Origin of the sequence: Bifidobacterium aquikefiri (assembly GCF_002259795.1) — a bacterium.
GTDB lineage: Bacteria > Actinomycetota > Actinomycetes > Actinomycetales > Bifidobacteriaceae > Bombiscardovia > Bombiscardovia aquikefiri.
Map to the genome: position 1 here is coordinate 1 of NZ_MWXA01000006.1, position 57671 is coordinate 57671.

The following is a 57671-nucleotide window of genomic DNA, read 5'->3' on the forward strand; positions in this document are numbered from 1 at the left end:
TCGCGTGGGCTTACCGGCGTGCGCCTGGTGACCGGCGACCGGTGCGCCGGACTGGTGAACACCGTCAGTGAACTCCTGCCACAGGCCCGCTACCAGCGGTGCATGGTGCACTTCATGCGCAACGTGCTCTCGAAAGTCTCCCCTCGTCACACCCGATGGGCCGGGGACGCGCTCAAGGCCGTGTTCGCGATGGAATCACGCGAATCGGCGTTGGCCAAGGCCGAGCAGGTCGCCACCGAGATGGAGGAGCGGAAACTCAGGGAGGCCGCCAAGTGCCTGCGCGAGGGCATCGACGAGACCACCACGTACCTGCTCAAGGATTACCCGGTCGAGCATCGCCGGCGCATCCGAACGAACAACATGATCGAACGGTTGAACCGGGAGATCCGCAGGAGAACCCGCGTGGTGGGCGCTTTCCCGGATGGTAGATCGGCATTGATGCTCATCACTGCGAGAATCCGCTACGTCACCGGCAACCAGTGGTCGACCCGCCGCTACCTGGACATGTCCCGACTCCACGACACCATACAGGAAGCGAACTGACAACGCACACAGGAAACAAAAACCAAAGTGCGCAAGAACCCGGGCACTACCAATATATGTAGGAAGCTGCTTGATACTTTTTTGCTCTATAAAATACCCATTAAGGATTCTCCATATAAGAGGCTGTCTATGCTTGAATATCCAGAATCCAAAAAAACCGAGTTATATAAATTTGTCAATGATTCTTCACATGTCACTGGGGATGGCTTTGATCCGTCTCTGGTCCCAGAAGCTAAAAGATGTGCAGGAATTCTATTAGATCTCATCAAAACTACAGACGAGCAGCATTACAGATACATGGAAAACAATCTAGCCTAAATGAAGTGAATTGTCCGACCATTCGATTTGAGCGATGCTGCCACTGATTCGATTATCTTTCTTGTCATTCTTCCGCTCGCAACTTAGCTGCTCAATTTGTTTCTTTATCGTCCACCGGTTGCTTGCCAACTGCCTTGCAATCTCCGTTATCGTCACGCCCGCCGCATACTGCCGCCGAATGAACTCATCCTCTTCAGCTTTCCAATACCGCTTCCGCCTGGTCGGGACAGAAACAGTTGGAACCACCTGAGGAGCCGGCGGCAAGCCATCAAACAGCTTCGCCACCTCTTGGCAATCGCGCAGTATCATTTCTTTGTCCGAGTAGTCCAGACACAGCGGCACACAACCGAAACCAATGCCATGCAATGGCCTGCTCCTAGGTGGGAGCCGCGCGTCCCTGCTTCCACAGATTCCCACCGATTCTGAAAGCAGGGGCGTTAGCTGTAATGTGGTTCAGATTCGTGCAGCCCACTGTGGGAATGCGTTCAGTCCCGCGTATTCGGCGGATTCACCAAGGTGTTCCTCAATTCTCAGAAGCTGGTTGTATTTCGCAACGCGTTCACCACGCGCAGGAGCACCGGACTTGAGCTGCATGGCATTGGCGCCTACGGCAAGATCGGCTATTGTCGCATCGGTGGTCTCACCGGAACGGTGGGACACCATGGTGGTCAATCCGTTGCGATTGGCGAGTTTGATCGCTTCAAGGGTCTCGGTCACCGTTCCTATCTGGTTGAGTTTGATGAGCGTGGAATTGGCCGTATGTTCGCGAATTGCTCGGGCTAGGAATTTCGGATTGGTCACGAAGATATCGTCTCCCATCACCTGCACCCTATCTCCGATCTTGGCTGTAAGGGATTGGAAATCATCCCACGCATTCTCATCAAATGGATCCTCGATGGATGCGATGGGATATTCGTCGATCAGGCTCTCGTAGAACCGAGCCATGTCCTGCGCGCTGGCCTTCGAACCATCAAAGTCATAGACATCGTTCTCCTTGTCATAGAACTCTGATGCAGCTGAATCGAAGCAGATGGCGATCTGGCGTCCCGGTTCATAACCGGCTCTTTCGATGGCCTCGATCAGAAGATCGAAGGCCTCTCTATTGGACTTGAGGTTCGGTGCGAAACCACCCTCATCGCCCAATCCGGTTTCAAGTCCCTTGTCGATCAGAACCTTCTTTAACGCATGATAAGACTCGACATTGGCCCGCAACGCCTCATGGTAGGAATCAAACCCCAGGGGCGTAAACATGAATTCCTGAATGTCCACATTGGAAGAGACGGCATGGACTCCTCCGTTGAGCACGTTCATCGCAGTGACGGGAATGACATGTCCGTTGGCACCACCAATATACCGATACAGCGGCAGATGTGCCGAAGCAGCAGAAGCATGCAGCGCAGCCAGTGATACTCCCAATATGGCATTGGCGCCAAGCCGAGATTTGTTGTCAGTCCCATCCAGACCGATCAACGTCTCATCCACCTGCCGTTGATCGCAAGCATCGAACCCGACCAACGCCTTGGCTATCTCACCGTTTATTCCAGAAACAACAGTTCGCACACCCTTGCCGTCGTAACGCTTGGGATCACCATCACGTTTTTCGTTGGCCTCGTTCTCTCCGGTCGATGCACCGGAAGGAACAGATCCAAGGCCGTATGAACCATCCTCCAGAACCATTTCAACTTCCAGTGTCGGGTTGCCGCGGGAATCAAGAATCTCGCGTGCGTGAATATTCGAAATGTTACTCATAATAGTGTTCCTTCATTCTTGTACAGTATTGTCATTCATAGGATTGGGCTGCTTCTCTGCAGCAGTGTGCCAGATCACTCATCAATTGAAATTGTTGTGACTCGCCCTTTCGAATGCATCAGCGATTTCTTGCTGCGCAGCCTTCATATCAGACCAGAGCATATGAGAGTCGACATGCTTGCCTGGTTCCATCGATTTGTAATTGGAAAAGAAATGTTGGATTTCTGACCTCTTCCAGGAACTGATATCGTTCAGATCCTGCACGCCGTCATACCTGATATCGTCAGGCACACAGATGATCTTCGGATCAGGTCCGTGCTCATCGGTCGTGACGAACATTGCGATGGGACGGACGTCAATCAGGCAGCCTGGGAACACCGGTATCTCATCAAGCACCAAAGCGTCAAGAGGATCACCGTCTTCCCCCAAGGTATCCTCGATATACCCGTAATCTGCGGGATAACACATGGACGTGAACAGTGCACGATCCAATCTGATTCGACCCGTTGCATGGTCCATCTCATACTTGTTGCGCTGTCCACGTGGTATCTCCACAAGGACGGACAAGGTTTTCATTGCGCTCATATTCCTCCTCTCGTTGTGCAAAGATGAGGAGGTAAAAAAACAGACTCCTGCATCTCTGCAGAAGTCATCAGCCTAACGGCGGTTCAGACTCTCAACGTTATTATGCTGAAAAGTCCAAGGGTAACTTCATACCCACGACCACAAGTGTATCAGACATTGTCAGTTCTCATATTGGCCAGCAAGCGGAACGGTAAGAATCGCAATGTGCTGAGTGTGTGCCAAACGCAATGAGACCGAACCATTGGCCCACTCCTGCAATGCTGCTAAGGCACCCCTTTCACGAGTTCCAACCACAATCATCGATGCATCATGACTGTGCGCAAACTTCGCAAGCTCCTTCACGGGATCTCCAGCCATAAGATGATATTCCGCATCAATGCCGGCATCGCGGGCAATCCTGAGCACATGCTCAGAAAGTCGTGACGAGTCTTCACGCCATGTTTCACTCATGCTGTCGGAATCCAAAGGCTCCATATGACCGTTCTCTTCGGTCAGCGTGGAATTCACATACACCAGATGCAGCGTTGAAGCCGCCATCGAGGCAGCCATCCTGCATGCCTCTTCCACGACACGATCGGGTTGCCCCGGGATGACTCCAACAATTATCGAAGATGAACCTAGCTTGGCATCATGCATAATAATCCTCCTTGTGCTTGTCTCATGGCAGGGGCTATCAGCATACGGGCGGTTCGAATCGGCAGATTCAGGCGGGCTCCATCACCTCACAACACGATATCACCCATAGCTGTGAATGCAGATGGTATACTTTCTCACTGTTGTATTGTCTTCTGGCGATGGAACCCGCCGAGATACCAGGATCTCCATAAGATTTCGGTTGTCTGAACCGCACATGCTGATAGTTCCTACGTACGGGTAGTGCCTTACACCCAACGGCCATTCACCGGCCATCCAAGGTCAGTTGCACTGCCCCAGATGCGAGGGAGAAACAGTTTGCGAGAAACACACAAAGATCTAGAAGAAAGCTTCAGCAAGAGGCACCCGCGGCTCCATACCGCTCCTGCAGTTTTCGTCGGAGGCGTGATGGGCACCGCGATACGTGCTGCATTAAGCGGAATGCAGTCTTCGAACTGGACATGGCCGTGGGTGACGTTCTGCATCAACATGGTGGGTTCCACGCTATTGGGATTCCTCCTTGAATATCTTGCTGGCACCGGCAACGATGTCGGTGCACGCCAATCGTTCCGTCTCTTCGTCGGAACCGGCATCATAGGTGGATTTACAACATATGGGACCTTCATTTTGGAGGCAGACACCAGGTTGTTGGGTGCACATCTATTACTTGGACTCTCATATGCCGCAGTAAGCATCGTGCTTGGCCTGGTATTCGCAGGATGCGGCGTCAGACTTGCGTCGCTCTGTATCCACCAGGGCAGTCGAAAGGTTGGCAATAGCCGATGAGCACACAATCCGCACTTATGTTCACGCTCATGGCACTATGCGGCGGCGTGGGAGCCGTATGCAGATTCCTTGTGGACTCCACAGTGAACAAGCGCAACAGATTGAACTTCCCATTGGGAACCATCGTGGTGAACATGTCTGCCTGTCTGCTCCTTGGGCTGCTCACGGGATGGGTCTCATCATGGAATGCAACGGATGCGCAGCTCATCAAATTCATACTGGGCACAGGTCTACTGGGTGGGTACTCCACTTTTTCCACAGCCAGCGTCGAAGGATACCGCCTCATCCAGCACCAGCACTATCTACGAGCGCTCACCCATACTGGAGGCATGCTCGTGATCAGCCTGGGCGCAGGAATTCTTGGCGTATGGCTTGGCTCCCTATAGCATGCATCCATGAAATCCGAGAGATATCAGACTTGTGGCTCAATTGCACGCATGCTTCATGGCATATTGCTACGCTGACTCACTGCTTACTCGTCGGATGATGGAGTCTGTACTGACGGAGTGTGTGCCGGTGGAGTGTGTGCCGACGGTGCTTGTGCCGACGGTGCCTGTGCCGACGGATCCGCTGCCGATGGAGGGGTGGGCAGGTCAAGCATGGCGAAGAGAGCTTTTTGAGCCAGACATTCCATATCAAGATCATTTTCCAGAAGCCACTGAATCTGAAGTCCATCCAAAAGGGCCTGCAACAGTCGCGCGACATCCTCTGGAGGAACTATTGGTGGAATATGCCGGGATTTGTAAAGCGTGATGGCGGCCTGACCCACCAAAGCCCGCTCGATCATCCCCCGCTCCTTGAAATACTTATACGCGCAGCTCTCAGAATCCGCAGCCTTCACCGACATATGTGCATACAGTTCGACAAGCCCCGGAGTTTTCTGGTTCCGCGCTATGATGCCAAGCGCATGGGTCACAGGGTTATTGGCATTCTCCGGCCGAACAGTCTCAGGATCTTTCAGATTTTCTTCAGTGAACTTGCTTGCAACCAAATCCGCTGCGTCACGTTCGCGCAACACCTGAACCAGCAAATCATCAATCGAATCGAAGTAATGAAGAACTCCCGCCTCGGTGATCCCAACAGCCTTCGAAATCTTCGACAATGTTGTTTGATCGAACCCCTCGACGGCAACAATGTTCAGGGCTTCGTCAAGAATCTGCTTCCGCCTGGCTTCACCCTTATGGTATGTTCCGCGCGCGTTGCTCGCCATAAAACGATCATTCCTCCACTGTTTTGGTCAAACCCCACATCTCATAGATTACGCCATGCGTTATCGAAATCAGGCTTTCTAGCTGAGAGAGCAAGGCACGTCCACCGGCATAGCGACCGCCACGAAACGAATGTGCACCATACTTTCGCACTTTTGGAATCCCTATTGTCGCACGGCACCTGAATCGTTGCCTTGCACCAGCCTGCTTCGCCTGTACCGTACGCATATCTGCAGGATCAGTGCCCCAATCGAGGCCGAAAGCAGCGAGCCAACAAGTACCCCGATCTTGGATTCGTCATCTAGGGCGCTGCGCGCACCAAAGGCAAGCTCTCCAATCAGCATGGAAACCGTAAAACCGATCCCCGCAACAAACCCCATGCCTATCATCTCTGACCATCGCAGGCCCTTGGGCAGCGAAAGAACCGGAAGTCGTGTCAGCACAAAGGTGGTTCCGGTTATGCCAAGCATCTTGCCTAAGGTCAAAGCAGCAACGATTGCTAGCGTCACAGGTTCTTGAAGCCGCAATGCCAGCCCAGACCAGCCACCGACATTCACACCCGCTGCGAAGAAGGCAAAAATCGGAACAATCAGCAACTTCGAATAGGGTGCAAGCTTTCTTGCCAGCATTCGAGCCATCGAATTCTGGCCCTTCCAAGGCGCGCTTGCAGGAACACACAGTCCAAGTGCCACGCCACAAATAGTTGGATGAATCCCTGATGCATGCACGAGTACCCAGGCAATCCCTGCCAGAGGAACAACAATGAGCGGCGACGTGATGCCCTTCCTGAGCAGAAATGCGAATAATGCGAGCGCGCCCAACGCCAGCAATAACGGCAATGCATGAATGCCCGCCGTGTAATAGAACGCAATGATAGCGATGCCGATCAAATCATCAACGACGGCCAAGGTCAGCAGGAACGCGCGCAATTGATGCGGCAGGCCCTTGCCAACCACTGCAAGGATCGAAACTGCAAAGGCAATATCCGTTGCCGTGGGCACGGCCCAACCATCAATTGCCCCGCCGCCGATTGGCATAACTGCAAGCACATAAATAACCGCGGGACAAACCACACCGCCACATGCAGCAGCAACCGGCAGAACCGCGATCTTCGGATCACGCAAAATCCCCGACACGAACTCTTCCTTCAGATCGAGTCCAACGGTAAAGAAAAACACTGCAAGCAACCCATCCGTGATCCACTCTCGCAGCTGCAAATGCAAACCCAGGGCACCAAATCCACATTCAAACGAGCCAAGATCTTCGTACAGCGGCCACAGCGGAGAATTCGCAACCGCCAACGCCGCCACTGCCGCAATGAGCAAAACGATGCCCGCACCTGCATCACTCGCGACCAAGCGCCTCACCCCAGTGGAGATTGCTTGCAGCAGTCTTGAGATCATTGAAATTCCTTAATTCTTGATGACAGGTGCGCAAGGTTATCCTGCATATTGATGGCGATTGATGGTTCAACGACCTCACAGAAACTCAATTGCGCCCGCCTTGCAATCGTATCTGATTGCTGCTTCATCGACGTCATCATCATCTTTGCATGATATATGCCGCTGCCCTACTCAATGCCGTGGAAAGCTGCCGAGAACGCTGAGCTCATCCAGAGCGTCCAGATCCAAGACATGTTCCCATGGAGCAATCGCACCTTGAACAACGCGGAACAGCGGATTGCAACCGACCGGCATGGCTGTCATACTGCGATACGCCTTCGTATCTCGTTGTGACTCCTTGATCAGGAGCAACTGCCATTCATATGCAAGCTGCGCATCGGAAACATCAATCGAAATGCTTGGATCCGGCATCTGGACGATGCGTTCTCGGTTGAAATGATATCCACGTCTATCTGCCTCATCGGCAACATACGAGAGAAACGTGGCAATGGATACAACGGGATCCGGCGTCTCTCGAAAGCGCGTGAGCTGCGGATGATGCACATAACCCTTTGTCTTTCCCAACAACACCGCCTGAGCCAATAGGGATTCTCGCCAACACGCCACCAGTGCCTTCGCATCAAGAGCAGCAGGGGTTACGCTCCACATTCTCATATATCCTCCAGATGCGACCATAATACGCGTTTCGCTGTTTCCTGCAAGAGCTTAGGCACGCGGCAAATCGTTGATTTTGGTATCTTTGAGTGTGATATAAGGAACAGTTTTCGAACCGAAATCTCAACGACAGGGGAATGATGACCAATCCATCGGCACCACATTTCGAAGATGACAACAATCATTCGGAAAACAACACACAGCAGAATTATCAGCACAATCATGCTCAGGACCAATCTCAGAGCGAGCCGATCTCAGACCGATACAACTACACTGGCAGTGCGGCTGAGCAGGCAGAAAAAAATGGACAGAATGCCCATGCCGGACAAGGCAGTTATGCAGGCCAGAGCGCATACACCGGGCAGCAGGGTTCCTATGCCCCACAGAACCAGTATTCACAGCAGCAGACACCCAATCAAGGCGGAGCGTATGCGCCCGGTTATGGCCAGAATAATCAGTATGCGCCCAATGCTCAATATGCTCCCAACGCTCAGTATGCTCAGCAGAATCCGTATGCGCAGCCCGGCCAAAACCCTGGATATAACGCATACGGCCAACCAAGCTGGCAGACAAATCCGTACGGCGCACCTACTTCGGCAAAGTCGAAAATCGTTGCAGGACTTCTCGCTATCTTCTTTGGAGTATTTGGTGTCCATAACTTCTACCTGGGAAGAACCGGTCGTGCGGTTGCGCAGCTGCTCATCAGCGTTCTGACCTTTGGTATCGGTGCGATTCCAGTGGAGATCTGGACAATCGTGGAAGGCATCCTCATTCTTGCCTCTCACCCCGGCAGTGCATGGCATCAGGATGCCATGGGATATGAGCTGCAAGACTGATCGCTGGATTCGCTGCAGGGCTCGTCGTCGGATTCATTGACTCCCGCGAGCTGTGGCATTGAGCCTCACTGAAGCCATGAATGCATACCAGTGCATCGGGGAATGTGATGTACGCCATATTGTTCTCAGGGTGAATGGGTGGTCAGCTGGCTTATCAGAGCTTAGAATCATCTTTTGAAAACTGACAAGCTAGTTGAGGAGTATTCATGGCCAAACTTACGGATGAAATGAAGCACATGATCGATGATGGTGTTGCTTTCATCGCCACGGTTGATCACGACGGAAATCCAGACATTGGACCAAAGATGTCCATTCACGTCGTTGACGACAATCACATCGGTTATTATGAGCGCACTGCAGGTCAGCATTACCGCAATATCACCGATAATGGTCGTCTGATTGTCATGGTCGTCGATACCGCCAAGAAGGTCGGCTTCCGCTTCCACGGTCCCGTGACTCTGCATAACGATGATGATGTTTTCAACAAGGCAGTGGCCTTTGCCGACGAACATGGAACAAAGCACCCAGTGACCGTTCCCATTATGGAAATCACCCGCATCGACAGCCTCGCACCTGGAGCAAACGCCGGCAAGCCCATCGAGTAATCCAACAATGGCCTCTCATCCTTGAAACGTATGTGCGATCATTTCCGCTGTTCGATCACGTGCATGATGTTCATGGAGCCGGGGCTTTTCCTCACCTGACTGGTGATGGATGTAAACCGCTCTCGACCAGTTATTGCTGATTCAAGCAACTGGCTCGGAGCGGTTTGTTGCATTGCGGGATGAACGAAGCATGGAAAGTCTCTCAATGGTTGAAGAATGGTCATAAGACCAACCAATGAGGAGAGATCGTGTCGGGAGTCATACAGGCGCTTGCCCTGCTAGCAGTGCTGCTCGGGGGTTATGGGCTGAAACGTGCGCGCGTATTCGGTTCCAAGGATTACAAGGTTATGGAAGGCGTGGTTTTTGACTTCACGCTTCCATGCGCAATCATCTACTCATTCTCAACCAACGAGCATCATCTCGATATGCTCTGGCTTTCACTTTTTGGCATCATCTCAAGCTTGATACCACTGCTTGTCATCTATGCCTCTTCTCGTCATATGCAGATACGCAACCGCGTCTTCATGATGCTCAATGGGTGCGGCATGAATGTTGGCAATTTTTGTCTTCCAGTCATCACGGCACTGCTAGGACAGGGAGCAAGCATGTCGGTAATCATGTTTGATATCGGCAACTCCCTGATGATGTGTGCGGGCATGTATGTGATGACCACCTCACTGCTGCATATTCCTCAACAGGGTCCTGTGAATTTGAGCAATGTCGGCAATATTGCCAAACTCCCCTATCGACGACTCACTGACCGTCATGCCCGATGGCTTCGGCGCAGAGCCAATATTCGCAATGTGCTGCGCAGCTTCTATACTTCAGTCCCCTTCGACACCTATGTCGTGATGGTGTCTCTCATGGTCATCGGGGTTCGGTTGCCACAATGGTTTGCGAGTTTCTTCGGGCCCATCTCCAATGCCAATGGTTTCTGCTCCATGCTGATGGTTGGCATGCTGATGGATCTTCCGGCATCCGTCGAAGACATCAAATCCGTATGCTCTGTCATCGGATGGAAGTTGCTATTCGGCATTCTGCTCGGTCTGGCGGCTTGGTATCTTCTGCCTTTCGAACCGATGGTTCGAAAGGCAGTTGTGCTGGTATGTCTCGCCCCAACCGCAGTTTTCAGCACACTGTTTACAGATCGAGTTCTTGGCAACGCGAAGCTCGCCGGCTTTACGCTCGCCAGCACCGGTATTCTTTCACTGATGCTGATAACGATACTCAATGAACTCATTTCGATCTAAAATCATTGTCTTATCTATCGAGATTTCGATATTAGAGGCTGAATGAACTGGGTCGGTGATCTTATTTGAGCAGTTGAGCATCGATGAATGGCACAATATTTCGTATCGCTTGTCCACGATGTGAAATGGCGTTCTTCTGTTGAGATGACATCTGCGCAGACGTGAGCTTTTCGTCTTGCTCGGCCGCATCCATCTGCTCTGGTTGATCATTGGGCACAAAAATAGGATCGTAGCCAAAACCATGCGCCCCTATCGGGCTGTGGTTGATGCGTCCCTTCATGATTCCATATTCAACATGCTCATATTGCCCACTGCCGGCTCCCAAGTCAGGAATTACCAGCGCCATGGCGCACATAAATCGGGCCGCTCGCTTGTCATCGGGAATATCTTTGAGTTGCGCAAGCAGGAGCTGTATATTTGCCGCATCGTCACCGTGGACACCCGACCACCGTGCTGAAAGAATTCCTGGTGCAGCACCCAGAAAGTCAACGATAAGACCAGAGTCGTCAGCAAGAGCCGGGCAACCAGTTCGAGCTGCCACATCGCGCGCCTTGAGCAATGCGTTTTCTTCAAAGCTTGTTCCCGTCTCGACCGGATCGGGCAACCCGAGCGATCCAGCGGTCACCAATGCAATCTTCTCACTGCAAGAGCCAAGATCAGACTTGAGAATCGACTGAATCTCAACAAGTTTACCTTCGTTATGCGTTGCAACTATGAGTCTCATCGTTATACCCCCCTCACATCCAGTATGTTTATCACTCTTGATGAGCGTTTCGACCGTTTGCCCCACTCTGCCCAAGCTCTACACAGCGCAGAACGGATCAGAGCGCTTGTTGCAAAGCCTCTCGCTGAGCCTTCTGCAAATCCTTGTTGCCCTTCGTTGCCAAGTCGAGCAGAATCCCAAGCTCTTCACGGTTGAATGGTCGGTGCTCAGCAGTGCCTTGAATCTCGATGAATGCACCAGACCCCGTCATGGCCACATTCATGTCAGTCATCGCCTTGCTGTCTTCGACGTAGGGCAGATCAAGCATCGGCGTTCCATCAATGACACCGACAGAAACCGCGGAGACCTGCTCCTTCAGCACCTTCTTGGCGTTGCGTATACGATGATTCTTCTCTGCCCAGTTCAAGGCATCTTCGAGCGCAACATAGGCGCCCGTAATGGAAGCGGTTCGTGTCCCGCCATCCGCCTGCAACACATCGCAGTCAATCTGAATCTGATGTTCACCGAGCGCCTTCATATCGACGACTCCACGCAGGCATCGCCCTATCAGACGGCTGATTTCGTGGGTCCGTCCGCCAATCTTGCCTCTGACTGATTCCCTGTCGGTACGATCGCTTGTGGCTCTCGGAAGCATCGAATATTCTGCGGTGACCCATCCCAGTCCAGACTCCTTGCGCCAGCGAGGCACCGTCGAGGTGAAGGTTGCCGTGCACATGACCCGTGTATTACCGCATTCGATCAGCACCGATCCCTCTGGAACATCGGTCCATCCGCGTGTAATCTTCACCGGTCGCAATTCGTCAACGGCTCTGCCATCTGGACGAATAATCTGAGATTGATTCAACATGTCTTTTATTGCTGCCATTGCCAAGCCTTCTGCTCGATACTTGCTGTTGTTACTTTCACTCATCCTGTTCAGACGCTATCTTTCAAAGCCGACAAAGATGCGTTACCCGCTCTTCTCAAACCCATGGCGGGTGAAGCCCAGTCCATAGACCGGGTGTCCCTATGCTCATGACACAGTCAGTGGTGTCTTTTTGGGCAGGATACGGTCAATCACGAATAGCATCAATCCCATGACAAAGAATGCAAACGCATAGGTTACGATATTGATGCCGAACTGCTGCCATCCCAAGGCCTTCAGATCGATGAAACCGTACGGATATGGATCCTTGCCAGGGCCGGCATTCGGCCAGATTTGCGCCCGAATCACGACAAACGCCACATAGAATGGAAAATAGACCAGCCAACTCAACGAATAATGCCACTTGTAACGGCGGTGCGGATCGAAGAGCATGAAGTCGATGCTGGCCAAGATAGGCGCAATGATATGAACCATCGTTGATGTCATCATGCCATAGAGATGCGTGGTGGTCGTTGGATCAGCCGGCGGCAGTATCAACCAAGCGACCAGACCGGTGATGATGATATACAGCGTCAGACATCCCTTCAGCCATGAGGGGGGCTGAATGCCCTTCAATAACGATGCCGCACCCGCCCAAAGCATGACAAGACCAAGAATCGCATTAGTTTCGAAAGTAAAGTAAATCCACTTATTGCCAACTCCCAAAAGCCAGCCTTCGTATGTTCCAGAGAAACAGAAAAAAGCAATTATCAAACGATATATACCCACAAAAAATCTCATACCGAAAGCATAACCCACGCTTAACCCCATCGTTCATGACATCATCGCACAGTCTGAGTATTCTTCTGTGGTAGCGCTACTTAAGAAAAGTGGGGATTGGAATGGTCGCTTCTCGCGGATTTACCGACGATTATTCGCCGGCATTGATGACCGACATGTACGAATACACCATGCTCGATGCGGCATTGAAAGATGGCACCGCAAACCGCAACTGCGTGTTCGAGATCTATACGAGGCATCTGCCTGAGGGCAGACGCTACGCGGTGCTGGCAGGAACCGGCAGAATTCTTGATGCTCTGGCACATTTTCATCTTGCCGACGAGGATCTGGCATTCCTGAGAAATCGCAAGGTGATAAGCGAAGAGAGTGCGAAGTGGCTTGAAAACTTCCACTTTTCCGGAACCATCCGCGGATACCGCGAGGGTGAAATGTTCTTCCCGGATTCGCCGATTCTTCAGGTTGAGGGCAGCTTTGCAGAATGCACGCTGCTGGAAACGCTGCTGCTTTCCATCTTGAATTATGATTCTGCAGTGGCTTCGGCTGCATCTCGCATGGTTTCCGCCGCCGGCAGCCGTCCATGCATGGATATGGGCGGACGTAGAGCCAATGAATGGGCCGCAGTCAGTGCAGCACGAGCAGCCGTTGTCGGCGGATTCAAGGGGACTGCGAACCTGCTGGCTGCAAAGCTCTATGGCCTCCATGCCATCGGCACGGCGGCGCATAGCTTCACGCTGCTGCACGACAGCGAAAAGGAGGCATTCACTTCGCAGATCGATGCTCTCGGTGTCGCAACCACACTGCTCACCGATACCTATGACATCGAAAGCGCAGTAAAAACTGCCGTCGAAGTCGCCGGACCGGCATTGGGCGGCGTACGAATCGATTCTGGCGATCTTGCCTCCCTTGCCCAGCGAGTACGCAATCAACTGGATGCTCTGGGAGCCACCAACACGAAGATTACAGTGACCAACGATCTGGACGAATACGCCCTTGCCGCCCTGCAAACCGCTCCGGTTGATTCATATGGCGTCGGCACCATGCTCGTCACCGGTTCGGGAGCTCCCACCTGCGGCATGGTCTATAAATTGACCGAGCGCGAGAACAGCGCTGGCATCATGCAGCCCGTTGCCAAGAGGTCCAAGAACAAGGGCAACGTGCCAGGTCGCAAACTCGCATATCGATCATACGAATATAATCTGGCTGATTGCGAACACATCATTTCTGGTTCGGAAGATCAGCTTGCAACATATGAACCCAACGACGATTGGCGCAATCTTCTGGTCGACTATGTGGTCAACGGTGAAGTCAACAACGAGTATCAGGGCAATGATGCCATCATCACAGCCCAGGAACATCGTGCACAGGCCTTGCACGAACTGCCAATAACCGCACAGAGCCTGATGAAGGGTGATCCTGCAATTCCAACCGAAATCACGATTCTCTAGACCAGGTGCATACCATATCCGATGCCTCATGCATAATTCCACATGGCATTTGACATGAGGCATTGGACACGCACTATCTGACGTTCAGTATCCAACACAGTATCCAGCACAATGGGGTGAACAATGACACAGCCATCACAGCAGCCACAATCAACGCATACTTCGATCCAATACAGCAACGGCCACATTGAGCCAAGGGAGAACCGCTACGATGCGATGCACTACCATCGCACCGGAAACAGCGGTCTGAAGCTGCCGCAGGTCTCGCTCGGACTTTGGCATAATTTCGGTGATGCCGCTGCACTGGATCGCATGGAGGAATTGATCTATACGGCTTTCGACAATGGGATCACCCATATCGATGCCGCCAATAACTATGGTCCATCGAATGGCAGCGCCGAGCGCAACCTTGGTCACATACTCGGTCTGGGTCTGGGACACTACCGGGACGAACTCGTCATCAGCACCAAGGCAGGCTACCGCATGTGGAATGGCCCTTATGGCGATGGCGGAAGCCGCAAATACATGCTCGCCAGTCTGGATCAAAGCCTTGAAAGGCTTGGACTCGACTATGTCGACATTTTCTATCACCACCGCATGGACCCGGAAACACCTTTGGAAGAGACCATGGGAGCTTTGGATACGGCCGTGAAAAGCGGCAAGGCGCTCTATGCAGGACTTTCAAACTACGACGGTGCAACCATGGCACGGGCGGCAGGAATCCTTGATGAACTGCATTGCCCGTTCATCATCAATCAGAATCGTTATTCGATATTTGACAGAACCATTGAGCACAATGGTCTGAAAGAAACCGCAAGCATGCTTGGCAAAGGCATCATCACCTTTAGTCCTCTTGCGCAAGGTCTACTCACTGACCGCTATCTTCATGGAATCCCTGCGGATAGCCGCATCGCTCGAGACGGACGGTTCTTGAAGTCATCGGCAATCACCGATGACACCGTGCATAGAATCAGTGAGCTCAATGCAATCGCCTCAGATCGTGGTCAAAGCCTCGCCGAAATGGCACTCGCATGGATTCTTAAGGACGGGCTCGTCACAAGCGTGCTGATAGGTGCCTCAAAGCCGTCACAGATTCTCGACGACATCGGCGCATTGAAGAATACAAGCTTCAGTGACGAGGAACTGCAACGGATTGATCGGATTTCCGCAGCAGCCGAAACACACTGAGTTGCGGCCGGATACCTGCCGCTCAGTGATGCATTTCCTCATAGATACGCTTGCAGTCTGGGCAAACGGGGTATTGTGAAGGGTCGTGCTTCGGCACCCATACCTTGCCGCACAATGCCACGACGGGCCTACCTGTGAGTCTCGACTCGGCAATGCGCTCTCTCGAAACGTAATGGGCAAACCGATCCGCATCGCCGTCATCGGACTTCTTCGTCTCCTCATTGGTCTCAGGACGCTCCAGAACGGCAGTTCCAGTGGACTGGTCAGGATCGGAAAGCGGCGACTCGGGATCTTGCGCGTTCATTATGCGCAACTCATCAGCTGCTGATTCAATCATCATGGTCATGTCTCTATCTTAGAAGCAATTCCTGATTGCACACCTGAAAGCTTGAAGAGAAATCAATTCACCCATGCGAATCACGCGGTGTCATCCGTACCGCGGTACGGCACCAAACGCGCTAATCTATTTTATATGACTATTGCAGTGTGCCCAGGCTCATATGACCCCGTTACATCAGGGCATATGGATGTTATAGAACGATGCAGCAAATTCTTCTGCGAAGTCCACGTCGTTGTGGCCGCAAATGCAGCGAAGACCCCGTTGTTCACCGATAAAGAACGAGTGCTGATGATTCGCAGGGCGTTGGACGACGATGGATACGCCGATGTAAAGGTCGTTGCTACCAACGGATTGATCACCGATTATTGCCTACAGGTCGGTGCATCGGTTATCGTAAAGGGATTACGACAAAATGGCGATTATGAGGCAGAGCTGGGGATGGCTCTGGTGAACCGCAAACTTGCTCAGGTAGAAACGCTGTTTCTCCCAGCAGATCCGGTACGTGAGCATATTTCCAGTTCGATCGTCAAGGATGTTGCCAGGCATGGTGGTGATGTCACCGGCATGGTTCCTGATTCTGTTGTTTCCATGCTGCAGCAGGCACTTAACAGCGAAAAGAGTTCAATATGACAGATAGCACAGGCAACGATGGCTTGGTCAACAACGGCAGCGATGTCACTGGTGCACAGAGCGAAGGTGTTGATGGCGATATTGTGAACGATGATACGGGCGAGTCTCAGGTCCGTAATGTTGCTGATTCGTTGCAGGCACCCACAGCTGCTCCGGCACCAGAACCTGAAGAAGAGTCCGAGTCTTCCGCCGCTGCGGAGCACGGTTCGGAACATGCTCAGGGCAATCCGGCACCAGTGCCAAGCCCAGTGTCGGCGAGAAGCATTCCCGCTGAATCTGCTGCTTCAGGCAACGATCCATATGCGGCATTTCGACCGCACGCCGAAAGCACGGATGACGAAGCAACGGGATTCGTGCCGGCAACATCGTCTGGTTCACAGTCTGGATCAGTCCCTTCGCCCAATCCAAAGCCTCTTTTCTCACCTGAATCGCTGCCTGACATGAGCGAGCGCCACGAGAATCAGTCATTCGATGACAATGATGAAGATTCATCCCACGCGGAGTTCACGACGGTCTATGACATTATCGACACGATGCAGCAGACACTCGACGAGGCCAAGGCTGGCCTCTTCACACCTGGAATTGTGAAGATTGACAAACACGAGTTCTCCAACAGCATAGTGGAATTGAAAAAGATGCTGCCGGTTCAGCTTGAGCGTGCATCTGCGTTGATGCGAGAATCCGAACGCAGGCTGCGCAATGCCCGAACACAGGCGAATGCAATCATTGCAAGCGCTCAGAGCAGGGCAGCCGATACCGTGCGAGAAGCCAAGGAGCAGGCCCAGTTCCTTGCCGGTCAAGAGAATGTGGTTGCCATTGCCGAACAGAAGTCGAAGGTCATCCTCGACACGGCGCGCACAAAAGCGTCTACACTCTCTTCAGGAGCTGATCGCTATTCCATCAGAGTGATGAATGACCTGGACGAGCAGCTTAACAAGATTCAGCAGGATGTTCAGGCGGGACTCAGAGTCCTTGAGGAGCGCCAGCAGAAGGCGCAGCAGGAATCTGAGCAGCATGAGCGCAATCAGGCGCGGTGAAGTTACAGCTTGTCGCGTTGATCGCATAGATGCCGGAGGGAAATGATATGAGTAGACCAGAAGATTCACCATGGTCGATCTCTGTGGCACAGGTGGCCAGCAGAGCAGGGCAGAGCAAGCCCGTTGACCTTGATTGCCCTGCGCCAAGTGGTATTGGTGACCACATCATCGGCGTCGATGAAGGCTCAAAGGTTCATGTGCAAGGCAGCTTCGATTCCATCGCCGATGGTCTTATCTTGAACGCTCAGATCACTGCGCCGGTACACGCCGAATGCATTCGCTGCCTGAAACAGATCAACAAGGACTGGCATGTCGATGCAATGGCCTTCTTCCCCTACAATTCGGAAGTGGCAGGACGCGCAGCGCTGAAGTCGCTCTCTGCGAACCGCGACGAAAACGTCGATATCGTGGCAGAGGAAGACGAATCGGAAGACACGTATCCACTCTCGGCAGGTTCGGCCTACGCCGATGTCGAGGCCCTGATTCGTGACAATCTCGTTGAGGCACTCCCCTTGCAGCCATTGTGCCGTGAGGATTGCCTTGGATTATGCCCGCAATGTGGCATCAACCTGAATGATTACCCCGATCACCGCCACGATGTGACGGATATTCGCTGGGCTGGTCTCGAAGGCTTGAAAGAGCAGCTTGAGAACGGGCATCCCGACAAGTAAGCGTATAAGGCAGGCGACATAGAGGTAAAGGGTGCAGGAATTTTGGACTTCGATATGACAAAATCCACATCATGCGCTAGGATACTGAACGCTTAAGCACTATCGATTAATCGAAATAGAGGAAATTATGGCACTGCCAAAGTATAAGACTTCGCGCGCAAATACACATTCGCGTCGCGCCAATTGGAAAGCATCAGCAGCACAGACTGTCACCTGCCCTAACTGCGGCGCGGCAACGTTGCCACACATGGCTTGCCCAAGCTGCGGTTCATTCCGCGGTCGTGTCTATCAAGATGCTGTGAAGTCAGTTTTCAGCAAGTAATGAAGAGCTTTGATGCTCATCAATGAAACCCTGCCATCGACGGGTGGCGGGGTTTTTGTTTCTTTTCAGGAGGTTTCATGTCTCAGCAGGAACAGATGTCACCGCAAGAACACAACGACAGTGCGGGTCGACTTGACTCTACGATTTCCATTGACTCCGCAGAACAGCCACATGGCTCGATTAAGCAGCCCAAGGCTCCCAGTGGGCCTGACGAGCTGCTGGAGGCACTTGGGTGCACAGTGAGCCCAGAGTTGCTGGTTCATGCCCTCACTCATCGTTCATTCGCCAACGAGCACCATGGTTTGCCGAATAATGAACGCCTGGAATTTCTTGGCGATGCCGTACTTGAACTGGTGTCCACCGAAACGCTGTTCAAAACTCATCCTGACATGAATGAAGGTCAGCTTGCCAAGATGCGTGCAAAAGCGGTTTCCGAGGAGGCGCTGTCTGCAATAGCACGCACCAAGCTCAAGCTTGGGCCATACATTCTTCTTGGTGTTGGCGAGTCCACAAGTGGCGGTGCCGACAAATCCTCCATTCTCTGCGATACCGTCGAGGCTTTGATTGGAGCTGTGTTCGTTGAGCATGGCATCGAAGGCGGCCGCAAGGTCGTTCATCGCCTGGTTGACGACACCTTGGCCGAGGTCGCGACCGAAGGCCCCGCGCTCGACTGGAAAACCTCGCTGACGGTGAAGGCTCATCATATGGATCTTGGAGAACCGCATTATCGCATGAAGGTTTCAGGACCAGAATTCCAACAGACGTTCACGGCTGAAGTCATGCTTGGCGATTCCACCGAGATTCTTGCCCAAGCCACGGGAAGCAGCAAGCGCAAAGCTCAATTGGCTGCAGCAGAGGTTGCATGGAAGCTTTTGGACGCTAAGAAACACGAACAACCGTCATTATCGTGATCGTGTAACCGAGTTTCTCGAGTTTTGTGGCACTTCTGGGCTATTGGCACAGAAGTGTGTGGGGAATCGTTTCCTAGTTCTTGTGGGAGTGGATGTTGCTCCTGTTTTATAATTTTTACGCTGGAATAACGGCACGGCACGAAAGTGTGTGAAACTTGCCGTGAGACGTTCTTCCGACTGGGGTTTGTGCTGGTTGATAATCCTGCGTGACCTGGGAGTCGTGAAATCAACCCGGTACCCGCATTGCGGCACCATCATGCATCGCAACACAACCACAAGAGCAGGAACGACCCAATGTCGATGCCCGCCATCCCAACCATCCCAACCATCCCCGCGTCCCTTGTCACCCCGACCGAATCCACATCCCTCGTCACCCTGAGCGAATCCGCCTCTCTTGTCATCTCGAGCGAGCGCAGCGAGTCGAGAGATCTCATCCTTGCGAGCATCAACAGCGAAGATCCCTCGACTCGCTCCGCTCGCTCGGGATGACAATGGTGTTGTCGTTCATACGACCGACTCGCTGCGCTCGCTCGGAATGACGGGAGAGGAGCATGGCATCGACTGGAACGAACTACACGCCGACACACCAGCAGAGACTTAAAACCCACACTCCTGTGCCTATAGCCCGCAATTCTTGAGCATACAGCGCTGAAATCGTTGATTTGGGAGGGCAGAAAGCCATTCGTGAGCGTTTATACTCACCACTTGCCACAAAACTCGAAAATCTCAGTAGCATTACCTCGCACAATGAGGATTTTGGTGTACTTGCATTATCCTATCCGCTATATGACATGTGAGCGATTTCCGCCGTCCGGTAACCTACACTAGGATGAATGCAAAAGTGCGCGTCATCTGGCTTCATACCGATACGCTGGAACCACAAGTTCCACAATCGGACAAGCATGCTGACGTTCGAAATTCCGCGAAACAATTTAGACAAGTGTACGTTGCTTGCGTACATCTATGTGAGAGGAAATCATGGTTTTGCCCACGCCTCTACAGGCATTCAGTGGGGTTCCCAACACCCCAGACGACTCAGCTAACCATTCTGCAAAAAACTCCGTCAGCAATGGCGAATCGATGACTGGCGCACAGGCACTGGTGCGTTCGTTGGTCGATTTAGGCGTAGAGGATGTCTTTGGCATTCCCGGTGGATACATTCTGCCCACCTATGATGCAATCAATGATGATACGGCTTTCCGCTTCATTCTGTCGCGTCATGAACAGGCCGCAGGGCACGCTGCGGAAGGTTACGCCGTAACCACCGGACGTGTTGGCGTTTGCCTGGTGACATCCGGCCCTGGAGCGACAAATATGGTTACCCCTATCGCAGATGCGATGATGGATTCGGTTCCTCTTGTCGTCATTACTGGCCAGGTCAACGTTTCCTCCATAGGAACCGATGCGTTCCAAGAGGCCGACATTGTAGGCATCACCTATCCGGTTGCGAAGCATTCATTCCTGGTAACCAATGCCGAAGACATTCCTCGCGTGCTCACGGAGGCGTTCTATATTGCGAAGTCCGGTCGTCCTGGACCTGTGGTCGTGGATTTGACGAAGACCGCACAGACAGGCGACATGCGGTATTCGTGGCCGCAACGCATGATTCTTCCCGGTTACAACCCAACAACCAAGGCGCATGGACATGTATTGACCGATGCTGCCAAGCTTTTCACCACCTCATATCGCCCCGTACTGTATGTGGGCGGAGGAGCCGTGCGGTCCGATGCCTCACGCGAGGTCAAGCAACTCTCAGCGCTCACCGGAGCACCGATCGTCACCACGCTGCAGTCGCGAGGCATAGTTCCCGATTCAGATCATGCTGTGCTAGGCATGCTGGGCATGCACGGTACGGTGGCGGCAACCGCAGCAGTACAGCGCTGTGATCTGCTCGTCGCCATCGGAGCGCGCTTCGATGACCGCGTCACCGGCAATGTTGATGAATTCGCGCCCTCTGCACGCGTGATCCACATCGATATCGACCCGGCAGAGATTGGTAAGAACCGTCATGCCGATGTACCGATTGTCGGCGACGTATCCCAGGTATTGGACGATCTTATTCCAGAGATTGAACGACTGCAGAGCGTCCACGGAAAGCCCGAACTCGATTCATGGTGGAAAACCATCGATACGTGGCGCGAAAGCTATCCGTTGAGCTACGACGAGCCCTCAGACGGCACTCTGGCCCCTCAGTGGGTCGTGGAGCAGCTTTCGAAAAAATCATCTCCCGATACGATATGGGTTTCCGGTGTAGGACAGCATCAGATGTGGGCCAGCCAAATCATCGATTTTAAGAAAACGCACACTTGGGTATCATCAGGTGGTCTGGGAACGATGGGGTATGGCCTGCCAGCAGCAATTGGCGCCGAAATCGGATCTCAGCGTGACTTTGCCGGCAAAAAACCAGTATGGCTTATCGACGGTGACGGCAGCTTCCAAATGACCTCAGAGGAATTGGCTGTAACATTCTTCGAGCACACACCACTAAAAATCGCCATTCTGAACAACTCCGTATATGGCATGGTTCGTCAATGGCAAACACTGTTCTATGACAAACACTATTCGAAGACCAATCTCGAAGACGGTCTCGCCGGTGAACACGATGACTCGGTTGTGGATATCCCAGACTTCGTGACATTGGCGAAGGCATATGGGTGTCTCGGCATTCGTGCATTCACAAAGGAACAGGCATTGGAAGCAATCGATCTTGCCAATGCCACGAATGATCGCACCGTGATCATTGACTTCCGTGTATGGAAGGATGCGATGGTCTGGCCGATGGTTCCGGCGGGTCGCTCCAACGACGATGTGATGTATAAGCCCGGTGTGATGCCACTTCACCACACCCCGGAGCAGCATACCGAAGCCCTGGAATCGAATGCAGACGACACGCAGGCAGCAGTGAGCTCTGGTACAACGGGCTCTTCAACGACCAAGAAGGAAGGCTGAGCATCATGGTGAATTATCCAGTGTCACAGATTGGCTCCGGCCGTCACACGCTTTCCGTGCTCGTTGAGAACCGTCCCGGCGTACTTGCCCGTGTTGCGGGGCTCTTTGCCCGGCGTGCATTCAACATCAATTCGCTTTCAGTTTCTCCAACCGAACGCGATGATATCTCGCGCATCACGGTTACCGCAGATGTCGAGGCTGTGCCGCTTGAGCAGGTCATCAAGCAGCTGAACAAGCTGCTCCATGTACTCAAGATCGTCGAACTCGATCCAGACAACACTGTTGAGCGTGAACTCGTACTGATCAAGGTCGCCGCGAATGAGCGCAATCGTTCCGATGTGCTCGAAATCGTCAAGCTTTTCCGCGTGCGTGTGGTGGATGTGCATCCTGAGTCGTTGACCATCGAGGCAACCGGCGCGGGCGGCAAACTCGATGCCCTACTCGGTCTGCTTCACAACTACGGCATCATTGAACTCGTACGTTCGGGAGCTGTGGCCATGACCCGCGGCCCAAAGGCCTTAAGTGAAAAGGTTGTTGGTTCGACTGTCACCGGGCGTTAATACGCGATTTTGGCTCATCGCCTTGCCTGTTATACCGAGTAAAACCCCGTTCCCCCGTCCCGAGCGAGTGAAACCCCGTTCCCCCGTCATCCCGAGCGAGCGCAGCGAGTCGAGGGATCTCCGTTGTTGGATTCCAGTAGGGGGGAGCCGATCCTAAAAGCGGAGATCTCTCGACTACGGCTACGCCTCCGCTCGAGATGACAAGGGAATGAGAGGCACCAAGCACCTGAGATTACAAGGGAAGGGGAGACACCAAGCGTCCGAAATGACACGGGGGGAAAGGACACACCTCCGGCATCAGGCAATTGCTTCGCTCAAGGTGAGCCACTCATCTTCCAAAGCGGCATTGTCCTTCGTCACGGCTTCAAGTTGTGCATTGAGCTTGTTCAGACCTTCATAATCGGAAGGATCATGATCAGCCATCTGCTGTTCAATCTTCTTTTTGCTATCTTCCAATTTGGACATTTTTCTCTCAATGGCCGAGACACGCTTTGCCGCATCGCGCTTTGCCACACGTTCCGCCTTAGCATCTTCACGGGCTTCTTCTGCCGCTCCAGCCATTGAGGCATCTGCATCATGCCCGGTTTCGCCATCTGTTTCTAAAGCAGCTCCAGCGGCTCCTGATTCAACCATATGGAGGTAGTCATCCACTCCCCCGGGCAGATGCCTCACCTTGCCATCAAAAAGCGCGAATTGCTGATCGGTCACCCGCTCGAGCAGGTACCTATCATGAGAAACCACAATCAGGGTGCCGGGCCACGTATCCAGCAAGTCCTCCATAACTGCAAGCATGTCGGTGTCCAAGTCGTTGCCCGGCTCATCCATGACCAGCACATTCGGTTCATCAAGAAGAATCAACAGCAGCTGCATACGGCGCTTCTGTCCACCGGAAAGATCCTGAATGCGCGTCATAAGCTGAGCCGACTCAAATCCGAGACGCTCCATGAGTTGGCCGGGAGTGACCTCTTTGCCATCGACAACGTAGCTTGCCTTATACCGGCTCAGGATCTCCTTGATTCTATATTTCCCGAGTTTCTCAAGCTCATCAAGCCTCTGGGTGAGCACTGCGAACTTGACGGTCTTGCCAATCTTCACATGGCCTTTGGTTGGTTCAAGGGTGCCATCGAGGATACGCAACAGCGTTGATTTTCCAGCACCGTTGGCCCCAACGATGCCGATTCTGTCTCCGGGCCCAATGAGCCAGGTAACGTCGTTGAGTATGCGTTTACCGGTCACCACAATGCTTTTCGCAGCAGAAACATCTTCGCTGGTGGTGTCATATGAGCTGGAATCAGCGACGGTCTGCGATCCGTTCGCGCGTGCCTCATCAACCGTGATCTTCACCGAAGCTTCAACGGTTGGAGTGGCATAAGGAGATGGAATCATGTCGGATTCGTTCTCATGATTGTCTGCCTCGGCATAGATCTGCGTAACATGCTTGAGATCCACAACCTGCTTGCCGAGACGCGACGTCGCCATCTGTCTGAGTTCCAGCGTATTTCGCATGGGAGGCACATCGCCTATCAGCTCATTCGCCGCCTTCACATGGAATTTCTGCTTGGTGGCCCGAGCCCTTGCACCACGAGTCAGCCAGGCAAGTTCTTTTCTTGCAAGGTTGCGCCGCTTGGTCTCTGCGACGTTGGCCTGCCGGTCACGCTCAACGCGCTGCAACATATAAGCGCTGTAACCGCCCTCGAACGGGTCAATGGAACCGTCATGTACCTCCCACATGCTTTCGCAGACTTCATCAAGGAACCACCGATCGTGAGTGACGAGCAGCAGTGCGCCGCTACCATTCGACCAACGACTTTTCAAATGCTCGGCAAGCCAGTGAATCGTAACGATGTCCAAATGATTGGTAGGCTCATCGAGCGCAAGAATATCCCAATCATGAAGCAACAGACGAGCCAGATCCGCACGTCGTCGCTGACCACCGGAAAGCTCACCGATCTTGGTGTCCAGGCGCAAACCACCAAGCAGGGCTTCAACGATATCGCGGGACGATGCATCTGCCGCCCACTCATAATCTTCACGGTTCTCAAGAGCTGCCTGACGAATCGTCTGGTTGTCATCCAAGGGATCGCGCTGATCCAAAAGTCCGAAGGTAAGACCGTTGCGTTTGGTAACTCGCCCATCGTCGGGTTGCTGCAGACCGGCGAGCATCTGGAGGAGCGTTGATTTTCCGCCACCATTGCGACCAACAATTCCGATTCGGTCGCCTTCAAAAACGCCTTGCGTCACATCGGTAAAAACATTGGTGGTGGCAAAGCTCAGAGAAACGTGTTCTAATCCAAGGTCATAAACAGGCATGATGTTCAAATATAGCTCGACATGAGGTCAATCGTGTGAATGTTCGACTCTGATTGCACTAGGTGCGGCATTGATCGCTGCTGATGGCGGGCAGGTGACTGATTGGTATACAGGTGACTGACTGGTATGCAGAGATTGAAAGCTCGCCTATCCCGTCATTCCGAGCGAGCGGGACGAGTCGGTCGTATGGACTTGTCAACGCTGTATGCACCACCGTCAGAGTCGGCCGTATGAACGACAACATTATCGTCAGAGTCGGCCGTATGAACGACAACATTATCGTCATCCCGAGCGAGCGCAGCGAGTCGAGGGATCTTCGCTGTTGATGCTCGCAAGGATGAGATCTCTCGACTCGCTCCGCTCGCTCGAGATGACAAGGAAGGCGGATTCGGTCGAGATGACAAGAGAGGCGGATTCGCTCAGGGTGACTAGGGATGTGGATTCGCTCGGGTGACAGGGAAGGTGGAGATTGTGGGGATAACAAGGGATGTGGATTCGGTCGGGGTGACAAGGGACGCGGGGATGGTTGGGATGGCGGGCATCGACATTGGGTCGTTCCTGCTCTTGTGGTTGTGTTGCGATGCATGGTGGTGCCGCAATGCGGGTACCGGGTTGATTTCACGACTCCCAGGTCACGCAGGATTATCAGCCAGCCTAAACCCCAGTCGGGAGAACGTCTCACTGCATGTTTCACATATACTTTCGTGCAGTGCCGTTATACCAGCGTAAAAAATATAAAACAGGAGCAACACCCACTCCCACAAGGGCTAGGAAACGATTCCCCACACACATCTGTGCCAATAGCCCTCGTTTCTTCTCTGCCAGAGTTATTCGTATTGAGCATTTTCCAGTATGAAATACTCGCTCAGCAACGCTTAGTGTTCTTCCAGAAACGCTGAATATGTGGAGCAGCGAGCGGCGAAGCCGTTGAAGACCGAGTCGGCGAGTGGAAGAAGCTGCGGATTGTATTCGTTAAAGTCTGAAATCATCTTTTTCTTGTCGGATTTGCTCAGTTCTCCTGACATAGCAGGCTCCGAAAGCCATTCTTCAAGCATGGCAAGATTCACTTCCATATGGAACTGCAATCCCAACGCCGAGGCAAAGCGAAAAGCCTGAACCTTTGTCTTCTCCGAACGTGCAAGCAGTTGAGCTCCCTCAGGCAGCCCAACTACATCACTATGCCAATGCAGCACATTGACATCCTTATTCCACATTGAAAAATAATCATGCTGGTCAAGGCGTTTGATAGGGGCAAATCCGAGTTCATCAACAGCACTGCTGCTAAGTTTTCCTCCAAGAGCCGTGGCGATGATCTGGTGCCCCAGGCATATGCCCAGGACCGGCTTGCCGACACTGACAGATGCGCGCACGAGTTTTGCCTCGGTCTTCAGACCAGGATGCTTCTCGACATCAAGTGCGCCCATAGGTCCGCCCATGATCACAAGCCCAGAGACTTCTTTGAAATCAGGCAAATCAGGCTTCTTCTCATCAACGATGTTGAGCGTCTGCGTGTCCAGACCGACATCATCGAGGGTTTCGAGAATTCGACCCGGACGTTCCCAGGGAACATGCTGGAGTATGAGAACCTTTGATTTTGCCATAGTCTCCATTGTCTCACCTTCTCTAAACTGGACTCCAATGTAGTAACTGAATGTGTCATGGGCTCGCTTCGGATTGCGTTTGCGCGATGCGCGCAAGAGCGATGTGACAATGTAAGTCACCAAGAATGGTATGTCGGCCAACGATAATACCCTCGTATGTATGACAGATAGCCATAAACCGCATGATTCCAGTGTTTCTCAAGTACCTCGACTGAGACTGTATGACACTGCGACACATCAGATAACGCCATTCACCCCTATTCACCCCGGCGTGGTTGGCATCTATGTTTGCGGAGCAACCGTCCAAAGCTCCCCGCACATCGGACATATTCGTGCCGCGGTGGCTTTCGATGTGATTCGACGCTGGTTCATGCGCTTGGGATACACAGTCCTCTTCATACGCAATGTCACCGATATCGATGACAAGATCCTTGATAAATCAAGGGCAGCAGGTCAGCAATGGTGGGAGCGTGCGTATATCTATGAGCGGGAGTTCACACACGCATACGAAAGACTCGGCGTGCTCGCTCCAAGCTATGAGCCGCGTGCAACCGGCCATATTACTGACATGATCGATCTGATTCAGCGCATTCTTGACAATGGCCATGCATACGTGGTTCCCGATGCCGATGGCAAACCCTCTGGCAATGTTTATTTCGATGTACCATCGTGGCCTCAATATGGCGAACTCACCCACCAGCAGGCAGGAACCCAGGCAGCCGATGATAGCGCCGCAGTGGCCGATAAGATGGGTCCAAGCGTCGATCAGCATGGTGATGACAAATATAATCCAGTCGATGCCGCAGATCTTTCAGAAGACAAGCATGATCCTCGTGACTTCGCTCTGTGGAAGTCGCCAAAGGCCACCGATCCTCAGACCGCCCGTTGGAAGACACCCTTTGGCATCGGTCGCCCAGGGTGGCATCTCGAATGCTCCGCGATGAGCCATCGATATCTTGGTGCTGACTTTGACATCCACGGTGGAGGGTTGGATCTACGTTTCCCGCATCATGAAAATGAAATGGCCCAATCCAAGGCTGCAGGCTGGGGCTTCGCCCACCATTGGATGCATTCGGCGTGGGTCACCGCAAAAGGCGAGAAGATGAGCAAATCCTTAGGCAATGGGCTTTCGGTGGATTCCATTCTGGCCGAGCATTCGGCATGGGTGGTTCGCTACGCCATGGCCTCGGTGCAGTATCGCTCCATGCTCGAGTGGGGCGATCAAACGCTCAGCGAAGCCGAACGTGCCCATGAGCGAATCATGAACTTCATCGACCGTGCGGATGCCCTGATTCATACACCTATATCAACTGATGATGTCGCTGCATTGCCTGTTACCGAGCTTCCCGCTGAGTTTGTAAGCTCCATGAACGAAGATTTCAATGTATCCGGCGCTACGGCAAGTATCTTTACCACAATTCGGCAAGGCAACGCATTGCTCGATGGAGCAAGAACGCCGAATGTCAATTCACAATTGCGTGCGCTGGTCATACAGCTTCGTGCAATGCTTGATGTGCTCGGACTCGACCCGTTACACGCGCAATGGCTTGGAAGCGATACCCCGGGTGACGCTTCCAGCCAGGAGCACCTTGCCTTGGATGCCTTGATAGGCGAACAGCTCGCGAAGCGTGCAGAGGCCCGAAAAAACAAGGATTTTGCACAGGCCGATACGATTCGCGACGAGCTTGGCAAGGCGGGAATCGTGATTGAGGATACGCCAAGCGGATCAAGCTGGAGCATGGAGTAAAGCAAGATAAGCCAAACCAAGCGCTGATGAAAGAACATTTGAAGGAACATTCATATGAGAATCGTTTCAGGCAGGTATAAGGGCTTTCAGCTCACCGTACCAAAATCAGGGACCAGACCGACGACCGACCGTGCCAAAGAGGGCATTTTCTCTCATCTCGAATCGTATGGTCAGGTTCAGGATGCTCAGGTACTCGATCTATTTGCAGGCACAGGAGCCCTGGGCATCGAGGCACTTTCCCGCGGTGCCATCGGACTCGTATCGGTCGAATCTGCGGGTCAGGCCGGATCGTTGCTTCGCAACACCTTCTCCCGGTTGAGAAAGCTTTCAAGCTGGGATGGCAATACCAGTGCAAGAACGGTGCAGACTCAGGCAGAAAAGTTTGTACGGTCACATACGCAGGAGCATGGAGCTGCAACTTCAGAACCTCACGGCGAAGCGACCGAAAACCCCGAGAATGCAGAGCCAGGATTCGATCTGATTTTCATCGACCCGCCCTATGTGTATTCCTCCGAAAACTGCGAGGAGCTTCTGCAATCGCTCGTATCGAGCACCTTGGTCAATGACGGCACGGTCATTGTGTTAGAGCGCTCCGATCGCACCCCAGACCCCGCACTCCCCACCAACTGGTTCGCCACGCAGATAAAAAATTACGGCGAAACCAAAGTCTTCTACATCGAACATGCCGAGTAATCGTTCGGACATTCTGCACACGGGTTGTGCCTTGGAAGTCGCTTTGTTACTACTTTCGATCACAAAGCGACTTCCAAGGCACAACCCGTGGAGGTATCGAGGTGAGAACACTCAGTCTTCCAGCTGCTCGCCTTTGCGTTCAGGGAGCATCAATGAACTGACACATGCGAGTGCGAAGGCGACACAAAAGACAACAAATGTCAGTGTCTTCTCACCGTTGCTCAGCTTAAGGAAGAAAGGCACCAACAGCGGTGCCGCAATCGCCGACAACCGTCCCACCGATGCCGCCGCTCCAGCAGCCGCAGCACGCAGACGCGTCGGATATATCTCTGGTGTCACTGCATACAACACTCCCCAGGCACCAAGGTTCGCCGCAGACAATAACATACCGAATCCAAGTACTTGAGGAACCGAATCCGCCTGCGAAAACAGCAAGGCCGACAAGGCCGATACCGCCAGGAAAATGCATAGCGTACGCCTTCTACCCCAGACTTCCACCAGCCATGCCGCCAGAAAATACCCCGGCAATTGAGCAAGTGCAATGATCAGGGAGTATCCGAAAGAGCTTGTCAAAGAACCGAATTGTTCGCTCAACAGTGATGGCATCCATGTGAAAGCCCCGTAGTATGCGAAGTTGACAAAGAACCATGTCACCCAGATTGCCGCTGTTCTGCGACGGTATTGCCTTGCGAACAGCGTTCTTGTAGGAATCCTGGTCAACGGGGTCTGCCGAGGGGACTCAACGGGGTCAACACCTCCAGCTCGTTCGAAGTACCGGACAGCCTTCTCGGCTCGCTCATCCAGACCTTTGGATTCCAGGTAGCGTACCGATTCGGGAATATGCACTCTTGCGACAATGGCATAGAGCAAGGGTGCAGCGCCAATGAGCAAAGCCCAACGCCAACCCCAATCTCCCGTTCCCGGAATGACGTAATAGCCTATTGCCGCCGCAAGAATCCAGCCGATTGCCCAGAACGATTCAAGCAGAACCGTCATTCTTCCACGGTATGCAGTCGGAGAGAACTCGCTGACCAGGGTGGATGCCACCGGAAGCTCTGCGCCCAGTCCAAGCCCAATGACAAATCTTGCCAACAGCAGCGCCAGGAGCGTCGTTGACACTGCCATACCGGCACTGGCTATGCCAAAGATCATCAACGTGGCAGTGAACACGCTTTTTCTGCCTATGCGATCGGCAAGGAATCCACCGAGGACAGCACCTATCGCCATACCCACGAACCCGATGGACAGCACCCAGGAGCGTTCACTCAATGAGAGCTGGAAATGGGGGTCGCTGGCCAACGCAGCAACCACAAAGGAAACGAGGCCTACATCCATGGCATCGAACGCCCATCCGATCCCAGAAGATATCAGTAGTTTTTTGTGGGCACGATTGATAGGCAGACGATCTAAACGTTGATTTCTGGTCAAAGACAGGGGCTGCGATGAAACCCCCTGATGTTCCATTGGCTGGTGCATACGAAATCCTTCTTATTCGGGATTAGGGCACATTCCCCTAAATACGTCAGCAGTTGTTGACGACGATAATACGCTAGTCGTCGCACACCAATGCACCATTCACATTTCAGTGGGACTCGGGATAGTTGTGGGTGAGGTCCCAGCCCAGGCTTGTCAGAAGTTTGCGGTCGACCTTGTCGAGGTCTTCGACGCGGAGCTGTTCGATGAGGTCTGGGCGGATGTTGGCGGTGCGCACCAATGCCTCATCACGGCGGAAGCGGTCGACCTTGGCATGATCGCCGCTACGCAGAATATCGGGTACGTCTCGACCACGCCACTGCGCAGGGCGGGTATATTGGCGGTATTCCAAGAGTGCCTGCTTGCCAGTGTAGGATTCCTCGACGATGGAATCGGGGTTGCCCATGAATCCCGGCAACAAACGTGTGATTGCCTCAACCATCGCAGAGACGGCAACCTCTCCCCCATTGAGCACGTAATCGCCTATCGAATACTCACGAAAATCGTAGCCTTGAGCCGAATAATATGCCGGAATTCGGGCATCATATCCTTCATATCGGCCACATCCAAAAATCAGTCTCTTCTGCTGTGACAACTCCTGTGCGTCATCCTGTGTGAATAATGGAGCCGATGGGTTGGGAAATATGATTGTGGTTCCCGGTGCCGGATCGATAGCGCTCAGTGCATACTCTGCATCGTCAGCGGACTCGATATCCGCTAGACTCGGTGCATGCTTTGCATCATTCACGTCACGTGCATCACTTGCGTCATAGGTAACGCCAAGCAGTGAATCGAGGCATTCGGACCACACTTCGGGCTTCATCACCATGCCGGCTCCACCACCAATGGGCGTATCGTCAACCGAATGGTGAACATCGTGGGTCCAATCGCGCAAGTCATGCGTATCAATTGAAAGCAAGCCATGTTCCTGCGCCTTACCCAGCAAACTCAGATTCAGCACATCAAAATACTCTGGAAACACGGATACAATATCAATCTTCATCGCAAATACACTTAACCATTCTTTGCCGCATCAAGCATTGCATCAGGAAGCAGCCCACTCGGCGGATCAATACGAATATAGCCATGTTCGAGGTCGATTTCAGGAACGATTTCTTCGACGAAGGGAATCAGCACGCTCACCGGCCCGTCTGCTTCAGCATCAGCATCAATAGACTTCAACTCAAGCAACGATTGGGCAACCCCATCCAGTACATCGCTCACCTGAGCGATCGAAACTCCGGCATCGAGCTCATGCTCTTCGCAATACTGTGAATCAAGACGAACTTCAAGACCAATCAGATCGGAGGGATACCAGGCTTCTTCGTCTTCCATCTCTTCCGCTGAATCGGCCTCGCAATACAGTTCAGTACCATTCAATGCCTCTGCGGCATTCCTGTCAGACACATGTTCAAACAGAATAATCCAACGCTTTTTGAATTGTCGTGACTTGATTACTCGAAATTCCTTGTCGTGCGAATCGATAAGGACCGCTCCAGGGGCAAAACGCAGTTCCGGCTCATCGGTGAATGCCCAAACATTCACCTCACCCTTGATGCCTTGTGCACGACCTATACGACAAACCCTCAGCAACTCACGCTGCTGAGGGTTTTCGTTTGCAAATTCATTGCTGTGGTTCAAACCGCTCACGCTAGACATTTACTTTCGAACATCCATGATGTCTACGCGAACCTTATGATCTGCCAACGCCTGAATGATGGTGCGGATGGCATTCGCCGTGCGACCGCTGCGGCCGATGACTCGACCGATATCTTCAGGATTGACCCGAACGCGCAGCAGTTCGCCGCGATTGTTCTCGTGAGACTTCACTGACACATCATCGGGAAAATCGACGATGTTGCGAATAAGATGCTCGACAGCCTGTGCCAACATGATTTACTCGGCTTTCTCCTCAGCGGCAGCTTCCTCGGCTGGAGCTTCGGCAGTCTTCGCTGCTTCTGCCTCTGCCTTGGCCTTGGCTTCCTTCTCGGATTTGGCTGCCTTCAGCTTTTGTGCGGACTTGTCAGCCTCGTCAATGCGTGTTGCAGCATCTTTGTGGCCTTCTGGCATCTTCAACGTGCCTTCGGCACCTGGAAGACCCTTGAACTTCTGCCAATCACCAGTGATGTTCAGCAGCTTGAAAACAGGTTCGGATGGCTGTGCGCCAACGCCGAGCCAGTACTGCACTCGTTCTGAATCGATTTGGATCAACGAAGGTTGTTTATTCGGATCGTAAACGCCGATTTCTTCAATGACCTCGCCATCACGCTTCTTGCGTGAATCAACGATAACTACGCGATAGAAGGCATAGAATTTCTTACCCAGGCGCTTCAAACGAATCTTGGTTGCCAAAATGGCTCTCCTTGTACATTAGGGTGCTTCACGAGCCGGATGTGTGGGGCACATCGGTTGTTCAGCGTGTCCTCATGAGAAACGGGTTTAGAGGGCGCCGTTCGCATGAATAACAGTGTGCAATTATAGGCACAGGCATGGTCAACATGCCAATCGCCTCTGTTGATATCTTCAGCATGCGCACATATGCGCGGCATCTCCATCACACGATTGAGATTGATGCCATCAAAGCCCGATGGTCAGATCCATGAATCACCATCGTCGAAACAGCGTGCGCAACTACACCCTCGGTGAGGAGCACATGGTCAATTTCAAGCATCGCGGGCACACATTTCCATGAAGATGGGAATGTCGGGTGGAATCCGGCACGTATCTCATACGCGGCATCGGAAAGCCCCGAAGTGCGAATCAAGTGTCGGAAAACCGGATGGTACAGGCTTGAATTCAAATCGCCCATGACCACCGTGTCCTGAGGCGCAGGACTGTATGAAGGGAGATCTTTCGCATGCGATACATCATGGACTTCATGCAGCGATGTGATGCGCTTCGAAAATCCAGCAAGACGCTCTATACCAATCTGCCAGAACCGCCCACCCCGCCCAGGCGACTTTGGATGAGCGGAGGCAAAACGAATGCGCTTGCCGGCCACCTCAATGGACAATGTGGGAATGTTTGCAGCAAGAATGTCAACGGATGATGCCGACTGCTCGACCGGTTTCAAACGGGAGAACAGGGCATTCGATCCACCATTATCCTGCGGAGAGGGGCTGCCCAACGACCTGTATGGCATATCGAGTCCGATGCCTGCCTTGTCAAGTCTTTCGATCAATTCCGGGGTCACTTCCTGCAGGGCAAGAACATCGACATTCTCGGATTGCACATAGGTCAGCAACTCAGCGGCATCTGCGCGACCGAAGCGACAATTCAAAGACATAACCTTGAAGTACAGGGCATTGTGCGCAGCAATCGGATCTTGCCCAGCCCTGACGTGACGTGCAGAGTCAGCTTCGTTCTGCTCGAACGAATCCGATCGACGCCTTCGCTCCGAAAACCCGAACAGATGAAGCACGGATTTTGGCAGATTCAGCCACGATGCCCCAAACCAAATCAGCTGAATGACAAGAAGAATCAATCCCAGATAACATTGAATCCACTGCCCGGTGAACGCTGAAATTCCCATCAGCAGTACCAAGGGCACAGTGAGCATAGGGATGAGCGCAATGCATTCCGGCAATGGTCTGACACCGTTGAGGGAGTATGGCATGAACCACAGTGCCATCCACAAGGCGATTAGCACATAGAAAACCCAAAGCATGATGCTCATCCTGAACTAGAAAGTATGAAGTGAACCGAACAGCACAGATAATCTGCAGTTAGCCATCAACGACCAAAGAGCCCCGATAGACCACCGGAAAGATTCGGTGGCAGATCCGGCAGACCATCGGAGGTCTGCTGCTGAGGACTTTTCTCAAAAGCAGAGCCGGATGACTTCGGTCCATTGCCAGAAAGCCTATCGCGCAAAGCCTTTTCCTCAGCCTCACGCTTCATGGGATTACCCGACTTTGAACGGTGCTTCTTGTTCTTCTTGCCTCCACGCTTGGAGCCGTTCGCAGCCATACCACCCATGCCGGGCATGCCGGCCATGCCCGGCATGCTGCGGGAGCCGTTGCTCATGCGCTTCATCATCTTGGCTGCCTGCTCAAAACGTTGCAAGAGACCATTGACAGCAGACACGGTGGTGCCAGAACCGTAAGCTATGCGAGCTCGTCGGGAACCATTGATGATATTCGGTTCGCGACGCTCCTGAGGCGTCATCGAATGGATGATGGCCTCGGTACGATCCACCTCATGTTCATCAAACTGCTCAAGTTCCTTGCGATGCTGAGCCATGCCAGGAATCATGCCAAGCAGACTCTTCATGGAACCAAGCTTACGAACCTGCTGGAGCTGCGAAAGGAAGTCATCGAGACCGAAGCTGCCCTCCTGCATCTTCGCCGCGGCCTCGCGAGCCTCCTGCTCGTCGAAGGTGCGCTGCGCCTGCTCAATAAGGGTCAGGACATCACCCATATCAAGGATTCGCGATGCCATACGGTCAGGATGGAATACTTCGAAATCCTTCAAGCCTTCACCGGTCGATGCAAACAGAATCGGCTTGCCAGTCACGCTGGCAACGGAAAGCGCGGCACCACCACGGGCATCACCATCGAGCTTCGACAACACGACACCCGTGAAATCGACACCTTCATCGAAAGCCTTGGCAGTCTGAACGGCATCCTGTCCAATCATGGCATCAATAACAAAGAGAATCTCGTTTGGATTGACGGCATTACGGATGTTTTGAGCCTGTTGCATCAGCTCCTGATCAACGCCCAGACGACCGGCAGTATCGATGATGACCGTGTCATAGAGCTTATCTTGTGCAAACGCAATCGAATCCCTGGCAACCTTTACAGGATCCCCGGTCGCCTTACCCGGTTCGACAACATCAGAGCTCTCTGCCTGCACTCCAGGTTCAGGAGCGAATACGGGAACCTCGGCACGTGCCCCAACAACCTGCAGCTGCGTCACTGCATTCGGGCGCTGCAGATCGGCGGCGACCAAGAGCGGTGTATGCCCAGTGTCGCGCAGCCAGTATCCGAGTTTTCCGGCGAGCGTTGTCTTACCAGCACCCTGCAGACCTGCGAGCATGATGACCGTCGGCGGTTTCTTCGCGAAGTTGAGCGGACGATCCACTCCAGCCCCGAGGATCTTTGTCAGCTCTTCGTTGACGATGGACACGACCTGCTGCGCAGGATTCAATGCCTGGGAAACCTCAGCGCCAAGGGCACGCTCGCGGATGCGCGAGGTGAATGAGCGGACGACATCAAGCGAAACATCGGCATCGAGCAGGGCTCGGCGGATTTCTCGGATCGTGCCGTCAATATCGGACTCAGAGAGTTTTCCCTTGGAACGCAGGTGTTTGAATGCCTGTGAAAGTCTGTCGGTCAAAGAAGTAAAAGCTGCCATAATGCATATCAGTCTAATGGTGACGTGGGAGAATAATCAATTCTCGCTACAATCCAAGGCATAATCCTGCACAGTTTCTCCCTTCCCCTTTCACATTCAATGAACTGTGATGCAGCTCATAGTGCAAATGCTTCCATTTGATTTTCTCGATGATAGTGTTGATTTATCGTTGATTTATGGTTGATTTTCCAATGCGAAGGGGCTGGGGCGCCTTCGGAATAATCAATATTGAAGACCTGTGTTGATGATGACTCAGGTCAGTGACTATAACTACGCAAAGGAGCGAAAATGGCCAAGAATGTCATCCAATTCGGTTTCGATACCAAAGTTGCCAACAGGCACGAAGTTGGAACGATCAAAGCTGGTGTCGCAGTCGTGAAATTACTTGAATCTTGGGGTGTCAAGCATATCTATGGCATTCCTGGTGGTTCCATCAACTCTCTGATGGATGCCCTGTACGAAGAGAAACAGAACATTGATTATATTCAGGTTCGCCACGAAGAGGTTGGGGCGATGGCGGCAGCCATGCACGCCAAGATGACCGGCGAGATCGGCGTCTGCTTCGGTTCTGCAGGGCCCGGCGGCACACATTTGATGAATGGACTCTATGATGCCCGTGAGGATCATGTTCCAGTTCTGGCTCTGGTCGGTCAGTTCGGCACTGCCGGCATGAATTGGGACACCTTCCAGGAAATCAATGAAAACCCCATCTTCGCTGACGTTGCCATTTACAACCGAACCGTGATGACTGCCGATCAGCTTCCCCATGTCGTCGATGAGGCAATTCGTCAGGCATACGCCAAAAATGGCGTCGCGGTCGTGCAGATTCCTGTCAACCTCGGGTGGGTAAACATTGACACGGATGCTTGGTATTCTGCGGCACATGCGCATCGTCGGTATCCGAACCCCACGCTTGACCCCGAAGACATCGCCCTCGCCGTGAACATTCTGAACGAGGCGGAACGTCCTGTCATCTTTGCCGGAATCGGTACCCGTGGCAAGAGCAAGATTGTCATCGATCTATGCCGTAAGATCAAGGCTCCACTTGCCAATACCGGCATCAGCTGGGACAACTTCCCCTCCGATTTCGAGGCGCTGCTCGGCAGCCCGAACCGAGTTTCGACCAAGCCGTCTGTCGAGGTCTTCCCAGAGGCCGATGTGGTCGTGTTCGTGGGCAACAACTACCCCTTCGCAGAGGTTTCGAAGATCTTCAAGAATGTCAAGAAGTTCATTCAGATCGACATTGATCCATCGAAGCTCGGAAAACGCCACTATACGGATGTCGCGATTCTGGGCGATGCGGGCGATGCGCTGAAGGCGATCTATGAGAAGGTCGACGAGAAGCCGGATAACGGTTGGTGGCGTGCAAATCTTGATAATGTTGTCAACTGGAATGAGTATGTTCACCGTCTGGAGACGAAGACCGAGGGTGAGCTGCAGCTCTACCAGGTCTACAACCAGATCAACCGCGTGTCAGAGAAGGATGCCATCTATTCCATCGATGTCGGCGATGTGACGCAAACTTCCATCCGCCATCTTCATATGAACCCGCAGCAGATGTGGAGAACCTCTGCCCTCTTTGCCACTATGGGAATCGGACTGCCTGGTGCCATCGCCGCGAAGCTTGACTTCCCCGGTCGTCAGGTCTGGAATCTCGCCGGTGATGGAGGATTCAACATGGTGATGCAGGATCTGGCCACTCAGGTCCAGTACAAACTGCCAATCATCAATGTCGTGTTTGCCAACCAGCAATATGGCTTCATCAAGGATGAGCAGGAAGACACCAACAAAGGTTTCCTCGGCGTTCAGTTCCAGGATACGGATTACAAGAAGCTTGCCGAATCCATGGGCGCAGTTGGCTATTCGGTCACGAAAATCAGTCAGCTCGAAGACGTGTTCGATGCTGCGATTCGCGATATTGCCAATGGTCGTGTCGTCGTTATCGATGCAAAGATCAGCAACGAACGCCCTCTGCCCGCAGAACTGCTCGAGCTTGATCCACGGTTGAGCTCGGACGAAGACATAGAGCGATTCAAGCAACGCTACGAAGCCGAGGATTTGAAGCCGCTGTCTTACTTCCTCGAAAAGGAAGGTCTTGAATCGCATATTGGCAAAATCGAGCAGGGCGGTTTCTAAGTAGCTGTGTTCACGAGTTATGAGCAGTAGGTAGGGCCGTAAATCTTCGGATCTACGGCCCTTGCCATGTCATGTACTGGTGAGAAATCGCTCATTGCCACGCATGAAATCAAGCACGGCACCGGCGAGTTGAACTTCTTTTTTCAGTTGCGGATCCGATGCAAGCAATACTTCAGCCTGGTCTCGAGCCTTGGCAATGATCGTTGCATCCGTAATCACACGCAGTAGCTTCAACGAAGATTGACCGCCTGATTGAGCATCACCGAGTACATCGCCTGCCCCACGCAGCTCCATATCAGCCTGAGCTATTTCAGCGCCGTCAGTGGAATCACGAATGACCGCAAGACGTTGTGCGGCAATACTGTCAGGCTGCGCACGCGAAATGAAGAATGCCCAGCTTTGTTTGCCACCACGCCCGACTCTGCCGCGAAGCTGATGCAGCTGCGAAAGACCAAATCGATCTGCATCAAACACGACGATGCAGGTGGCTTCGGGCACATCCATGCCCACCTCAACCACGGTTGTGGCAACGATTATGGGATACTCACCCGAAGAGAAGCCGTGCATGATGCTATTTTTGGTTTCATCGTCATCGCGCCCAGTGAGCGTTGCAATGCTCAATCCAGCGAATTGTGGCAGTGCCGATAGTCTTGCCGCAATCGTCGTAACCGAATGCAACGGAGGCAAGGTCTCGGATGCCTCTTCGTCGTCGCTGGAATTCGGTACGGAGAATTCTTCGAAATCATCGAATTCCAACTCGTCGATTCCTGCCTTGGACTGCTGTCCTGCGGACTTTGCATATCTGGCTTTCGTTGGAGCGGACGGACCTGAAGAAGTTGCTGCTAGCTCACGCCCGGACTGCTCTGATCGTTCCTCTTCCTCTTCATCTATACGCGGGCACACGATGTATGCCCGTTCCCCAGCATCAATCCGCTGACGAATATGCACAAACATCTTTGCCATCATCGAAGCGTTGTCTTCTTCGATGACCGTAGTGCGAATCGGCTTTCTTCCACCAGGCAGTTCTGTAAGCCACGAAAGATCAAGGTCTCCAAACCATGTCAGGGCTGCCGTGCGAGGAATTGGTGTTGCGGTCATGACCAGAAGATGCGGTGCATGCTCGGATTTGTTCCTCAGCGCGTTGCGCTGTTCCACGCCGAAGCGATGCTGCTCGTCTATCACCACAAGCCCGAGGTTGGGGGCTTGGAATGTCTTGGAAAATGCTGCATGCGTGGCAATCACGATGCAGGGATTTCCACTCGATGCCGCTGCCAGCGCCTTTCTGCGTTGCGCCAGACGCATACCTCCTGTGAGCAGGACAACGGGAATCGAACTCAGCTTTGTAACCGTAGCGGTGTCAGCAGCAACTGAGGATGTTTGCGGCAACATTGCCTGCGAATCGTTATCGAGTGTTGTTGCCTCGTGACCTTTCTGGCCGAGCAAGCGCTGGATGGTTTGAAAGTGCTGTTCGGCAAGAATCTGGGTCGGCGCAATCAAAACCGCCTGTTGGCCAGCACCAACTGCCCGCAACATCGCCGCCACAGAGACTATGGTCTTTCCAGATCCGACCTCACCCTGAAGGAGACGCTGCATTGGGTAGGCATGAGCCATGTCTGCTCGAATTTCAGCCATGACATCGCGCTGTCCCTGCGTTAATGCAAAAGGCAGCGAGGCAAGAAACTCATGAACCAGCACATCCGCATTGTGACCATCGCAGGGAAGAGCCGGCGTGATCTTCACATCGGATTTTGTTCTCAGTAATGCAGTCTGGGATACAAATGCCTCTTCGAATCTCAGACTTGAAAGTGCGGCTTTGAATGCCTTGACCGAATCGGGTTCGTGGATTGATAGGAACGCCTGCGAACGATGCAGTAATCCATTATCTTGGATTATTGATTCTGGAAGAATATCAGGAATCTTCGCAGCGAGTCTTGTGGCCGGAATTATGGGCACGACGGTGTCTTCTATATCTTTGGGCTGCAGATTTACTCCTGCTGCATCGTCATCTGATGCGAGAAGACGCAAAATTCCTAGGATTGTGTCATGAATATGCTGACTCGATATTCTCGAATTGGCATGATACACGGGGCGCGGTCGAGACACACTTGACAGACCTGTTTCCAGATCCGGGCAGTCCTCTCCAACCACTTGAATCTCGGGATGCGTGAATTGAAGCCTATCGTTGTAGAAGCTTGGGATTCCCTGCAACACTATCGTGCTGCCGACCTTGAGACGAGTACTCATCCAATCGACGAAATATTTCTTGTATGAGAAGAAAACCAAAGAAGCCGTCGATGAATCCTCATTATCTTCGACTATCACTTCCAGACGGTGTCCACGACGCTGAGCCATCGGCATGATTCGTATTGCCCGGACTTGCGCACCACATGCCATACTCTGATCCACCTTTGCATCACGAAGGTGGCGTATCGGAACGGGATCGGTGACGCGAAAGGGATAGTAGGTCAAGGCATCCTGCAACGTCATAACCCCAAGCGCCTTCAAGGCATTCACTCGTCGTTTGTTCGAAAGCACGGCAGAAACTGCCGAATCGAGCATCACCATAGCTTCTCCTCAAGCTTTTCGAACCCAGATTTCGAATTTTGCTGCCTTTGTACAGTATAAACGTGTAAAAACCTTGAAATCACATAGTCAGAAAGCCAAAAATCGACTTTATACTGTACAAAGGCAACAAAACTCGAAATCCTATACACTCCGCTTAGTTATCAGACATGCCGAAGCCATTTTTCATGCGCATGCTTGCGGTATAGAGCACTTTGGTGAGTAATTGCTCGGTTTCATTCTTGAGATAGGATGACATGCTTTCGTTCGCAATTTCCAACAGACTGCTCACATCCGAAACATCATTCCGCTGTTCGTTGTTCTCAAGCAGTTCACATTGCCTATCGGTTTCGATAATAAGCTTATGCCCAATCGCCCCAACGACCTGGCGATAATGCTCAATATCCGACGAGGTCTCGGCATATGCAGCGTCTGCGAGTGCCGCAATCACACGGTTCGCCCAATAGAAGCTTTCGGTGTTGACCTGCAAGGGTGTCTGCTCTAGATATTCCGGCGTACGGTCGACGTTTGCATAGAAGGGAATGAGCGCATTGAAGGCATTGGAACCATACGAGATCCACTGCAAAGCGCGGTAGCCTTGTGGGCAATCGGGGCGAATCTGCAGCACAGCAAGCTCGCCATTGCGATTGATGCCAATTGGTCTGAACAGAGCACGGGTATGAGCATCGCCCCGCGCACCGTATGGGTCGAACGGAGTACCTTGATAGTGAGAGCTCAGCACATATTTCACATCCTCGATCGAGATCTTGCGCTCAGGCTGACGTGCCCATGGAATGTCGTCAGAATCCGGTCGATGATCAGCATCCTGACCATCCCACATTTCGTCGTAGGGATTGAGGAATCGTTGCATGTACCATGCGCGAGGAGTGTTATAGACATGATCAGAATCCGAGTGTGATCCGAAAGCATCCCGCGGGTTGAATGGCGTGGTTGATTCAACGGAAAGATCGAGATGGTTGTCTTCGATGAATTCGCGAAGATCGGCAGAGCACATGTGTTCACTCTGCTCGCTGAAGGCATCGTCGATATCGAATTCGTCGATGCCCAGCTGATTTGGCATTGTCACATAGGCGGCATCAGGAACTCGCTTTGCAATCCAGTGATGTCCGCCTACCGTTTCAAGCCACCAGATTTCGCTGTCATCGCCGAATGCAATGCCGTTCATCTCATATGTGCCGTATTTCTCAAGCAGAGCACCCAGGCGTTCAACACCTTCACGTGCTGTCTTGATATATGGCAGTACGATGGTGAGCATATCCTCCTCACCAATGCCACCTACGGTTTCAGGCTGATAGTCAACGTCATCGGGCTTGCCCTGACCTGCCTTCAGCACTACGAATGGATCAGCACCCAGAACTCGTTCGTTGGTGGTGAGCGTTTCTGTGGCGCTCATCGCCACATTGGCTTCATTTACCCCTGCCTCGCCCCAGATACCCTGATTGGTATTTGCATTGGGCATGGAGGTGTATCGCATCGGATTCTGCGGCAAATCGATGGCCACATGACTCAGCACACTGCGATAGTGCTTCGGCTGATCCTCTGGATGCACGACGACAAAACGCTTCGGATCAAACTCACCATTGGGTGAATCCTCGTTACGGGCGATAATGGTTGATCCGTCATAGCTTGCATCCCTACCGACCAAAATTGTTGTGCACCCCATGCGCGCAAAACCTTTCTCTCAACTTGCAGCTGCTAGCTCAAGCAGCGCTTTACAGCGGCAGACACATGCCCGCTCGATGTTCGACACTGTAATACACACTGTCGTCACTGGATTGCGGCAATCATGCCTTGCCCACCAAAAAGATGTCGGCGCGTTCCGGCGCCTCCTGTGCATTACGAATATCCCGCTCAAGCTCGTTGAACCAGAAACCCTGCGATAGCCGCTTCAATGGCGCGGCGGTTGCCCAGACAATCAAATGATAGTCATGATCGGCATCAGGGGGTGTCGGGCCAACGTATCCCGTGGTGATCTTTGGATTCTTGTGTCCAAGCAACGCAGAGGCTTCTGAATTCTTACCCTGCATGGCCTCGGGTGCAATGATTTCGACTTTACGAGAAAAATCCTCCGGAACAGACACGCTGCCAGCGGTCGAGGATTCCAGAGCGGCAATTGGAACATTCGCGGCAGCCCAATGATTCCACTGGAAGCCACATACGGGAATCGAGTCTGGATCGACAAAGATCCAGTGCAGGTAGAGGGCGTTCTTACTCAGATCAGTCACGGTAAATGGGAAGGAAAGTATGGGTGTGCCATCAATCTTGAGCTCTTCAGGAGCTTGCTTCGCATATTTGTCTGGAATGATGGAAAAGTCCGTTTGTATTCTCATACATCCAGTATCGCTCACCAAGCACACTCAGACAACGAAAGCAGCCTGAAAGTGAACATTCACACAGATGGCATCTTCAACGTCACGGCACCAATGTTGAGAACAATGCCTCAAATACGAGCAGGGGGGCACCATTCGAACCAAGACGGCGTCGAGCGGTCTCAATGGCCTCAAGGCACGCGACCGCTCGGTTACGGTCAATGCGAATTGATAATTCGGTTATTGCCGTTCTGTTTTCAAGATTGATCAGTCCGGCCGAGTCTTCCGCATCATTCTGCAGCACACCAATGTCTCGGTAGATGCTTGCAACCGAGTTCAAGGCTCGATCAAGAACATCCCGAGAACGGCGTGTGATGCGTCTGCGAACATCTTCCTTCTTGCCGATGGCGTGAAAAGCCGTTCTCAGTTCGACAGGCAGCCGTTCACCCTCATCAATGCCATTGATGCGACGGAAATTGCGTTCATCACGATCAACCTGAGATTCGACCTCTTCCTGAGCCTGTCCTTGCGCGCTATCGATAAGCCGCTGCGCCAGCAACACGGCATCGGACGTTCGTTGCATATTGAGAACGCCAACGATCAGCTCGTCCCTATCGCTCATGACTCGCTCATTCGTTGCGTAGAGACGAGCGATGCCGATGTGGCCTTCTGCCAATCGAGATGCTCTCGATGCAACATGTTCATCAACATCGGTGTGTTCCAGAATGAACTTCGTAACAGCTGCCTGCGATGGCACGGCAAGATTTACCAACCGAGTTCGCGAACGAATCGTCGGGAGCACATCCTGTGGGCTTGGTGCGCAAAGAATCCAGATCGCATGTTCAGCCGGCTCCTCTATCTCCTTGAGGAGCACATTGGTCGTGCGTTCCAGCATTCGGTCGACATCCTCAATGATGATGATGCGCCACGGTGCAGTGCTCGGCATCTGCTCCGACTGAGAGATAAGACCTCGAACCTCGTCAATGCCTATCGTGACCTTGTCGGTCGAGAGAACCGTCACATCAGGGTGTGTCCCTGCCAGAATCTGCTGCGTCACGTTGCTTGGCCTGTCACCCATACCATGATCGGGACTTTCCAGAGCAGCCGCGAAAGCACGAGCGAGATTTGAGCGTCCAGAGCCTGGAGGACCACAGAACAGCCACGACTGAGCCAAACCGTGTCGAACACGTTGTTCGTTCTGTTCGCGCCTGTTGTGCTGCTCAGTCTCCTGTGCATCCTGAGGCGCGTTCGACAACGTCGAATCGGCAATCGAACCATCGGCATGACGGTTTGCAATCGCAGAAAGTTCCGCCAACGTGCTCAGCATCTCCGCAGTAGGCTGTTGCCCGACTATGGAATCCCAGACGCTCACTCACCAACCTCGATGCTCACGTTGTCTGGATCGCTGGACGAAACCTTCTTCATTCCCTGCTTCATTTCTCCCAGAACAGCACTTTCACCCTCGGCTGCTGAACCAGAATCAGCAGGTTCGTCACTGGACCCATCCTGCGCGATGAGTGCATCGAAATCGTCATGAACGATCTGCCAGATCGCTTCGACCGACTGATTGGCATCAATGATCAGATAACGCTGTGGATCGCCCTGCGCCAATTCGAGAAAGCGTTCACGGGTGCGGTTCTGAAAATCAGAGCCCTCCACCTCGATGCGGTCAAGCTGATGTTCAAGACGCTTGTGCGATTCTGCCGGATCCATATCCATGAGATAGGTGCGTCGAGGCATCAGACCATCGGTTGCCCACGTACTGATATCAAGAATCTTCGAATCACGCAACTCACGTCCACCAGCCTGATAGGCAAGTGAAGAATCGATATATCGATCGCACAGCACCACATCGCCGCGATCGAGTGCAGGTCGAATGACCTCGTTCACATGCTGTGCCCTGTCAGCTGCATACAGCAGTGCCTCTGCCTTGTCGTTCAGATCCGAACCGTGCTCCACCACATCCGATGCGCCCAGAACCGCGAGCGATGGGAATGACGAAATACCATGCAGCAGCAGCTCACGAATGACCAAACCAGCTGACGTTCCGCCCGGCTCTCTGGTTACCAGAGCATTGCGCCCAAGTGACATGACATATGCATTAAGCCTTTGAAGCTGCGTTGTCTTACCGGATCCATCAACACCTTCAAATGTTATAAAAAGACCGTTCATGCTTCCTTCACTTGACCTTCGGCAGAAGATTTCCTTGCCCTGCCAGAAGTCCTTGCTGTGGTTGCCGCACTCTTCGATGCGGTTGACGTTCGTCGAGTGGCAGTTTTCCTTGCTGTTGTTTTCTTCGCGGCTGATGCTGTGGCCGTGGTCTTCCTTGCGGGAGCCTTCCTGCGGGTTCCCTTTGCCTTCGAGCTTCGTCGTTTGCTTGGACCTGCAGCGCGCTTTTCAGCCAGCAGTGCAAATGCCTGAGCTGGCTCAATTGATTCCGGCGTATATTGCTTGGGCAAGGTTCTGTTCGTCTCGCCATCGGTGATATAAGCGCCGTAGAAGCCATCCTTTATGGTGACGGCCTTGCCGTTGTCTGGATCTGGGCCAAGCTCACGCAGCGGGGGCTTGGCAGCTCCGCGCCTGCGATTGCCGTACTTGGGCTGTGCGAATAGCTCTTTCGCCTTGTCAAGATCCACGGTAAAGATTTCGTCTTCGCTGCCGAGCGAACGCGTGTCGCTCTTGCCATCAGGCAGGGATTTGGTGAGGTACGGGCCATAACGTCCATTGCTGGCCATAATTGTCGACTGGTGAATCTCACCGGTCTTGTCATCGGCTTCTTCGATTTCACCCACCGTACGAGGCAGTCTCAGCAATCTCAAAGCATCATCGAGAGAAATCGTCTCGGGATCCATGGTTTTAAACAAGGAAGCCATCTTCGGCTTGGATGCGGCAGCTTTCTTCGTTGATTTTGAACGTGTCGACTTACTCGCAGTCTTGGAAGCGGCCTTTGCCGAGGTCTTCCTGGTTGAGCCGGATGTCTGCTCCGTTTCAACAGCTTCTGGCAATGTCAGTGCAACATATGGGCCAAACCTTCCCTTGCGCACCTCAACCTTGCCATGAGTCTCTGGATCCTCGCCAAGCTCGCGTGGGCCTCCAGAATTCGTTGCGATAAGCTCATGTCCCTTTTCTATGGTCAACTCGTCGGGAGCGACCGTTTCAGGTAACGAGGCTCGTTTCGGATTGCCCTCTTCATCGGTGTTCACCGTATCTTCAAGATAGGGGCCATAGCGACCGACACGCACTTGCAGCCCATCGCCGATGGCAATGGTGTTGATCGCTCGTGCATCGATATCTCCGAGCTGTGCCACCTGCTTTTGCAGCCCTTCATGAATCTGCGAGGTTGTCTTTGCCGAATGTTCGCCTGCACCAAAGTAGAAATCAGTGAGCCAGTCCTTGCCCTTTTCCTTGCCATGGGCAATCATGTCGAGTCCATTTTCCATCTGTGCGGTGAAATGATAGTCAACATACTGTGGGAAATTGCTTTCCAGAAGCCTGATCACCGAGAACGCCAGCCATGAAGGAATCAGCGCACGGCCACGCTCATAGACGTAACCTCGATCAATGATCGTAGAGATGATGCTTGCATAGGTTGAAGGGCGGCCAATCTCCCGAGCCTCCAGGGTCTTGACCAAGGTGGCCTCGGTATAGCGCGCAGGGGGCTGGGTTTCATGACCGTCGGAAGACACATCCTTGGCCTTCAACACATCGCCGCGATCCAATTGTGGCAGCGCCACATTCGATGATTCCTCGTGATGGCGATCACCCTCAGGTGACTCATGCGTCTTGCCGGCATGGGCACGCGATCCGGTTGCCTCTCCAAGCGCCTTCATGAAGCCAAGGAAGTCGATGACTGTTCCAGATGCTTGGAAGTGGGCCTTTCCCTGACTGTGCGTCTCCGCCTGCATGTGGACGGTTGCCGTGGATCCAGTGGCATCAGCCATCTGCGAGGCCAATGTCCGGCGCCAGATCAACGTATAGAGTTTCAACTGATCAGGGGGAACCAACGATGCCAATTCATCGGGGGATTTGAAATGAGCCCCTGCGGGACGGATGCACTCGTGGGCTTCCTGTGCGCCAGCAGTTTTGGTGGTGTATTGCTTCGGCCGTTCAGAAAGATATTCCTTGCCATACCGCTCACGAACGTCGTCGCGGGCAGCTTCGATGGCTTCCTGGGAGAGTGTGACCGAGTCCGTCCTCATATAGGTGATGTAGCCGTTTTCGTAAAGGCCCTGAGCTGCTCGCATCGTAGATCTCGAACTCATGGAAAGACGATTGCCCGCAGTCTGCTGCAGGGTTGAAGTTGTGAAAGGCGGTTGCGGGCGGCGACGATACGGCTTCGTGTCCAGACCGGTAACAATAAAGTCGGCAGGCTTAAGCTCTTCTGCCAGTCTGTTTGCCAAGGCCTCATCAACAAGCAGTGCATTGTCTTTTTGACAAGCCGGCGTGGGTTTGCCCTGATCATCGAAGTCCTTGGAACCAGCCACACGGCGATTGCCGAGTTCGACCAGACGTGCCGGGAATGAGGTCTCCTGCGAGTCGGCAGCAATAAGCGTTGCAACAATATCCCAATATGCAGTGCGAACGAAATTCATGCGCTCCCGCTCGCGCTCCACTATCAATCGCGTGGCCACCGACTGCACACGGCCTGCACTCAGGCCTGGTCCAACCTTGCGCCAAAGCACGGGAGAGAGCTCATAACCATAGAGACGATCGAGCACGCGGCGCGTCTCTTGCGCATCGACCATGTTGTCGTCAACATTGCGCGTCTTGTTCAGCGAAGCACGGATTGCATCGCGTGTAATCTCGTGGAATACCATGCGCTTTACCGGAACCTTGGGCTTCAATGTCTGCACAAGATGCCAGGCGATGGCCTCTCCCTCACGATCCTCATCAGTGGCGAGATAGAGCTCGTCGGCGGATTTCAAGGCACTTTTCAGCTCGGCGACGGTTTTCTTCTTGTTGCCATCAACGATGTAATAGGGTTTGAAACCGTCATCAACATCGACGCCGAACTTGCCAAAATGACTTTTCTGCGCCGAAGGGACCTGAGAAGGTTGGGCGAGATCACGAATATGACCCACTGACGCCATGACGGTGTAACCATCGCCAAGATAGCCACCTATCTTCTTGGCCTTGGTCGGCGACTCAACAATTACGAGCTTTCTGCCGGTTGCCATCTTGATCTCCTTACCATGTTCAACGCACGCAATCATACTCATAAGGGAAACACATCAGGCAACAGGCCCTTGCATTTGGCTGTGTCGAGCATAACCAACGTTCAATTATCGCGCTCTTCCGCTGGCTTCGGAGGCTCTGGTGGCGCGCCTATCAGACCCAGCTTGCTCAGCGGGGATGCCGTGAGCTGCCGGAGTGCCGCGACCATTCCGAAAGTCACTAACGATACTCCCAGCATAAGCGCAAACGCAGCGGTACATGCACCGGAGCGCGCCCATTGAGCACCCAGATCGAGACCTGGCTCAATCTGCCAATACACGTATGCACCATAGAGAACAGCAACAATGCCAGCTGTGATCATCACCGTTGCAACGATTTGAACGCTTGCCGAAGACATTCGCGTTCCTGGCTCATCCATACCACTGCTTCGGGTGAAAGCAAGCATGATGCATGCCAGACCGGCTATGATCAGCAGCGACATAAGTGGATCAGAGGGACGATGCCACTGTGCCTCAACCACAGAGAGCGCCACCATCAGAGTGAATGCCCAACCGACAAAGGCCGCAACGGCACGCCATACGCGCGGAACTGCGCATACAAGAACCACCGCACCGGCCGCCGCCATCAGGGTGTGTCCCGATGGCGCAGAATTCGATGTATACGATGCTACATTCACAAGGAACGGCCTAGGCAATACACGCTTGACGGTTGCAGCAACGGCGAAGCTGACGACTCCAAAGACTGCGAGCTGAATCAGGAGCGCCCAGCGTCTTCGCACGATAACGACTGCAATCGCAATCAGAGCGAATACTGCAACGATGGCAACATCGATATAGGTGTGAACGAAAATCTTGAGCACAGCGATGAACCATGTTGGCAGAGCAGCTGAGAAGTAGCTCCATACCATGTCGTCGTATTCCTGGCCTGTTACCGTCCGCACAGCAAACAGCCACAAGACGGCACCGAGCAACAGCATCGCAATGCCCAAGCCTGCACACATTGCGATACTTGCTTTGCGAGGCCTGACGGTCAGCGGATCCGTCGTAACCATGTCAAAGGAAAGTTTGGCCTGTTCCGGATTCTTCTCAATCTGATCATCGCCAACGCTTTCTCCAAGGGAATCGGCTGCTCGCTCAAGATCTGAACTGCCCTGAACACTGGAGTTAGGCGTATCGTCTGAATGTTCTTTGAATTCACTCATAACCATGACTCTAAGGGTAGGGCTATATGTGCGAACAGGGGTTATAGGCACAGAGGTGTGGGTTTTAGTCTTCGCTGGCGTGCTGGCGTGTAATTCGTTCCATTCGATGTCATGCTCCTCTCCCGTCATCCCGAGCGAGCGCAGCGAGTCGGTGGTATGGACTCGTCAAAGCTATATGTACCATCGTCAGAGTCGGCCGTATGAACGACAACACCATCGTCATCCCGAGCGAGCGCAGCGAGTCGGTGGTATGAACGACAACACCATTGTCATTCCGAGCGAGCGTAGCGAGTCGAGGGATCTTGGCTGTTGATGCTCGCAAGGGTGAGATCTCTCGACTCGCTGCGCTCGCTCGAGATGACAATGGGTCGGGGCGACGAGGGCTGTGGATTCGGTCGGAGTGACAAGGGAGGTGGGGATGGCGGGCATCGACATTGGGTCGTTCCTGCTCTCGTGGTTGTGTTGCGATGCATGATGGTGCCGCAATACGGGCACAAGGTTGCGTTCATGCATTCCAAGTCAAACAGGAGCAACACCCACTCCCACAAGAGCTAGGAGACAATTCTCCACACACATCTGCGCCTATAACCCCGAACAGGGCTGAATTAGAATATGAAAACTCCCACGCACCCGTCAGAGGCCACTTACCCTTGCTGCATTCCTGCCCTGGGGGGATTGGGTGACATAACGCCACGTGGGAGCACAAAATATCCTACCCGATTGAGTGGATTTTACCAAGAGAGGCTCGTGAGTCCTTCTCGCACCGGGACATACAAGGATTCGATATCACGGCTACCATATGAGAGGAGCCATGTTGAGCCGACTTCCGGAATGCATCATGGCCGGTACGACAAGAAGACATGCAAGTAATATTTCAGCAACGGAAAGGGAAGTGATGAGCGAACAGGCTGATCTCATCATCGTTGGCGCGGGACTCTTCGGATTGACCATTGCGCAGCAGGCGGTGGAGCACAATGGTGCGAAGGTTGAGATAATTGAGGCACGCGGCAATATCGGTGGCAATGCATACAGCTATATGGACAAGCAGACCGGTGCCGAAATACACAAGTATGGAGCTCATCTCTTCCACACTTCGAATCCACGCGTGTGGGAGTATGTCAATCGTTTCACGAGCTTCACGCACTATGTTCATCATGTGTATACGACTCATAACGGCGAAGTCTTCCCCATGCCAATCAATCTTGGCACCATCAATCAGTTCTTCCATGCGAGTTATTCGCCGGAAGAAGCCAAGCGGCTCATTGCCGAGCAGGCGGGAGAACTGGCCGGAAGTACACCGAACAATCTGAACGATCAGGGCATCAGCCTTATCGGCCGACCGCTGTACGAGGCATTCATCAAGCATTACACGGCAAAGCAGTGGCAGATGGATCCCAGTACTCTTCCCGCTTCAATCATTCGAAGGCTCCCCGTCCGATTCAACTACAACAATCGCTATTTCAAAGACACATGGGAAGGCCTGCCAGTCGATGGATATACCGCCTGGTTCGAGCGTATGATTGATGATCCGCGCATTCACGTCACCCTTTCAACCGACTTCTTCGATACGAGTCAGCCACTCAACCGTGACGCGCTCGTTGGCAAGGTGCCGATTGTGTATACGGGGCCAGTAGATAAATACTTCAACTATGAGCTCGGGGATCTGCAATGGAAGACCGTCGATTTCAAGGAGAAGCGCTACGACGAGGATGACCATCTCGGATGCCCGGTCATGAACTATGCTGATGAGGATGTGCCATTCACCCGTGCCATCGAATTCAAGAATTTCAATCCAGAGCGATACGAGCGGCAGAATCACGAGCACACGGTTGTCTGGGAGGAATACTCCCGCTCAGCCTCGCGCAATGACGAGCCATATTACCCGGTGAGCACTGCCGCAGACAAGCAGCTCTATGCTCAATACAAAGAGAAGGTAGCTGCCGAGCCACAGGTTATTTTCGGTGGAAGGCTCGGAACCTATGCATATTACGACATGCATCAGGTGATAGACAAGGCTCTGGATTCATTTGAAAACGAGGTTCAGCCACTTCTCAAGAATCTCAAGGACTGATTGCCACAAAACTCGAAATCTCGATGGCAAGAGCGGAGAATCTCATGCACGCGAAGTAAGAAACTCTTGGTTGACACAGCTTTTAGCCGCGCCCACCAAGAGTTTTATGTCCAACTGTCAGCAACCAGTTCGTGCGAGCGCTTCACTTGAGTGCTTCACATCGAAGCCAGTTCAGGCGTTCCACACGTCCTTGCCCGCGGCCTTTGCGGCTGCTGCATCAGCATCGAGTGTATCCTGAGTGGATTCAACGGAACCCGCAATGAATTCCTCAACCAGACGACGTGCTTCATTGTCTTCGTGCTGAACTGCAGGAGACTTCATGAAGTATGAGCTTGGAGCCAGGATTGGGCCGGCAAGACCGCGGTCAAGAGCAATCTTTGCCGCGCGGATTGCATCAATGACGATGCCTGCTGAATTTGGAGAATCCCATACGGTGAGCTTGTATTCAAGTTCGAGCGGAACGTTGCCGAAGGTGGTGCCCTCCAAGCGGACGAATGCGAGCTTGCGATCGTCGAGCCATGCGACATAGTCCGAAGGTCCAATATGAACGTTGCGGTCTTCCATGTCGTGAGGAACGATTGAAGTCACTGCACGTGTCTTCGAGATCTTCTTGGACTCGAGACGCGTACGCTGCAGCATGTTCATGAAGTCCATGTTGCCACCAACATTGAGCTGGTAGGTGCGGTCGAGGCGAACGCCACGATCCTCGAACAGGCGAGCCATGACACGGTGCGTGATGGTGGCTCCGACCTGAGACTTGATATCGTCGCCGACGATGGGGACGCCGGCATCCTTGAACTTTTGAGCCCATTCGGGATCCGAAGCGATGAATACCGGAAGGCAGTTGACGAATGCGCAGCCTGCATCCATGGCAGCCTGAGCATAGCCCTTGTCGGCCTGCTCGGAGCCGACCGGCAGGTAGCTGACGAGAATATCGACGTGGCGTTCCTTCAACACGCTGGCAACGTCAACCGGTTCTGCATCTGATTCCTTGATCATCTGCTGGTAATACTCACCGAGACCGTCTCCTGTTGGACCGCGCTGAACCTCAACGCCAAGATCAGGAACATCCTCGAACTTGTAGGTGTTGTTTTGAGAAGCGTAGATTGCCTTGCTCAAGTCCAAACCAACCTTCGCAGCATCCACATCGAATGCAGCTACAAACTCGATATCGCGGACGCGATAGCCACCGAAGACCGTGTGCATCAAGCCTGGCACATGTTCGTCGTCATCAACATCCTTGTAGAAGGAAACACCTTGCACCAGCGACGAGGCACAATTGCCTACGCCAGCTATGGCAACACGAATTGTCATAAAACCACTCCTCAGTTCATTAACGTTAAATCCCAACCCTATAGCATACCTTCGAATCATGAGAGATTGCAAAGAGCAGATTGAATAAATGAGTCAAAACCCAGACAAATTGAACTGAAGATGTGAATGAAACGTACAAAAAGAATGGATTTGACAAACCCGAAGTGTGCTTTTCAGCGAAATTGATTAGCGTAGTGTCCATGGATTTTGAGACTCGATCAATACGTTCGAATGCGGGAGGGGCCCGCAGCAGCACAACAAAGAACTCAAGACGAGGTGTAACAAGAAGGACAAACGCTTCGAATCATCGGAAGAATGCGAACAAATCCCCCTCGCATCATTCAGGCAAAAGAAACGGTAAAAGGAAACGCAGCATAGGCCGCAGAATACTCTTCACGCTGCTTGCACTATTCATTCTTGGCATTGTCGCTGTGGCCGGAACACTTGCCTATATGTATGCAAAAACCGAGATTCCCAAACCTGAATCCATAGCGCTTGCACAGAAGACGACAGTATATTATGCAGATGGAAAAACGCCAATCGGTTCCTATGCCGAGCAGAATCGCGAGATAATCGACTGTTCGACACTTCCCAAATACGTGGGCAATGCGATCATCTCTTCGGAAAATCGAACTTTCTATCAAGACAGCGGCATTGATCTGCGCGGTATCGGCAGAGCATTCCTGAACAACGTCACGAAGGGCACCCGCCAGGGCGGTTCGACCATCACGCAGCAATATGCCGAACGGTATTATCTCGGTGAGACCACAAGCTATGCCGGAAAGCTCCGTGAAGCCATTCTCTCGCTGAAGATTGCCCAGACGGAAAACAAAGACACCGTGCTGTGCAACTATATGAATACGATCTATCTTGGCCGCGGCGCATATGGCATCGAGGCTGCATCGAAGGCCTATTTCAACAAGGATGCCAAGAATCTGACAATCTCAGAGGCGGCGATGCTCGCCGGCATCATCCCTTCACCGACATACTGGGATCCGGCCGTCAATGAGAAAGAAGCCAAGCTGCGCTTTACCCGCGTGATCAGGATCATGCGCGAGGATAATCACATCACTGCCAAGCAGGCCAAAGACGCAAGCATGCCGAAGTCCGTCACACCCTCGACACAGAATGCCTATGCCGGCCAGCAGGGCTATCTTCTGCGCATGGTCAAGGACGAACTGATATCCAGCAAGGCCTTCACCGAAAGCGAGCTCGATACCGGCGGATACAAGATTACGACAACGATTGATAAGGCAAAGCAGGATCTGATGTTCCAGACCGCCAGCCCATCTACCAAGAATGGTGTATTGCCCGCTGGTCTGGAGGTGGGCGGCATCAGCGTGGATCCTCAGACCGGTGCGATCGTCTCGCTCTATGCTGGCGACGACTATCTGAAACGAGAGTTGAACAATGCTTCACAGTCGACTTTCCAGGTCGGTTCGACCATGAAGGTATTCACCCTGCTTGGCGCAATTCAGGACGATGTGAATCTCGACACCTATTTCAACGGCAACTCCCCCAGAACCTTCTCAAGCGTTGGCAAGGCAGTGGCCAATGATGGCGGTGTCAGCTATGGATACATCAATCTGTATACGGCACTGGCCAACTCGGTCAATACCGTATTCATGGATTTGAATGACCATGTCACTCCTGCAAAGACTGCTTCGATCGCCAAGGATGCTGGCATCCAAGGCACGATTGACAGCAAGTCTGCGTTCAACACACTCGGTGTCGTCTCCTTGAGCATCATGGATCTGGCGCGAGGATATTCCACCTTGGCCAACGATGGTGCCAAACCGACGCTGCATATCGTAGCGAACGTCCAGAACCAGGCAGGCAAGGAGCAATACAAGGCTTCCAACGCAACCAGCAAGGTCTTCGATGCCAACGATGTTGCACTGCTGCAAAAGGCCATGACCGGTGTCATCCAGAATGGAACCGGTTCGGCAGCCCGTTCGATAGGCAAGACCATCGCCGGAAAATCAGGTACCGCAAACGACAACACCGCCGCAGATTTCGTTGGATTCACACCATCGACGCTGACTGCATTCGGTCTATGGTATCCATCGTCAACCGGCGGTGCCGAGGAAGTACCGACATTCCTTGGCTATCCCCACGGTTCCGGCTATCCGGCGTATATGTTTGCACAATATATGTCTCAGGCCTTGGAAAGTGAGCCGGATCAGAGCTTCCCGACTGCAACCGACAACGGCAAGGTCGGTGGCCCGGATGGAACCTGGGGCACGGGGAGTAACTATTCGAAGAGCACTGCGTCACCGACACCCACTGCATCGCCCTCGGAATCGACATCAGCCACTGCCTCACCATCAACTTCTGCCACACCTTCTCAGTCATCCTCTCCTCAGCCAACAACATCCGCTCCTACTACCTCAGCATCAACGGAATCTTCAAAAGCCGAATTGAAGGACTCTCAGACCCAGCAAAACGGCACTTCCGAATAGCCTCAGTATCGGCTGATAACAGAACTTTCAAACGTTTCAGTACTCGATCATTCGACGCATCATCATCTCTCCCATGCATCGGCGAGTGTGAACAAACACAAAAATCCTGCCGTCTCTCATATGAAATGAGAGGCGGCAGGATTACACTGCACTGCTACAAGAGACCAGAGTATGCGACATGGATATCTCACATACAATCGGCCCCCTCGCAGAGGCAAGAGGCAGTCACCGCTCGGAACGATTGATTGCTGAGATAATTGCCTTCAGCGAGCTCGTGGTGATTGACGAATCAATCCCAACACCCCACAGCGTCTGCGAGCCTTCATCGGCACCAATCTTGCATTCGATGTAGGACGCCGCAAGAGCATCGCTGCCAGCGGTCATGGCATGCTCGACGTAGTCCTGGACCGAGACTCGAATATCCAAGGATTCCAGGGCGTTCAGGAAGGCAGCCAAAGGTCCGTTGCCTTCGCCACGGATATTGCGCTCAACGGCCTCTCCACTGCCTCCGATGCCGCGATCCATTACCGAAGCCTGCAGAATCGTATCCGATCCATCTTCGCCCGACATCACCGAAACGTTGTGAAGCTTGAGCCTTCCCCAACGCACGAGAGACGCATCGGCCTGATCGCTCAATGCGCGGCTTGCAACAGTGCTGGTGCTCCCAGATGCCTCGACGGGAAGATACTCGTCCTTGAACAGACGCCAGATATCCTCGTCGCGCACCTCGCGCTTCGTCTGATCTGCGTAGTGCTGAACGACTCGGTCGAATTCAACCTGTAGACGCTTAGGCAGATCCAGATTGTGGTTCGACTTGAGCAGGAAGGCCATGCCACCCTTGCCCGACTGTGAATTGACACGAATGATTGCCTCGTAACTGCCACCGACATCCTTGGGATCGATGGGAAGATACGGAACCAGCCAGAGATAGTTCGACAGATCCGCATTGTCTCGCAATGCCGCCTGCTCGCGGGCCTCGAGACCCTTCTTGATGGCATCCTGGTGTGAGCCAGAGAATGCGGTGAACACAAAATGCCCGGCATACGGATGGCGTTCAGAAATCTTGATCTGATTGCAGTATTCGACCGTTCGCCGAATCTCGGCCATATCTGAGAAATCAATCTGAGGATCGATGCCCTGAACAAGAAGATTCAAGCCAAGCGTACACAGATCAACATTGCCGGTGCGCTCACCATTGCCGAGCAAGCATCCCTCGACTCTATCTGCACCTGCCAAAACGCCCATTTCCGTTGCCGCGACCGCCATGCCCTCATCGTTGTGTGGATGCAGCGAAAGGACAATCGATTCGCGGTTCTTGAGATTCTTCGAAATGTATTCAACCTCGTCGGCGAACACATTGGCCGTGGTCATCTCGACTGTATTTGGCAGATTGATGATCATTGGATGATCTGGAGTCGGCTGAATGATATCGGTCACCGCATCGCAAACCTCAAGCGAGTATTCAGGCTCTGCACCCGAGAAGGATTCAGGCGAATATTCATAATAGATATCGGTGTTGCCGGCATCCTTTTCCAAGGATCTGCATAGCTTTGCAGCATCTATTGCCAGCTGCTTGATACCCGCCTTGTCCTTGCGGAACACCACTTCACGCTGCAACACTGAAACCGAATTGTAGAAGTGCACGACTGCCCGCTTCGCTCCACGAAGCGCTTCATAAGTCTTGCGGATCAAGTGCTCACGAGCCTGGGTGAGTACGACGATGGTGACATCGTCAGGAATCAGCTCACGTTCAATCAGCAATCTGATGAAGTCATAATCGGTTGAGGAAGCCGAGGGGAAACCGACCTCAACCTCCTTGTATCCCATCTGCATAAGGAGATTCCAAAATCGCAGCTTGCGTTCGGGATCCATCGGATCAACCAGCGCCTGATTACCGTCTCTCAAGTCAACCGAGCACCAACGCGGCGCTCTCATAAGTTTCTTGTCTGGCCAGGTTCGTTGCGGATATTCGAATGGAACCTGCTTATCGTAGGCCACATATTTATGGAATGGCATCGAGCTGGCTCGTTGCGGTGAGCCTACAAATCGTGCAGGAGGCAGCAGCAGATCATTATTACCTCCATTGGAACCTGCAGCTTCGGCTGCTAAATCAAACACAGATGAATGATCGTTATCCATACTTCCTCCTTTGCCTTGTCAAGACGACACAACGCACGCGCATTGTTGCACGTATCAATCGCACATTGTACCCAGTTTGAGCCTGATCATGAGCGGAGTGTTCATTT

General features: G+C 52.9%; 51 protein-coding genes, 1 other RNA gene and 3 riboswitches. Of the genes, 21 read left to right on the plus strand and 31 right to left on the minus strand.

Annotation, left to right across the window (positions count from 1 at the left end):
- The coding region (locus BAQU_RS06920; protein ID WP_211277137.1) for an IS256 family transposase at window positions 1-543 on the plus strand (543 nt) is incomplete at its 5' end.
- A gap of 309 nt (window positions 544-852) precedes the next feature.
- On the opposite strand, the gene BAQU_RS06930 is transcribed toward BAQU_RS06920, so the two are convergent.
- From BAQU_RS06930 to BAQU_RS06945, 4 genes are all read right to left on the minus strand, one after another.
- Window positions 853-1227, minus strand: coding sequence for a helix-turn-helix domain-containing protein (locus tag BAQU_RS06930; protein ID WP_143241976.1), 375 nt, complete (start codon window positions 1225-1227; stop codon window positions 853-855).
- A gap of 87 nt (window positions 1228-1314) precedes the next feature.
- A complete protein-coding gene (gene eno / locus BAQU_RS06935) occupies window positions 1315-2610 on the minus strand; it encodes a phosphopyruvate hydratase (RefSeq protein WP_094694127.1) in 1296 nt (431 codons plus the stop codon).
- Between the two features lie 81 nt (window positions 2611-2691).
- The gene (locus tag BAQU_RS06940) at window positions 2692-3195 is read right to left on the minus strand and encodes an inorganic diphosphatase (RefSeq protein ID WP_275542237.1); all 504 of its coding nucleotides are present in this window, start codon (window positions 3193-3195) and stop codon (window positions 2692-2694) included.
- Between the two features lie 51 nt (window positions 3196-3246).
- A riboswitch (Fluoride riboswitch) is annotated at window positions 3247-3338 on the minus strand.
- Between the two features lie 16 nt (window positions 3339-3354).
- Window positions 3355-3831: a universal stress protein gene (locus BAQU_RS06945; RefSeq protein WP_094694128.1), complete on the minus strand. Its 477-nt coding sequence runs from the start codon at window positions 3829-3831 to the stop codon at window positions 3355-3357.
- A 21-nt stretch (window positions 3832-3852) separates the two neighbouring features.
- Window positions 3853-3926, minus strand: a riboswitch (Fluoride riboswitch).
- A gap of 50 nt (window positions 3927-3976) precedes the next feature.
- A riboswitch (Fluoride riboswitch) is annotated at window positions 3977-4068 on the plus strand.
- Window positions 4069-4128: 60 nt separating this feature from the next.
- Between BAQU_RS06945 and BAQU_RS06950 the strand changes: the two genes are divergently transcribed.
- Together BAQU_RS06950 and BAQU_RS06955 are read left to right on the plus strand one after the other, a co-directional pair.
- Window positions 4129-4614, plus strand: coding sequence for a fluoride efflux transporter FluC (locus tag BAQU_RS06950; protein WP_094694130.1), 486 nt, complete (start codon window positions 4129-4131; stop codon window positions 4612-4614).
- Window positions 4611-5000, plus strand: a complete 390-nt coding sequence (locus BAQU_RS06955) for a fluoride efflux transporter FluC (protein WP_094694132.1) — start codon at window positions 4611-4613, stop codon at window positions 4998-5000. Before BAQU_RS06950 ends, BAQU_RS06955 begins: the two co-directional genes overlap by 4 nt.
- An 86-nt stretch (window positions 5001-5086) precedes the next feature.
- Here BAQU_RS06955 and BAQU_RS06960 read toward each other — a convergent pair whose 3' ends face one another.
- The 3 genes from BAQU_RS06960 to BAQU_RS06970 form a co-directional block, all read right to left on the minus strand.
- Window positions 5087-5824 (minus strand): TetR/AcrR family transcriptional regulator, encoded by a 738-nt coding sequence (locus BAQU_RS06960; RefSeq protein ID WP_094694134.1) that lies wholly within the window; start codon window positions 5822-5824, stop codon window positions 5087-5089.
- A gap of 162 nt (window positions 5825-5986) precedes the next feature.
- Window positions 5987-7225: a Na+/H+ antiporter NhaA gene (nhaA, locus tag BAQU_RS06965; RefSeq protein ID WP_094694136.1), complete on the minus strand. Its 1239-nt coding sequence runs from the start codon at window positions 7223-7225 to the stop codon at window positions 5987-5989.
- Window positions 7226-7396: 171 nt separating this feature from the next.
- Window positions 7397-7873: a pyrimidine dimer DNA glycosylase/endonuclease V gene (locus BAQU_RS06970; protein WP_244568473.1), complete on the minus strand. Its 477-nt coding sequence runs from the start codon at window positions 7871-7873 to the stop codon at window positions 7397-7399.
- A gap of 143 nt (window positions 7874-8016) precedes the next feature.
- Here BAQU_RS06970 and BAQU_RS06975 point away from each other — a divergent pair, with 143 nt between their 5' ends.
- From BAQU_RS06975 to BAQU_RS06985, 3 genes are all read left to right on the plus strand, one after another.
- Window positions 8017-8715 carry a TM2 domain-containing protein gene (locus tag BAQU_RS06975; RefSeq protein WP_244568474.1) on the plus strand — a complete coding sequence of 233 codons (699 nt, stop codon included), beginning with the start codon at window positions 8017-8019 and terminating at the stop codon, window positions 8713-8715.
- Between the two features lie 206 nt (window positions 8716-8921).
- Complete coding sequence (locus BAQU_RS06980; RefSeq protein WP_094694138.1) at window positions 8922-9320, plus strand: pyridoxamine 5'-phosphate oxidase family protein; 399 nt, start codon at window positions 8922-8924, stop codon at window positions 9318-9320.
- A 248-nt stretch (window positions 9321-9568) separates the two neighbouring features.
- The gene (locus tag BAQU_RS06985; protein WP_094694140.1) at window positions 9569-10570 is read left to right on the plus strand and encodes an AEC family transporter; all 1002 of its coding nucleotides are present in this window, start codon (window positions 9569-9571) and stop codon (window positions 10568-10570) included.
- Between the two features lie 61 nt (window positions 10571-10631).
- Here BAQU_RS06985 and rdgB read toward each other — a convergent pair whose 3' ends face one another.
- The 3 genes from rdgB to BAQU_RS07000 form a co-directional block, all read right to left on the minus strand.
- Entirely contained in the window at window positions 10632-11294 is a 663-nt protein-coding gene (gene rdgB / locus BAQU_RS06990) for an RdgB/HAM1 family non-canonical purine NTP pyrophosphatase (protein WP_094694142.1), read from the minus strand.
- A gap of 97 nt (window positions 11295-11391) precedes the next feature.
- Window positions 11392-12159 (minus strand): ribonuclease PH, encoded by a 768-nt coding sequence (rph, locus tag BAQU_RS06995; protein ID WP_094694285.1) that lies wholly within the window; start codon window positions 12157-12159, stop codon window positions 11392-11394.
- A gap of 147 nt (window positions 12160-12306) precedes the next feature.
- On the minus strand, window positions 12307-12939 hold the full coding sequence (locus BAQU_RS07000; RefSeq protein WP_094694144.1) for a Pr6Pr family membrane protein: 633 nt from the start codon (window positions 12937-12939) through the stop codon (window positions 12307-12309).
- 101 nt (window positions 12940-13040) lie between these two features.
- Here BAQU_RS07000 and BAQU_RS07005 point away from each other — a divergent pair, with 101 nt between their 5' ends.
- Both BAQU_RS07005 and BAQU_RS07010 read left to right on the plus strand, forming a co-directional pair.
- Entirely contained in the window at window positions 13041-14384 is a 1344-nt protein-coding gene (locus BAQU_RS07005) for a nicotinate phosphoribosyltransferase (protein ID WP_094694146.1), read from the plus strand.
- Between the two features lie 216 nt (window positions 14385-14600).
- Window positions 14601-15572: an aldo/keto reductase gene (locus BAQU_RS07010; RefSeq protein ID WP_244568482.1), complete on the plus strand. Its 972-nt coding sequence runs from the start codon at window positions 14601-14603 to the stop codon at window positions 15570-15572.
- A gap of 22 nt (window positions 15573-15594) precedes the next feature.
- On the opposite strand, the gene BAQU_RS07015 is transcribed toward BAQU_RS07010, so the two are convergent.
- Window positions 15595-15876: a DUF3039 domain-containing protein gene (locus BAQU_RS07015; protein ID WP_169713287.1), complete on the minus strand. Its 282-nt coding sequence runs from the start codon at window positions 15874-15876 to the stop codon at window positions 15595-15597.
- 168 nt (window positions 15877-16044) lie between these two features.
- Between BAQU_RS07015 and coaD the strand changes: the two genes are divergently transcribed.
- The 8 genes from coaD (at window position 16045) to ilvN (ending at window position 22992) form a co-directional block, all read left to right on the plus strand.
- A complete protein-coding gene (gene coaD / locus BAQU_RS07020; RefSeq protein ID WP_094694152.1) occupies window positions 16045-16542 on the plus strand; it encodes a pantetheine-phosphate adenylyltransferase in 498 nt (165 codons plus the stop codon).
- The gene (locus BAQU_RS07025) at window positions 16539-17579 is read left to right on the plus strand and encodes a hypothetical protein (protein WP_094694154.1); all 1041 of its coding nucleotides are present in this window, start codon (window positions 16539-16541) and stop codon (window positions 17577-17579) included. The genes coaD and BAQU_RS07025 overlap by 4 nt, the downstream gene beginning before the upstream one ends.
- 47 nt (window positions 17580-17626) lie before the next feature.
- On the plus strand, window positions 17627-18250 hold the full coding sequence (locus BAQU_RS07030; RefSeq protein WP_094694156.1) for a YceD family protein: 624 nt from the start codon (window positions 17627-17629) through the stop codon (window positions 18248-18250).
- Window positions 18251-18377: 127 nt separating this feature from the next.
- On the plus strand, window positions 18378-18572 hold the full coding sequence (gene rpmF / locus BAQU_RS07035) for a 50S ribosomal protein L32 (protein ID WP_094694158.1): 195 nt from the start codon (window positions 18378-18380) through the stop codon (window positions 18570-18572).
- Between the two features lie 77 nt (window positions 18573-18649).
- Window positions 18650-19483, plus strand: a complete 834-nt coding sequence (gene rnc, locus BAQU_RS07040) for a ribonuclease III (RefSeq protein WP_244568476.1) — start codon at window positions 18650-18652, stop codon at window positions 19481-19483.
- A gap of 300 nt (window positions 19484-19783) precedes the next feature.
- The gene (locus tag BAQU_RS07045) at window positions 19784-19972 is read left to right on the plus strand and encodes a hypothetical protein (RefSeq protein ID WP_158215667.1); all 189 of its coding nucleotides are present in this window, start codon (window positions 19784-19786) and stop codon (window positions 19970-19972) included.
- A gap of 489 nt (window positions 19973-20461) precedes the next feature.
- Window positions 20462-22432, plus strand: a complete 1971-nt coding sequence (locus tag BAQU_RS07050) for an acetolactate synthase large subunit (protein ID WP_094694162.1) — start codon at window positions 20462-20464, stop codon at window positions 22430-22432.
- Window positions 22433-22437: 5 nt separating this feature from the next.
- On the plus strand, window positions 22438-22992 hold the full coding sequence (ilvN, locus tag BAQU_RS07055; RefSeq protein WP_094694164.1) for an acetolactate synthase small subunit: 555 nt from the start codon (window positions 22438-22440) through the stop codon (window positions 22990-22992).
- A gap of 297 nt (window positions 22993-23289) precedes the next feature.
- On the opposite strand, the gene BAQU_RS07060 is transcribed toward ilvN, so the two are convergent.
- From BAQU_RS07060 to BAQU_RS07070, 3 genes are all read right to left on the minus strand, one after another.
- Window positions 23290-25302, minus strand: coding sequence for an ABC-F family ATP-binding cassette domain-containing protein (locus BAQU_RS07060; protein WP_094694166.1), 2013 nt, complete (start codon window positions 25300-25302; stop codon window positions 23290-23292).
- A gap of 155 nt (window positions 25303-25457) precedes the next feature.
- A complete protein-coding gene (locus BAQU_RS07065) occupies window positions 25458-25637 on the minus strand; it encodes a hypothetical protein (protein WP_094694168.1) in 180 nt (59 codons plus the stop codon).
- Window positions 25638-26177: 540 nt separating this feature from the next.
- Window positions 26178-26903: a type 1 glutamine amidotransferase gene (locus BAQU_RS07070; protein ID WP_094694170.1), complete on the minus strand. Its 726-nt coding sequence runs from the start codon at window positions 26901-26903 to the stop codon at window positions 26178-26180.
- 160 nt (window positions 26904-27063) lie between these two features.
- Here BAQU_RS07070 and cysS point away from each other — a divergent pair, with 160 nt between their 5' ends.
- Window positions 27064-28650 carry a cysteine--tRNA ligase gene (gene cysS, locus BAQU_RS07075; RefSeq protein WP_094694289.1) on the plus strand — a complete coding sequence of 529 codons (1587 nt, stop codon included), beginning with the start codon at window positions 27064-27066 and terminating at the stop codon, window positions 28648-28650.
- Window positions 28651-28704: 54 nt separating this feature from the next.
- A complete protein-coding gene (locus tag BAQU_RS07080) occupies window positions 28705-29343 on the plus strand; it encodes an RsmD family RNA methyltransferase (protein ID WP_094694172.1) in 639 nt (212 codons plus the stop codon).
- A gap of 111 nt (window positions 29344-29454) precedes the next feature.
- Here the strand turns inward: BAQU_RS07080 and BAQU_RS07085 are convergent, their stop codons facing one another.
- From BAQU_RS07085 to ffh, 7 genes are all read right to left on the minus strand, one after another.
- Complete coding sequence (locus BAQU_RS07085) at window positions 29455-30819, minus strand: MFS transporter (protein ID WP_244568477.1); 1365 nt, start codon at window positions 30817-30819, stop codon at window positions 29455-29457.
- A 106-nt stretch (window positions 30820-30925) separates the two neighbouring features.
- A complete protein-coding gene (trmD, locus tag BAQU_RS07090) occupies window positions 30926-31819 on the minus strand; it encodes a tRNA (guanosine(37)-N1)-methyltransferase TrmD (protein WP_094694174.1) in 894 nt (297 codons plus the stop codon).
- Window positions 31820-31830: 11 nt separating this feature from the next.
- On the minus strand, window positions 31831-32475 hold the full coding sequence (gene rimM / locus BAQU_RS07095; protein ID WP_094694176.1) for a ribosome maturation factor RimM: 645 nt from the start codon (window positions 32473-32475) through the stop codon (window positions 31831-31833).
- Window positions 32476-32709, minus strand: a complete 234-nt coding sequence (locus BAQU_RS07100; RefSeq protein WP_094694178.1) for an RNA-binding protein — start codon at window positions 32707-32709, stop codon at window positions 32476-32478.
- Window positions 32710-32712: 3 nt separating this feature from the next.
- Window positions 32713-33168 (minus strand): 30S ribosomal protein S16, encoded by a 456-nt coding sequence (gene rpsP / locus BAQU_RS07105; protein WP_094694179.1) that lies wholly within the window; start codon window positions 33166-33168, stop codon window positions 32713-32715.
- Between the two features lie 202 nt (window positions 33169-33370).
- Window positions 33371-34483, minus strand: a complete 1113-nt coding sequence (locus tag BAQU_RS07110) for an endonuclease/exonuclease/phosphatase family protein (protein ID WP_158215668.1) — start codon at window positions 34481-34483, stop codon at window positions 33371-33373.
- A 65-nt stretch (window positions 34484-34548) separates the two neighbouring features.
- A complete protein-coding gene (ffh, locus tag BAQU_RS07115) occupies window positions 34549-36174 on the minus strand; it encodes a signal recognition particle protein (protein WP_094694183.1) in 1626 nt (541 codons plus the stop codon).
- A 288-nt stretch (window positions 36175-36462) separates the two neighbouring features.
- On the opposite strand from ffh, the gene spxB reads away from it, so the two are divergent.
- A complete protein-coding gene (gene spxB, locus BAQU_RS07120; RefSeq protein WP_094694185.1) occupies window positions 36463-38310 on the plus strand; it encodes a pyruvate oxidase in 1848 nt (615 codons plus the stop codon).
- Between the two features lie 69 nt (window positions 38311-38379).
- Here the strand turns inward: spxB and BAQU_RS07125 are convergent, their stop codons facing one another.
- From BAQU_RS07125 to ffs, 8 genes are all read right to left on the minus strand, one after another.
- On the minus strand, window positions 38380-40875 hold the full coding sequence (locus BAQU_RS07125) for an ATP-dependent DNA helicase RecG (protein WP_244568479.1): 2496 nt from the start codon (window positions 40873-40875) through the stop codon (window positions 38380-38382).
- 154 nt (window positions 40876-41029) lie between these two features.
- A complete protein-coding gene (locus tag BAQU_RS07130) occupies window positions 41030-42556 on the minus strand; it encodes a C69 family dipeptidase (protein WP_094694187.1) in 1527 nt (508 codons plus the stop codon).
- Between the two features lie 121 nt (window positions 42557-42677).
- Complete coding sequence (locus BAQU_RS07135) at window positions 42678-43223, minus strand: YbhB/YbcL family Raf kinase inhibitor-like protein (RefSeq protein ID WP_094694189.1); 546 nt, start codon at window positions 43221-43223, stop codon at window positions 42678-42680.
- A gap of 82 nt (window positions 43224-43305) precedes the next feature.
- Complete coding sequence (locus BAQU_RS07140) at window positions 43306-44574, minus strand: DNA polymerase III subunit delta' (RefSeq protein WP_244568480.1); 1269 nt, start codon at window positions 44572-44574, stop codon at window positions 43306-43308.
- On the minus strand, window positions 44571-45374 hold the full coding sequence (gene tmk, locus BAQU_RS07145; RefSeq protein WP_094694192.1) for a dTMP kinase: 804 nt from the start codon (window positions 45372-45374) through the stop codon (window positions 44571-44573). Before tmk ends, BAQU_RS07140 begins: the two co-directional genes overlap by 4 nt.
- Window positions 45371-48379, minus strand: a complete 3009-nt coding sequence (gene topA / locus BAQU_RS07150) for a type I DNA topoisomerase (protein WP_094694295.1) — start codon at window positions 48377-48379, stop codon at window positions 45371-45373. Before topA ends, tmk begins: the two co-directional genes overlap by 4 nt.
- A gap of 101 nt (window positions 48380-48480) precedes the next feature.
- Window positions 48481-49578: a phosphatase PAP2 family protein gene (locus BAQU_RS07155; protein ID WP_158215669.1), complete on the minus strand. Its 1098-nt coding sequence runs from the start codon at window positions 49576-49578 to the stop codon at window positions 48481-48483.
- 610 nt (window positions 49579-50188) lie between these two features.
- Window positions 50189-50285, minus strand: an RNA gene (ffs, locus tag BAQU_RS07165) — signal recognition particle sRNA small type.
- Between the two features lie 188 nt (window positions 50286-50473).
- On the opposite strand from ffs, the gene glf reads away from it, so the two are divergent.
- The gene (glf, locus tag BAQU_RS07170; RefSeq protein ID WP_094694297.1) at window positions 50474-51649 is read left to right on the plus strand and encodes a UDP-galactopyranose mutase; all 1176 of its coding nucleotides are present in this window, start codon (window positions 50474-50476) and stop codon (window positions 51647-51649) included.
- Between the two features lie 171 nt (window positions 51650-51820).
- Here the strand turns inward: glf and BAQU_RS07175 are convergent, their stop codons facing one another.
- Window positions 51821-52963 (minus strand): inositol-3-phosphate synthase, encoded by a 1143-nt coding sequence (locus BAQU_RS07175; protein WP_094694198.1) that lies wholly within the window; start codon window positions 52961-52963, stop codon window positions 51821-51823.
- A 200-nt stretch (window positions 52964-53163) separates the two neighbouring features.
- Between BAQU_RS07175 and BAQU_RS07180 the strand changes: the two genes are divergently transcribed.
- Window positions 53164-55425: a transglycosylase domain-containing protein gene (locus BAQU_RS07180; RefSeq protein ID WP_094694200.1), complete on the plus strand. Its 2262-nt coding sequence runs from the start codon at window positions 53164-53166 to the stop codon at window positions 55423-55425.
- A 225-nt stretch (window positions 55426-55650) separates the two neighbouring features.
- On the opposite strand, the gene leuA is transcribed toward BAQU_RS07180, so the two are convergent.
- Entirely contained in the window at window positions 55651-57564 is a 1914-nt protein-coding gene (gene leuA, locus BAQU_RS07185) for a 2-isopropylmalate synthase (protein WP_094694202.1), read from the minus strand.
- Window positions 57565-57671: the final 107 nt, after the last annotated feature.

What these genes read in the sequence shown, in the direction of transcription:
- eno (WP_094694127.1), bottom strand. Translation starts at nt 2,610, where the DNA reads ATGAGTAACATTTCGAATATTCACGCACGCGAGATTCTTGATTCCCGC.
- BAQU_RS06940 (WP_275542237.1), bottom strand. Translation starts at nt 3,195, where the DNA reads ATGAGCGCAATGAAAACCTTGTCCGTCCTTGTGGAGATACCACGTGGA.
- BAQU_RS06945 (WP_094694128.1), bottom strand. Translation starts at nt 3,831, where the DNA reads ATGCATGATGCCAAGCTAGGTTCATCTTCGATAATTGTTGGAGTCATC.
- BAQU_RS06950 (WP_094694130.1), top strand. Translation starts at nt 4,129, where the DNA reads ATGCGAGGGAGAAACAGTTTGCGAGAAACACACAAAGATCTAGAAGAA.
- BAQU_RS06955 (WP_094694132.1), top strand. Translation starts at nt 4,611, where the DNA reads ATGAGCACACAATCCGCACTTATGTTCACGCTCATGGCACTATGCGGC.
- BAQU_RS06960 (WP_094694134.1), bottom strand. Translation starts at nt 5,824, where the DNA reads ATGGCGAGCAACGCGCGCGGAACATACCATAAGGGTGAAGCCAGGCGG.
- nhaA (WP_094694136.1), bottom strand. Translation starts at nt 7,225, where the DNA reads ATGATCTCAAGACTGCTGCAAGCAATCTCCACTGGGGTGAGGCGCTTG.
- BAQU_RS06970 (WP_244568473.1), bottom strand. Translation starts at nt 7,873, where the DNA reads ATGTGGAGCGTAACCCCTGCTGCTCTTGATGCGAAGGCACTGGTGGCG.
- BAQU_RS06975 (WP_244568474.1), top strand. Translation starts at nt 8,017, where the DNA reads ATGATGACCAATCCATCGGCACCACATTTCGAAGATGACAACAATCAT.
- BAQU_RS06980 (WP_094694138.1), top strand. Translation starts at nt 8,922, where the DNA reads ATGGCCAAACTTACGGATGAAATGAAGCACATGATCGATGATGGTGTT.
- rdgB (WP_094694142.1), bottom strand. Translation starts at nt 11,294, where the DNA reads ATGAGACTCATAGTTGCAACGCATAACGAAGGTAAACTTGTTGAGATT.
- rph (WP_094694285.1), bottom strand. Translation starts at nt 12,159, where the DNA reads ATGGCAGCAATAAAAGACATGTTGAATCAATCTCAGATTATTCGTCCA.
- BAQU_RS07000 (WP_094694144.1), bottom strand. Translation starts at nt 12,939, where the DNA reads ATGAGATTTTTTGTGGGTATATATCGTTTGATAATTGCTTTTTTCTGT.
- BAQU_RS07005 (WP_094694146.1), top strand. Translation starts at nt 13,041, where the DNA reads ATGGTCGCTTCTCGCGGATTTACCGACGATTATTCGCCGGCATTGATG.
- BAQU_RS07010 (WP_244568482.1), top strand. Translation starts at nt 14,601, where the DNA reads ATGCACTACCATCGCACCGGAAACAGCGGTCTGAAGCTGCCGCAGGTC.
- BAQU_RS07015 (WP_169713287.1), bottom strand. Translation starts at nt 15,876, where the DNA reads ATGAACGCGCAAGATCCCGAGTCGCCGCTTTCCGATCCTGACCAGTCC.
- coaD (WP_094694152.1), top strand. Translation starts at nt 16,045, where the DNA reads ATGACTATTGCAGTGTGCCCAGGCTCATATGACCCCGTTACATCAGGG.
- BAQU_RS07025 (WP_094694154.1), top strand. Translation starts at nt 16,539, where the DNA reads ATGACAGATAGCACAGGCAACGATGGCTTGGTCAACAACGGCAGCGAT.
- BAQU_RS07030 (WP_094694156.1), top strand. Translation starts at nt 17,627, where the DNA reads ATGAGTAGACCAGAAGATTCACCATGGTCGATCTCTGTGGCACAGGTG.
- rpmF (WP_094694158.1), top strand. Translation starts at nt 18,378, where the DNA reads ATGGCACTGCCAAAGTATAAGACTTCGCGCGCAAATACACATTCGCGT.
- rnc (WP_244568476.1), top strand. Translation starts at nt 18,650, where the DNA reads ATGTCTCAGCAGGAACAGATGTCACCGCAAGAACACAACGACAGTGCG.
- BAQU_RS07045 (WP_158215667.1), top strand. Translation starts at nt 19,784, where the DNA reads ATGCCCGCCATCCCAACCATCCCAACCATCCCCGCGTCCCTTGTCACC.
- BAQU_RS07050 (WP_094694162.1), top strand. Translation starts at nt 20,462, where the DNA reads ATGGTTTTGCCCACGCCTCTACAGGCATTCAGTGGGGTTCCCAACACC.
- ilvN (WP_094694164.1), top strand. Translation starts at nt 22,438, where the DNA reads ATGGTGAATTATCCAGTGTCACAGATTGGCTCCGGCCGTCACACGCTT.
- BAQU_RS07060 (WP_094694166.1), bottom strand. Translation starts at nt 25,302, where the DNA reads ATGCCTGTTTATGACCTTGGATTAGAACACGTTTCTCTGAGCTTTGCC.
- BAQU_RS07070 (WP_094694170.1), bottom strand. Translation starts at nt 26,903, where the DNA reads ATGGCAAAATCAAAGGTTCTCATACTCCAGCATGTTCCCTGGGAACGT.
- cysS (WP_094694289.1), top strand. Translation starts at nt 27,064, where the DNA reads ATGACAGATAGCCATAAACCGCATGATTCCAGTGTTTCTCAAGTACCT.
- BAQU_RS07080 (WP_094694172.1), top strand. Translation starts at nt 28,705, where the DNA reads ATGAGAATCGTTTCAGGCAGGTATAAGGGCTTTCAGCTCACCGTACCA.
- BAQU_RS07085 (WP_244568477.1), bottom strand. Translation starts at nt 30,819, where the DNA reads ATGCACCAGCCAATGGAACATCAGGGGGTTTCATCGCAGCCCCTGTCT.
- trmD (WP_094694174.1), bottom strand. Translation starts at nt 31,819, where the DNA reads ATGAAGATTGATATTGTATCCGTGTTTCCAGAGTATTTTGATGTGCTG.
- rimM (WP_094694176.1), bottom strand. Translation starts at nt 32,475, where the DNA reads ATGTCTAGCGTGAGCGGTTTGAACCACAGCAATGAATTTGCAAACGAA.
- BAQU_RS07100 (WP_094694178.1), bottom strand. Translation starts at nt 32,709, where the DNA reads ATGTTGGCACAGGCTGTCGAGCATCTTATTCGCAACATCGTCGATTTT.
- BAQU_RS07110 (WP_158215668.1), bottom strand. Translation starts at nt 34,483, where the DNA reads ATGCTTTGGGTTTTCTATGTGCTAATCGCCTTGTGGATGGCACTGTGG.
- ffh (WP_094694183.1), bottom strand. Translation starts at nt 36,174, where the DNA reads ATGGCAGCTTTTACTTCTTTGACCGACAGACTTTCACAGGCATTCAAA.
- spxB (WP_094694185.1), top strand. Translation starts at nt 36,463, where the DNA reads ATGGCCAAGAATGTCATCCAATTCGGTTTCGATACCAAAGTTGCCAAC.
- BAQU_RS07125 (WP_244568479.1), bottom strand. Translation starts at nt 40,875, where the DNA reads ATGGTGATGCTCGATTCGGCAGTTTCTGCCGTGCTTTCGAACAAACGA.
- BAQU_RS07130 (WP_094694187.1), bottom strand. Translation starts at nt 42,556, where the DNA reads ATGGGGTGCACAACAATTTTGGTCGGTAGGGATGCAAGCTATGACGGA.
- BAQU_RS07135 (WP_094694189.1), bottom strand. Translation starts at nt 43,223, where the DNA reads ATGAGAATACAAACGGACTTTTCCATCATTCCAGACAAATATGCGAAG.
- tmk (WP_094694192.1), bottom strand. Translation starts at nt 45,374, where the DNA reads ATGAACGGTCTTTTTATAACATTTGAAGGTGTTGATGGATCCGGTAAG.
- topA (WP_094694295.1), bottom strand. Translation starts at nt 48,379, where the DNA reads ATGGCAACCGGCAGAAAGCTCGTAATTGTTGAGTCGCCGACCAAGGCC.
- BAQU_RS07155 (WP_158215669.1), bottom strand. Translation starts at nt 49,578, where the DNA reads ATGAGTGAATTCAAAGAACATTCAGACGATACGCCTAACTCCAGTGTT.
- glf (WP_094694297.1), top strand. Translation starts at nt 50,474, where the DNA reads ATGAGCGAACAGGCTGATCTCATCATCGTTGGCGCGGGACTCTTCGGA.
- BAQU_RS07175 (WP_094694198.1), bottom strand. Translation starts at nt 52,963, where the DNA reads ATGACAATTCGTGTTGCCATAGCTGGCGTAGGCAATTGTGCCTCGTCG.
- BAQU_RS07180 (WP_094694200.1), top strand. Translation starts at nt 53,164, where the DNA reads ATGGATTTTGAGACTCGATCAATACGTTCGAATGCGGGAGGGGCCCGC.
- leuA (WP_094694202.1), bottom strand. Translation starts at nt 57,564, where the DNA reads ATGGATAACGATCATTCATCTGTGTTTGATTTAGCAGCCGAAGCTGCA.